Origin of the sequence: Ruthenibacterium lactatiformans, from assembly GCF_000949455.1 — a bacterium.
GTDB lineage: Bacteria > Bacillota > Clostridia > Oscillospirales > Ruminococcaceae > Ruthenibacterium > Ruthenibacterium lactatiformans.
Genome location: NZ_JXXK01000019.1, coordinates 1 through 57671, shown reverse-complemented (window position 1 = coordinate 57671; position 57671 = coordinate 1). Strand labels below are relative to the sequence as shown.

General features: G+C 51.6%; 58 protein-coding genes and 3 pseudogenes (1 of these 61 running past the window's edge). 50 read left to right on the top strand and 11 right to left on the bottom strand.

All coding sequences use genetic code 11. From position 1 onward, the window contains the following. From TQ39_RS12850 to TQ39_RS12725, 28 genes and pseudogenes are all read left to right on the top strand, one after another. Positions 1-2126, top strand: partial view of an immunity protein Imm33 domain-containing protein gene (locus TQ39_RS12850; protein ID WP_082052250.1) — the end only. 3334 nt of this gene lie to the left of the window's left edge; 2126 of the gene's 5460 nt are visible here — the last part of the coding sequence; its start codon lies beyond the left edge, outside the window; it ends in the stop codon at positions 2124-2126. Between the two features lie 15 nt (positions 2127-2141). Further along, positions 2142-3004: pseudogene (locus tag TQ39_RS12845) on the top strand (CbrC family protein). Positions 3005-3019: 15 nt separating this feature from the next. After that, on the top strand, positions 3020-3799 hold the full coding sequence (locus TQ39_RS12840; RefSeq protein WP_002576912.1) for a hypothetical protein: 780 nt from the start codon (positions 3020-3022) through the stop codon (positions 3797-3799). A 17-nt stretch (positions 3800-3816) separates the two neighbouring features. Beyond that, the gene (locus tag TQ39_RS12835; RefSeq protein ID WP_008982543.1) at positions 3817-4701 is read left to right on the top strand and encodes a hypothetical protein; all 885 of its coding nucleotides are present in this window, start codon (positions 3817-3819) and stop codon (positions 4699-4701) included. Beyond that, a complete protein-coding gene (locus TQ39_RS12830) occupies positions 4698-5576 on the top strand; it encodes a DUF4261 domain-containing protein (protein WP_007862355.1) in 879 nt (292 codons plus the stop codon). Before TQ39_RS12835 ends, TQ39_RS12830 begins: the two co-directional genes overlap by 4 nt. Then, the gene (locus TQ39_RS21265; protein WP_007862354.1) at positions 5577-5717 is read left to right on the top strand and encodes a hypothetical protein; all 141 of its coding nucleotides are present in this window, start codon (positions 5577-5579) and stop codon (positions 5715-5717) included. 28 nt (positions 5718-5745) lie between these two features. Next, a pseudogene (locus tag TQ39_RS12825) lies at positions 5746-6707 on the top strand (helix-turn-helix transcriptional regulator). Positions 6708-6838: 131 nt separating this feature from the next. Next, positions 6839-7207, top strand: a complete 369-nt coding sequence (locus tag TQ39_RS12820; protein WP_002569119.1) for a helix-turn-helix domain-containing protein — start codon at positions 6839-6841, stop codon at positions 7205-7207. A gap of 68 nt (positions 7208-7275) precedes the next feature. Next, positions 7276-7832, top strand: a pseudogene (locus TQ39_RS12815) (ImmA/IrrE family metallo-endopeptidase). Positions 7833-7936: 104 nt separating this feature from the next. Beyond that, a complete protein-coding gene (locus TQ39_RS12810; RefSeq protein WP_002592913.1) occupies positions 7937-8473 on the top strand; it encodes a hypothetical protein in 537 nt (178 codons plus the stop codon). A 300-nt stretch (positions 8474-8773) separates the two neighbouring features. Then, positions 8774-9322: a sigma-70 family RNA polymerase sigma factor gene (locus TQ39_RS20355; RefSeq protein ID WP_006059623.1), complete on the top strand. Its 549-nt coding sequence runs from the start codon at positions 8774-8776 to the stop codon at positions 9320-9322. Between the two features lie 487 nt (positions 9323-9809). Next, positions 9810-10190, top strand: a complete 381-nt coding sequence (locus tag TQ39_RS12805; protein WP_002569115.1) for a type II toxin-antitoxin system PemK/MazF family toxin — start codon at positions 9810-9812, stop codon at positions 10188-10190. Between the two features lie 30 nt (positions 10191-10220). Further along, complete coding sequence (locus TQ39_RS12800) at positions 10221-10448, top strand: helix-turn-helix domain-containing protein (RefSeq protein WP_002569114.1); 228 nt, start codon at positions 10221-10223, stop codon at positions 10446-10448. Between the two features lie 104 nt (positions 10449-10552). Then, positions 10553-10990, top strand: coding sequence for a helix-turn-helix domain-containing protein (locus TQ39_RS12795; RefSeq protein ID WP_002569113.1), 438 nt, complete (start codon positions 10553-10555; stop codon positions 10988-10990). Further along, positions 10968-12359 (top strand): tyrosine-type recombinase/integrase, encoded by a 1392-nt coding sequence (locus tag TQ39_RS12790; protein WP_007862346.1) that lies wholly within the window; start codon positions 10968-10970, stop codon positions 12357-12359. Before TQ39_RS12795 ends, TQ39_RS12790 begins: the two co-directional genes overlap by 23 nt. Positions 12360-13058: 699 nt before the next feature. Further along, positions 13059-14195, top strand: a complete 1137-nt coding sequence (locus TQ39_RS12785; RefSeq protein ID WP_050005801.1) for a helix-turn-helix domain-containing protein — start codon at positions 13059-13061, stop codon at positions 14193-14195. 18 nt (positions 14196-14213) lie between these two features. After that, positions 14214-14765 carry a hypothetical protein gene (locus TQ39_RS12780; RefSeq protein ID WP_050005800.1) on the top strand — a complete coding sequence of 184 codons (552 nt, stop codon included), beginning with the start codon at positions 14214-14216 and terminating at the stop codon, positions 14763-14765. A 239-nt stretch (positions 14766-15004) separates the two neighbouring features. Then, on the top strand, positions 15005-15406 hold the full coding sequence (locus TQ39_RS12775) for a fimbrial protein (protein ID WP_207641402.1): 402 nt from the start codon (positions 15005-15007) through the stop codon (positions 15404-15406). 37 nt (positions 15407-15443) lie between these two features. Further along, positions 15444-16154, top strand: a complete 711-nt coding sequence (locus TQ39_RS12770) for a hypothetical protein (protein WP_050005798.1) — start codon at positions 15444-15446, stop codon at positions 16152-16154. Positions 16155-16165: 11 nt separating this feature from the next. Continuing rightward, positions 16166-17161 (top strand): hypothetical protein, encoded by a 996-nt coding sequence (locus TQ39_RS12765; RefSeq protein WP_050005797.1) that lies wholly within the window; start codon positions 16166-16168, stop codon positions 17159-17161. Beyond that, positions 17161-18537, top strand: a complete 1377-nt coding sequence (locus TQ39_RS12760; protein WP_050005796.1) for a C39 family peptidase — start codon at positions 17161-17163, stop codon at positions 18535-18537. Before TQ39_RS12765 ends, TQ39_RS12760 begins: the two co-directional genes overlap by 1 nt. A 36-nt stretch (positions 18538-18573) precedes the next feature. Then, positions 18574-21633: a PrgI family protein gene (locus TQ39_RS12755; protein WP_050005795.1), complete on the top strand. Its 3060-nt coding sequence runs from the start codon at positions 18574-18576 to the stop codon at positions 21631-21633. A 242-nt stretch (positions 21634-21875) separates the two neighbouring features. Further along, positions 21876-22652 (top strand): SPL family radical SAM protein, encoded by a 777-nt coding sequence (locus TQ39_RS12750; protein ID WP_338092831.1) that lies wholly within the window; start codon positions 21876-21878, stop codon positions 22650-22652. Between the two features lie 157 nt (positions 22653-22809). Next, entirely contained in the window at positions 22810-23337 is a 528-nt protein-coding gene (locus tag TQ39_RS12745; RefSeq protein WP_050005794.1) for a DUF5697 family protein, read from the top strand. Next, a complete protein-coding gene (locus tag TQ39_RS12740) occupies positions 23338-24000 on the top strand; it encodes a DUF6100 family protein (protein ID WP_050005793.1) in 663 nt (220 codons plus the stop codon). Between the two features lie 285 nt (positions 24001-24285). Beyond that, positions 24286-25272, top strand: coding sequence for a hypothetical protein (locus tag TQ39_RS12735; RefSeq protein WP_242853496.1), 987 nt, complete (start codon positions 24286-24288; stop codon positions 25270-25272). Positions 25273-25286: 14 nt separating this feature from the next. Then, positions 25287-27203 (top strand): VirD4-like conjugal transfer protein, CD1115 family, encoded by a 1917-nt coding sequence (locus TQ39_RS12730; RefSeq protein ID WP_420865189.1) that lies wholly within the window; start codon positions 25287-25289, stop codon positions 27201-27203. 29 nt (positions 27204-27232) lie between these two features. Then, positions 27233-28843 (top strand): S1 RNA-binding domain-containing protein, encoded by a 1611-nt coding sequence (locus TQ39_RS12725; protein ID WP_050005790.1) that lies wholly within the window; start codon positions 27233-27235, stop codon positions 28841-28843. A gap of 221 nt (positions 28844-29064) precedes the next feature. On the opposite strand, the gene TQ39_RS12720 is transcribed toward TQ39_RS12725, so the two are convergent. Beyond that, positions 29065-29871, bottom strand: a complete 807-nt coding sequence (locus TQ39_RS12720) for a hypothetical protein (RefSeq protein WP_050005789.1) — start codon at positions 29869-29871, stop codon at positions 29065-29067. A gap of 1211 nt (positions 29872-31082) precedes the next feature. Here TQ39_RS12720 and TQ39_RS12710 point away from each other — a divergent pair. Then, complete coding sequence (locus TQ39_RS12710; protein WP_050005787.1) at positions 31083-31604, top strand: hypothetical protein; 522 nt, start codon at positions 31083-31085, stop codon at positions 31602-31604. A gap of 42 nt (positions 31605-31646) precedes the next feature. Here the strand turns inward: TQ39_RS12710 and TQ39_RS12705 are convergent, their stop codons facing one another. The 4 genes from TQ39_RS12705 to TQ39_RS12695 all read right to left on the bottom strand — a co-directional run bounded on the left by TQ39_RS12705 (position 31647) and on the right by TQ39_RS12695 (position 34441). Further along, complete coding sequence (locus TQ39_RS12705; RefSeq protein ID WP_050005786.1) at positions 31647-32609, bottom strand: hypothetical protein; 963 nt, start codon at positions 32607-32609, stop codon at positions 31647-31649. 207 nt (positions 32610-32816) lie between these two features. Then, complete coding sequence (locus TQ39_RS20920; RefSeq protein ID WP_156146299.1) at positions 32817-33170, bottom strand: hypothetical protein; 354 nt, start codon at positions 33168-33170, stop codon at positions 32817-32819. A 66-nt stretch (positions 33171-33236) separates the two neighbouring features. Next, positions 33237-33926 carry a DUF4367 domain-containing protein gene (locus TQ39_RS12700; protein WP_050005785.1) on the bottom strand — a complete coding sequence of 230 codons (690 nt, stop codon included), beginning with the start codon at positions 33924-33926 and terminating at the stop codon, positions 33237-33239. After that, positions 33923-34441, bottom strand: a complete 519-nt coding sequence (locus TQ39_RS12695) for an RNA polymerase sigma factor (protein WP_050005784.1) — start codon at positions 34439-34441, stop codon at positions 33923-33925. Before TQ39_RS12695 ends, TQ39_RS12700 begins: the two co-directional genes overlap by 4 nt. Before the next feature lie 321 nt (positions 34442-34762). On the opposite strand from TQ39_RS12695, the gene TQ39_RS12690 reads away from it, so the two are divergent. The 19 genes from TQ39_RS12690 (at position 34763) to TQ39_RS12605 (ending at position 48856) form a co-directional block, all read left to right on the top strand. Then, positions 34763-35959: an AAA family ATPase gene (locus TQ39_RS12690; protein WP_050005783.1), complete on the top strand. Its 1197-nt coding sequence runs from the start codon at positions 34763-34765 to the stop codon at positions 35957-35959. A 1-nt stretch (position 35960) separates the two neighbouring features. After that, positions 35961-36608: an RloB family protein gene (locus tag TQ39_RS12685; RefSeq protein ID WP_050005782.1), complete on the top strand. Its 648-nt coding sequence runs from the start codon at positions 35961-35963 to the stop codon at positions 36606-36608. 140 nt (positions 36609-36748) lie between these two features. Continuing rightward, positions 36749-37213 (top strand): DUF4320 family protein, encoded by a 465-nt coding sequence (locus tag TQ39_RS12680; protein ID WP_242853495.1) that lies wholly within the window; start codon positions 36749-36751, stop codon positions 37211-37213. Between the two features lie 11 nt (positions 37214-37224). Further along, positions 37225-37725 (top strand): hypothetical protein, encoded by a 501-nt coding sequence (locus TQ39_RS12675; protein ID WP_050005780.1) that lies wholly within the window; start codon positions 37225-37227, stop codon positions 37723-37725. A gap of 72 nt (positions 37726-37797) precedes the next feature. After that, positions 37798-38373 (top strand): DUF6550 family protein, encoded by a 576-nt coding sequence (locus TQ39_RS12670; protein WP_050005779.1) that lies wholly within the window; start codon positions 37798-37800, stop codon positions 38371-38373. An 81-nt stretch (positions 38374-38454) separates the two neighbouring features. Then, complete coding sequence (locus tag TQ39_RS12665; RefSeq protein ID WP_050005778.1) at positions 38455-40155, top strand: DUF8193 domain-containing protein; 1701 nt, start codon at positions 38455-38457, stop codon at positions 40153-40155. Then, positions 40130-40636 (top strand): prepilin peptidase, encoded by a 507-nt coding sequence (locus tag TQ39_RS12660; RefSeq protein WP_242853494.1) that lies wholly within the window; start codon positions 40130-40132, stop codon positions 40634-40636. Before TQ39_RS12665 ends, TQ39_RS12660 begins: the two co-directional genes overlap by 26 nt. 15 nt (positions 40637-40651) lie before the next feature. Further along, positions 40652-41488 carry a Flp pilus assembly protein CpaB gene (gene cpaB, locus TQ39_RS12655; protein WP_050005776.1) on the top strand — a complete coding sequence of 279 codons (837 nt, stop codon included), beginning with the start codon at positions 40652-40654 and terminating at the stop codon, positions 41486-41488. 19 nt (positions 41489-41507) lie between these two features. Beyond that, entirely contained in the window at positions 41508-42314 is an 807-nt protein-coding gene (locus TQ39_RS12650) for a CpaE/TadZ family protein (protein ID WP_050005775.1), read from the top strand. Beyond that, a complete protein-coding gene (locus TQ39_RS12645) occupies positions 42307-43683 on the top strand; it encodes a CpaF/VirB11 family protein (protein ID WP_050005774.1) in 1377 nt (458 codons plus the stop codon). The genes TQ39_RS12650 and TQ39_RS12645 overlap by 8 nt, the downstream gene beginning before the upstream one ends. Positions 43684-43686: 3 nt before the next feature. After that, positions 43687-44619: a type II secretion system F family protein gene (locus TQ39_RS12640; protein ID WP_050005773.1), complete on the top strand. Its 933-nt coding sequence runs from the start codon at positions 43687-43689 to the stop codon at positions 44617-44619. Beyond that, on the top strand, positions 44616-45494 hold the full coding sequence (locus tag TQ39_RS12635; protein WP_050005772.1) for a hypothetical protein: 879 nt from the start codon (positions 44616-44618) through the stop codon (positions 45492-45494). Before TQ39_RS12640 ends, TQ39_RS12635 begins: the two co-directional genes overlap by 4 nt. Positions 45495-45686: 192 nt before the next feature. Beyond that, positions 45687-45833: a hypothetical protein gene (locus TQ39_RS21260; RefSeq protein WP_167541535.1), complete on the top strand. Its 147-nt coding sequence runs from the start codon at positions 45687-45689 to the stop codon at positions 45831-45833. 51 nt (positions 45834-45884) lie between these two features. Then, on the top strand, positions 45885-46106 hold the full coding sequence (locus TQ39_RS12630) for a DUF6133 family protein (protein ID WP_050005771.1): 222 nt from the start codon (positions 45885-45887) through the stop codon (positions 46104-46106). Positions 46107-46192: 86 nt separating this feature from the next. Then, entirely contained in the window at positions 46193-46540 is a 348-nt protein-coding gene (locus tag TQ39_RS12625) for a hypothetical protein (RefSeq protein ID WP_242853493.1), read from the top strand. Between the two features lie 60 nt (positions 46541-46600). Then, positions 46601-47017, top strand: a complete 417-nt coding sequence (locus tag TQ39_RS12620) for a zinc-finger-containing protein (RefSeq protein ID WP_050005770.1) — start codon at positions 46601-46603, stop codon at positions 47015-47017. A 17-nt stretch (positions 47018-47034) separates the two neighbouring features. Beyond that, positions 47035-47610: a sigma-70 family RNA polymerase sigma factor gene (locus TQ39_RS12615; RefSeq protein ID WP_050005769.1), complete on the top strand. Its 576-nt coding sequence runs from the start codon at positions 47035-47037 to the stop codon at positions 47608-47610. A 59-nt stretch (positions 47611-47669) separates the two neighbouring features. Continuing rightward, positions 47670-48371 (top strand): hypothetical protein, encoded by a 702-nt coding sequence (locus TQ39_RS12610; protein WP_050005768.1) that lies wholly within the window; start codon positions 47670-47672, stop codon positions 48369-48371. Further along, positions 48368-48856 carry a hypothetical protein gene (locus TQ39_RS12605; protein WP_050005767.1) on the top strand — a complete coding sequence of 163 codons (489 nt, stop codon included), beginning with the start codon at positions 48368-48370 and terminating at the stop codon, positions 48854-48856. Before TQ39_RS12610 ends, TQ39_RS12605 begins: the two co-directional genes overlap by 4 nt. A gap of 61 nt (positions 48857-48917) precedes the next feature. Here the strand turns inward: TQ39_RS12605 and TQ39_RS12600 are convergent, their stop codons facing one another. From TQ39_RS12600 to TQ39_RS12590, 3 genes are read right to left on the bottom strand one after another with little or no spacing between them, the layout of a single operon-like run. Further along, complete coding sequence (locus tag TQ39_RS12600; RefSeq protein WP_050005766.1) at positions 48918-49322, bottom strand: winged helix-turn-helix domain-containing protein; 405 nt, start codon at positions 49320-49322, stop codon at positions 48918-48920. Positions 49323-49342: 20 nt separating this feature from the next. Next, the gene (locus tag TQ39_RS12595; RefSeq protein ID WP_050005765.1) at positions 49343-51901 is read right to left on the bottom strand and encodes an ABC transporter permease; all 2559 of its coding nucleotides are present in this window, start codon (positions 51899-51901) and stop codon (positions 49343-49345) included. A 13-nt stretch (positions 51902-51914) separates the two neighbouring features. After that, complete coding sequence (locus tag TQ39_RS12590) at positions 51915-52586, bottom strand: ABC transporter ATP-binding protein (RefSeq protein ID WP_050005764.1); 672 nt, start codon at positions 52584-52586, stop codon at positions 51915-51917. A gap of 181 nt (positions 52587-52767) precedes the next feature. Here TQ39_RS12590 and TQ39_RS12585 point away from each other — a divergent pair, with 181 nt between their 5' ends. After that, a complete protein-coding gene (locus TQ39_RS12585) occupies positions 52768-53040 on the top strand; it encodes a type II toxin-antitoxin system Phd/YefM family antitoxin (RefSeq protein ID WP_082052248.1) in 273 nt (90 codons plus the stop codon). Next, positions 53021-53335, top strand: coding sequence for a type II toxin-antitoxin system RelE/ParE family toxin (locus TQ39_RS12580; protein WP_050005763.1), 315 nt, complete (start codon positions 53021-53023; stop codon positions 53333-53335). The genes TQ39_RS12585 and TQ39_RS12580 overlap by 20 nt, the downstream gene beginning before the upstream one ends. A 64-nt stretch (positions 53336-53399) precedes the next feature. On the opposite strand, the gene TQ39_RS12575 is transcribed toward TQ39_RS12580, so the two are convergent. Genes TQ39_RS12575 through TQ39_RS12565 form a run of 3 tightly spaced genes read right to left on the bottom strand, consistent with a single transcriptional unit; the run spans position 53400 to position 57659 of the window. Further along, positions 53400-55937, bottom strand: a complete 2538-nt coding sequence (locus TQ39_RS12575) for an ABC transporter permease (protein ID WP_050005762.1) — start codon at positions 55935-55937, stop codon at positions 53400-53402. Between the two features lie 13 nt (positions 55938-55950). Continuing rightward, a complete protein-coding gene (locus TQ39_RS12570; protein ID WP_050005761.1) occupies positions 55951-56616 on the bottom strand; it encodes an ABC transporter ATP-binding protein in 666 nt (221 codons plus the stop codon). A 20-nt stretch (positions 56617-56636) separates the two neighbouring features. Beyond that, positions 56637-57659, bottom strand: a complete 1023-nt coding sequence (locus TQ39_RS12565; RefSeq protein ID WP_050005814.1) for a sensor histidine kinase — start codon at positions 57657-57659, stop codon at positions 56637-56639. Between the last annotated feature and the right edge of the window lie 12 nt (positions 57660-57671).

Sequence of the window (57671 nt, the reverse complement as noted above, 5' to 3'; positions counted from 1 at the left end):
AATCCCTCTATGATCCGGATGAAGATGCAGAGGATCTTGAAGATGACGCCGACGAGGAGGAAACCGACCATAAGGGTTCCTTTGCCGGATCTGTGCTCCTCTCCAAAGCAGAGTGGGACAAGGAGCAGTTGATTCGAGATCTGCGGGAAGAATGGGGTATCGTAGATGAGGAGCCGGATGAGGGCGACGAAGATGTTGAGAACAGCGATGACGCTGTGGTAATGCGGGTCGGCAATATGATGCTGATTGTGACACTATTCCACGGTCACATCCCGGACAATGAAGCAGAGATCAACGCAGAAAACAACTATATGTGGCCAGAGGCCGTAGAAGTGGCCAAAGCGCACAAGGCCCATATCATGGTGGCTGTGTTGGGCGAGGAGGAAAAACTGCTGGAACGAGGTAAGCTGTTCACCAAGGCGATGGCAGTGTGCTGCAAGCAGAAATACGCCACCGGTGTCTACACCAGCGGCGTGGTATTTGAGCCTCGTTTCTATGAGGGCCTTGCCGATATGCTCAAAAAGGACGAACTGCCCATCTTCAACTGGGTTTGGTTCGGCCTGTACCGGAGCGAGGGGGGCCTAAACGGCTACACCTACGGCATGGATGTGTTTGGCAAGGAGGAAATGGAGGTGTTGAACACCGACGCTGAGCCGGAGGAACTACGGGACTTTTTGGCAAGCCTTGCCTCCTATGTGCTGGCGTGTGATGTGACGCTGCAAGACGGCGAGACCATCGGTTTTTCTGCGGACGATAAGCACACCATCACCCGCAGCCCCGGTGTCTCTCTGCCAGAGGAACAGATGACCCTGAAGATCGGTTACGAGCCTATAAAGGGAGATCCGGAGGATGACGATGACAGCATAGGAATGGATGATGTTTCCTATCATATTGAGAACCTTGAGGAGAAGGAGCTTCCCATTGACCCCATCAACGCCTACAACCACATGGCGATTTATTTGCGCTGGTGCATGGAGCATGACCTGATGGGCGGGAAATTCCTGGCGGAGCATGGCGAAGTGGTAAATCAGGTCAAAGCCGATCCAGGCAACACAGACCTACGAACATTCATCCGGGAGGAGCTGTTCGGCTGTCTATTCTCGGCTCTGTTCAATCAGAAAGGCCGTGCCTTTGCCCATTATTACTATGGAGAAATTGATGCGCCCTATTATCCTGCCGACATTGATGACTATGCCCTGAAATATTTTGGTCCGTCCCGATACCACTCCAATGAATTTCAACAGGAGGCATACTTATTCATCCCCTTTGACGAGGACTACTATCAGGCTATGGCAGAGGTAATTGAGGAACGCTTCACCAACTGGCAGGGACAGGACTTTGACGAGGATACGCTGGAGCCTTCCGAGGTGGCGCAGGCCATTATGGAGTATCTGGACTGTGAGTGTACCTATTTCCCGTCTATGGCAGATGATGATCCCATCATGTCAGCATACAGCTACGCCCGGCGGCTGGGGGTACGGGAGGGCTTTGTTCCCGTACTTATCCAGGCGGATGATGAAACGCAGTTGGAGTGTCTGGTGATGAACGCTGACCCGGAGCATGATGCGGACTTCTATGAATTTGACCTCAAAACCGTGGAGGAGTATCGAAAGAAGATGCTCTCCGCTCCCATCAAGGACGGAAAGGCGATTTTGGAGGAATTGACCGGTCAGCGCAAGGAAGAAGCCGAGGACGATGATCTGGACTGGGATGAGGAAGTCCTGGGCGAGATGGAGGGCGGAGAACCCAACGACCGCTTCGCAAACTATTGGAACGATGATACCGGAATGACATATCCGCTCATTCTGGCTAAAATTCCGGTAAAGAACCCCTGGGAGATCTTCGCCTACCTGCCCTTTGGAAATTGGAATGAGTGTCCCGACACACCGGACCTGATGGCAGTGGCGAAATACTGGTTCGAGCAACATGGTGCCATCCCTGCCGCCATGAGCCACGATGAATTGGAGTTTGAACTTCCAACTCCGATTTCCAAGGAAAGAGCTATGGAGGTGGCTGTGGAGCAATATGGTTTCTGCCCAGATCTGGATCAGAATGAGGATGGAAGCATTGGCTCCTTGGCAGCTGTCCTGTGGCAGTCCACCGTCTGGTATTTCTGGTGGGATTGATGGGAGGTGCGACCAATGACAGAATATCAAAAAACCTATATCGAACTAAAAAACAGTTTGTTGCGACCAATGAAGGTCCGGACAGTGTCCGCGCTCTATATACCTTCAAGGAAGAACTTGAGCAGAGTGAGGATCAGCAGGCCAAGGAAGTGCTGGTGGATGTGTATGATCTACTGGACTTCAAGAAGGATGCCTATGAACTGCTCTGCCAAATCGGAAATCGTTCCGATAAAAAGACCCTCAAGCGGCTGGGCACGCTGAAGGACTATGCGGAAAACTGGGGCAATCATTATGCTCTCCCCAAGCCCAAAACGCCGGAGGAAAAGCAGAAAGAGAAGGAACGGCAGGCCCAGCTGGGCCTGCCCGCCTTCCGGTATCACCCAAACCCTCTGGAAACTGGGGCTTTTGAGGAATCCGCAGACGGCGTTGTCTGCGACTGCTGTGGCAAGACGACCCATATTTTCTATACCAATCCGTTCTTTTCAGTGGAGGATATTGCATATCTGTGCCCAGAGTGCATCGCCAACGGCGAAGCAGCCCGGAAATATGACGGTAGTTTTCAAGATGATTTCTCTGTGGACGATGGTGTAGACGATCCGGAGAAGCTGGACGAGCTGATCCACCGCACCCCCGGCTACTCCGGCTGGCAGCAGGAATACTGGCGCGCCCACTGCGGCGACTACTGCGCCTACCTGGGCCATGTGGGTGCCAGAGAACTGCGGGCCCTGGGTGTGCTGGAGGAGGTACTGGACGATCCGATGTGGGACGATGAGCAAAAAGAAATGATCCGGGAATCTGTCAATGGCGGGCATCTGCAATGCTATCTGTTCCAGTGCCTCCACTGCGGAAAACACCTGGTCTGGATGGATTTTGATTGAAAAGGAGACATTACTATGGGACTTGACATCTACGCCGGGACGCTGACCCGGTACTATTCTCACAACTGGAAAACTGTTGTGCAGCAGTGGGCGGAGGAAAACGGATACTCTTTCAACCGCATCACCCCGGACGGGGAACCTGCTGATAACGAGGAAGAAATGTCCCCGGCTGAGGTCCAGGCGGCGGTGGAGAACTGGCGGGATCAGATCTTGAGCGCCATTTCTCAGCCGGGCCAGCCCCCCTACGCTCCCTGGCTTGAAGATAATGAGAAACCTTATTACACCGACAAGCCGGATTGGGATGCCTTCGGCGCTATGCTGCTGGTGGCCGCCTGTCGTACATACGAGGAACCGGTGCCTTCCACCGTGGAGAAGGACTGGATCTTCGGGGAGCATCCTCTGGTCGCCCGCCTTGCATCAGATGAGGAGCGGGTGTGGTCCCTGTTTCGTGGGGCTACCTGGTGGCTCCCTCTTTCTGACAGCTTTCTGTTCCAAGGGTCCTTGCCTACCGATGACACCGCCGCTATCGCCACCTTGGGCGGACTGCGGAAGGAGCTGGAAAAGCTGAACCAGCTGGCGTGGCAGGCCGATGAGGACACTATCCTTGGCTGGGCAGACACGGAGGGATACCCGGTAGACGGAACCGTAGACTCAGATGGACAGTACAGCAAGGCAGACATCCCGGAACACACCCAGTATGACACTCAATCCCTTGCCAAGTTTGCCTTCTCCATGTTCTGGCGGGCCATGCGGTTTGCCGAGGAGCAGCAGGTGCCTATCCTGCTTGACTATTAAAGAGAATTCGTCAGGGGGTGGAGACCGTGGAACAAAAACGGCCGGCAGATATAATTCAGGAACTTCTGGACTACCTGTGGAACGGCCTGGGCCTGGAGGAAAAGGGCTGGAAGCGTCTGAAAAAGGGCGACTTCAAAAAGAAAATGAAAAACGGGCTGACCTATCAGATCTGGTTTGACCGGAGCCGCTACAACTACATAGACTACGAAATCGGCCATGGGAATGTGGAGGTGGGCTTCAGCTGTATCATAAAGCAGGGAGATGACTACCTCTACTCTTTCAGAATTGAACCCACAACAGGCGGTTCATTCTTTCGGATGCTGACAGAGGACCTGCGGCTGAACACCGGGCTGCTGGACACCTTTCTGCCCCTGGTCAAAGCCAACTACCTCGACTTCATCGACCGCTTCGAGGCAGACCCCGTGGAGGCATTACAGCCGGTCTGCGCCCCCTTCACCGAGGCGGAGGACTACAGCTGGTTCATCTATGTGCGGGAGCAGATGGTGGAACGGTACGGAACGGCGGAGCAGATGGAGGAGTACCGCCGTCAGGCGGAATTGCGCGGAACGCCTGGACACAAGGCAAAGAACTGGATGGGTTCGATGTTGTTCCACCTCTCCCACGCCAATGATGTGGATCAAGCCTGGGCCTCAAGCCGCACCAGAGAGGAACTGGACCAGGTGGTGGAACCCTTTGTGCAGGCCAAGCGGCAGACAGGACAGTGGACACAGGAGGATGAGGCGGGCTATCAGCTCTACCGGCAGGAAACAGATCCGAAGAAGCGCACCTTTCGGGTATGGTATCTCATCGCCAACCCCCGCGGCCTGCCGAAAGAGTTTGTCCAGAAAGAGCTGGAGTTTCGGTGGAAACTGTTCCCAGAAAAGAAGGAGGAACCCAAATGAGCAATAAAGCTTTCCAGCAAAATCTGGACGACAAAAAAGGCCCCCAGCCCGGAGGTCCCTATCTCATTCAGATGCTGTTCAAAGAGCCGGTAGAAATGCCGGATAAAGAAAAAATGACTGCCATAATGGAGAAGCACATCGGATCAACAGAGTGCTTCTGTTATGATAAGAAAATGGCCGGCTTTGCCGCCCTGGATCATGTCGCGGAATTTCAGGACGGCAAGTACCCGGTACAGCTGATGGTGATGAAATGCGACAAGTTCAAGGGCAAAGGCTTTGATGCCTTTCTGATGAGCCAGATGTGGGACTGCCAGGAGGACCGTGACCGGATCTTCCGGGAGTGCAAATATCAGGTGGTGGCCACCGATATGCTGACTGCGGCGCTTCCAGCGCTGGAGCGTGCCAACCTGGATGCCGACTTTCTGGAGGCTCTGGCAGAGCTGTACCCCACCTGTGAGGCGTTCTATTTCCAGAACTGCGGCAAGCTGTTTCTGGCAGAGGATGTGCGCTCCCATCAGATTGAGGGGCCGGATCGGTTCATCCGCTTTGGCGTCAATGTCCGTTTCTTCAACATCGAGGGCACGGAGGATATGCTCATCGACACGGTGGGCATGAGCACCCTGTTTTTGCCGGATCTCCAGTACCACTTCCACGGCATGGACCCCAACTGGGTGGTAAACCACGCCTATAATGCAGCGTCCTATATTCTGGAGCATGATAACCCCATTCAGGATGGGGAAACCATAGACGGCGTGGCGGATAGCCAGATGTGCCGGGAGGTCCAGTGGAAGTGCCAGTATGAGGACTCCCTGATCCAGCCGCCCAGAGGGGTGCTGGACATCAACATGGGAAACTATGCTTCGGGAGGACGCTGAATGAATGGCGTTGTGCTCCTGGCAGGCGGACTTCTGCTTGTGGCGGTGATCAAGCTGATTATAGATCGAAATTGGATCGGCCTGCTTCTCTGTGCTGTCGCCCTGCTTCTGGTCTTTGGGGCTGGACACCATACAAAATAGGCCATTTTAAGAATCGAGGAGGTGAAGTATGCAGAATTCAACAAATATGCGGATACTGGAATTACTCCGGTTTCTCTATGAGAGGACCGATGAAAACCATCCCGCCACAGTATCTGACATCATTGCCCATCTGAATGGAAAAGGAATTCAGGCAGTGCGGCAGACTGTTTACGCAGATACCAATGCGCTGATCGATGCAGGGATTGATATTGTGGTGGTCAAGAGTACCCAAAACCAATATTTTATGGGAAGCCGACCGTTTGAGTATCCTGAACTGAAAATGCTGACAGACGCAGTAGCATCCTCGAAGATCATTTCTGCCAAGAAATCCGAGGAACTGGTACAGAAATTATGCCGTCTGACCAGCACACATCAGGCAGAACAGCTTCAAAAATTTGCTGCTTTATCCAGCCGTGTCAAACCGCATAATGAAAAGGTTTACTATATCATTGATAATATCCAAACAGCGATTGGAAACCATCAGCAAATTCGGTTCCAATACTATGAATATACTCAGGAAAAAAGAAAATCTTAAAGCACGATGGATATTATTATGTCGTAAATCCCTATGCGCTTGAATGGAAAAATGACCATTACTATTTGATTGGATTTTCTCTGAAGCATCAGAAAATTGCTCACTTCCGTGTAGATCGGCTAACAAGTGTAGAAAATCTGGAAACTTACTTTATGCCGATAGAGGGATTTGATGTAGCCTCCTATACAAATAAAATGGTTGATATGTTTACATCGGAGTCATCGAAGGAAGTAACCCTTCTATGTGAAAACGAATTGATGAGAGTAATCATAGATCATTATGGAGAAGATGCTGCTGTTGATAGGTATGATGATACACACTTCACAGCCAAAATTGAAGTGAACCCCAGTGGAACTTTTTATGGCTGGATATTCAAATTCAAAGGGAAAATAAAAATTCTCTCTCCCAAAGAGTGCATTACGGAAATGCAGCAAATCGCTCAGGAATTTATATAGCGCAAAAGAGGTGTTATTGATTTTTAACACCTCTTTTCAAATGAAATTTTTATCCTTGAAGTGAACAGATGTTCGATATACAATATAAGCAAGATGTTCGCAGTTCGTCGAACAAATGAGAGGTGAATGCTGTGGGCAATATAACTTTTGGATCATTTATAGCCGAGAAACGCAAGGCGCACAAATTCAATTTACGCGATACAGCCAAGCATTTGAATATTGCTTACGGTTATCTGTGTGATATTGAGCAAAGCCGCCGTCCTGCACCCAATGGAGATTTTGTGGAACGCATCTCTGCCTTTCTGAATTTGGATAAATCAGAACATGAGTTGCTTTTGGATCTGGCTGCAAAATCACGCAATACAGTATCTGCTGATTTGCCAGACTATATCATGGAAAAAGATATTGTTCGGGCAGCCTTGCGTGTGGCAAAAGAAGTAGATGCTACCGATGAAGAATGGCAGACATTTATGAAAATGCTAAAGGAGCGTAAACGATAGGGGGGAGAGCTTTGTCAATTCCACAAATCCGTACAGAAGCAATCGAGGCAGTAGGGCGAAAAATCCTGATGGAATATGATCCCTCTCTGCTATCCGGGCAACCATGTCCTGTGCCAATCGAAACCATTATCGAGACAAAGTTTGATCTAATCCTGGAGTTTCATACACTAAGAAAAACCCCAAGATATTAGGGGAAACAATTTTCGATGACGGTGCTGTTGTCTTATATGACCAGATACAGAGACAGTATCGAATGATTGCAGTAAGAGCCGGTACAATCTTAATTGATGAACGGCTTTGTGATCCGTCAAAATTAGGGCGGCTCCGTTTTACCTGTGCCCATGAGCTGGCTCATTGGGTACTACATAAGAAGTTGTACTCTGGTACTGGAGATGTTGCTGCTTATAACGGAAATGTTTCTTCCGACGAAAGTCATGGCATAATTGAGCGTCAGGCGGATACTCTGGCTTCTGCTCTGCTGATGCCTTTACCGCAGATCAAAAAATGTTTTTACCGGCTTAAAATAGGCCGGACAGATGAACAGCTCATTGCTGAAATGGCAAATATTTTTGAGGTTTCCAAGCAAGCAATGCAGATTCGTCTAAAATCCAGAAACCTGATATAACCAAATGGGGGAATAGAGAGAGGCACTGCCCTCTCTCACGCTCCTCTGCTATGCTATTTTGTACCTAATATGTTCGCAATATTGCGAACAAGGAGGGATGTTCTATGAGAAAAGAAAGCACAACAATCCAAAAATGTAACAGCAGGCTAACAGCTTTGGGGCTTAACAGCGACGCTGCGTTTCATAGAAGTAAGCTGATTCTAAAGATTTACCGTGATGTAGTCTGGGTTCTGAGTGAACGGGCAGAAGAATTACAAGAAACTGCTTGGATTATGGGAGAACAAGATATAGAGTCTGGCCTCTGCTATCTTGAAAATTTTGCACCAGATATTGAACTGCAAGCCTTTGAAGAAAAAGTTTGCTGCCTTGTTCAAAATCAAATGCTAGTCAATATTATTGACCGTGCACTCCTTCGTCTGAAACGGTATCCGGATCGAGGAGAACTTTACTATGAAATTTTGACTAAGCAATTTATCTATCGGTTCAACAGTACAGAGAAAGAATTGCTGGAAGAACTAAATATAGAGCGCAGTGTCTTTTATGACCGAAAACGAGAAGCCATCTATTTATTTTCTGTTTGCTTGTTTGGATATTCTATTCCAGAAGTCCTGGAGGAGCTGCCCCGACTAAATCCCGACTAAATCCCGACAAATCCCCGACCTAATCCCTACTCCCTTCCGACTTCCGACCTGCTATACTTGTTATAGTGGCAGGAATGCGCTAAATTGAATACTTTTCTACATAAGGCCCGGCATTAACCGGGCTTTTTTCATTCCTGCTGCAATATGGCGGCAGGAACATGGCTGGAGGTGAAAACACTTCCGGCCTTTTTCTTTGCCCGGTATTAGGAGGCCGGTATGCGCTGGGAGGCGTACATAGCAAAATATCCATGACACCGTTCAAATTCGCTGACTACCAAGAATTTGAACGGAGGAAAGGATATGACGAGAGTATTCATTTGGAAAAATAACAGCCCACAGGAATGGGAGGAAATCAGTTTTTCAGCGTTCAGTAAAGCACGCCGCAATGGTTGCTTTACTGGGCGCTTTTTTGTTGAAACAGTCAAAATGTTCCGTGATGAAGATGACCGCATTATCATGGAATGTTCTCGCAAAGATTTTGAAAAATACCAACAGGAGGACCGCCACAGCCGCTATCTCCAGGAACATGAGAAAAGTCGCTCTATATTCCCGGCTTCTCATGTGGGAGATCGTGACGGCACAGAGGAAGGTTATCAGGATACAGATTTGTTTGTGGATGAATCTGTTGATACTGCGGAACAAGCTATTCAGAATTTACTTCTTGAGGATTTACACCAAGCTCTATTGAAACTGAGTCCAGCAGAACGAGATTTTATATTGTCCTATTATGAAATGAAAATACCAAATGCAACTTGTTTAGCCCAACGATATGGTATTACTCGGCAAGCCGCAGATAAGCGATTGAAAAAAATTGAAGAAAAAATAAAAAAGTTGGTTGCGATTTTCTAAAAAAGTGGCAGTAGCAAGTGAGAGGGAAATCCTTTCACTTGCACCTTGACAACCTCATATACGAATCATTAAGTTTGATCCTCTTTGGGCGTAATAGCCGCTACATCAGCGGTATATTTTCTGAGAGCTGCCACTCGCATAACAGGCCAACCCATTTTTGCTGTATAGATGAGTTTTCGGTTTATCAGAAATATATCAGGCTGGAATACATCGGATGGCATCCGGTCATGGCATAACAAGGAGGAAAGCTCTCTTACAGCCATAGTCCGAGCGTGATAATAACCGTCGCAGGCCATGGGTAAGACCAAACGAAGTGGAGGTGAAACTCCTGAGAAGCAGGCCAGCCACCTGCGGCTTAATGATTACCCAAATCCCTGGGGTGTCGTGGACAAGTAAGGGATAAAACAGGCGCTAAATTGAAGGAGACTCTGTAATTTGCAGAGCCTCCTTCTTACATAATCAAATCTCAAAACATAGGAGGATGAACATGAAAGAAGATTGGATTTATAAGCGTGGGGATTTATATTATGCCAATTTGAACCCTTATTTTGGATCAGAGCAAGGCGGCACCCGTCCTGTCCTGGTTCTTCAAAACAATGTGGGGAATTTTTTCTGCCCCACTTTGATCGTAGCTCCACTCACCAGTAAATGGATTAAGAAAAAGGAGCTGCCCACACACTATGCACTGGAGAGCGTTCCAGAGCTTGGACTGAAATCTGTTGTTCTGCTGGAGCAAATTAAAACGATTGATAAAAGGCGTGTTTTATCGTACATTGGGCGCGTATCTCGCGAAGAAATGAGAGCGATTGATGATGCTCTGCAAGTTAGTTTAGATATTCATATTCCGGAGGAAATGGAGGCTCCGTAAGGCCACTTACCGGATAAAGGAGGCGTTTTTATGTTTGAAGCAAGAATTGCGGAATTGAACCGCTTTAATGAACAAAATCCTGTCAGCTATGACAAAAGAACCTATACGGTCGATGAGATTCAGGACATTCTGGGTATCAGTCGTCCCACAGCATATAATCTGGTAAAACAGGGTGTATTCCACAGCGTCAGAGTCGGCGGTCATATCCGCATTTCCAAAAAGAGCTTTGATGACTGGCTGGATCACGCAGATGAATGATTTGTCAAGGATGCCGATCTCCAAATCGACATCCTTAACTTTTTTTCTGCTTTCTCTTACAATGAGGCCATAGCAAGAAAAACTTTATAGAGGAGGCAAAAGCCATGCAAAAACAAAGAGTAAAGACCAGTATGTCTGTACCAGAGATGGGCAAAATGCTTGGGCTTGGTAAAGTAGAATCCTACTGGTTGGTTAAAAAGAACTATTTCAAAACAATTCAAGTGGCCGGACGAATGAGAGTTATGCTGGATAGCTTTGAAGATTGGTATGCCGGCCAGTTCCACTATAAAAAAGTGGATGGTACACCGCCCGGAGAGAAATGGAGGCATACTACGATGTCAGTTCCGGAAATGGCGGATCTTTTGGGGCTGAAATCTGGCACAGCTTATGACCTTGTTAAAAGGGGCTATTTTGAGACGACCTTGATTGATCGAAGAATTCGTATCATTACCAGCAGTTTTGAAGCCTGGTATCAAAAGCAAACTCATTATGTGAAAATCTCAGAAAGGAGCAATGAAAATGGCATCTATCGTGAAGCGTAAAAGCAAATATTCTGTGGTGTATGATTACACAGATGAAAACGGAAAACGCAGACAGCGTTGGGAAACCTTCAGCACAAATGCAGAAGCAAAAAAACGAAAAAAGCAAATTGAGTATGAGCAGGACTCTGGAACCTTCTTTATTCCTACGGCAAAGACCCTGAACGATCTGCTCGATGAATATATGTCCATCTATGGTGTAAATACCTGGGCAATGTCAACATATGAAAGCCGCCGTGGTCTGGCGAGAAACTACATAACTCCTATTATCGGAGATATGTTACTATCCGACATCACTCCAAGGATGATGGATAAGTATTACCGTGATCTGCTCTCTGTGAAAACGGTAAGCGTCAACAACCGCAAACCCACAAGCGAATATCTGACCCCGCATACAGTAAGAGAAATTCACAAGCTACTTCGCAGTGCCTTTAATCAGGCGGTGCGTTGGGAACTAATCAGCCGTAACCCTGTCCTGAATGCGACACTTCCCAAAGAAGAACATAAAGAACGGGATATATGGACTGCCGAAACGCTGAGCAAGGCTATGGAAGTCTGTGATGATCCTATCCTCTCCCTTGCCTTAAATCTGGCGTTCTCCTGCTCTTTACGCATTGGTGAAATGCTGGGCCTTACCTGGGACTGCATTGATATTGCACCACAGAGCATAGAAAATGGTTCAGCTTATATATTCGTCAACAAAGAGCTGCAACGGGTTACACGAGGTGCATTGGACGATTTGAGCGACAAAGGTGTTATTAAGAAGTTTCCACCTTGCATAGCCAGTACCCATACTGCTCTGGTCCTGAAAGAGCCTAAAACCAAAACCAGTATTCGCCGCGTGTACCTGCCGAAAACAGTTGCCTATATGCTGGTAGAGAGAAAAAAAGAAATTGATGAGCTGATGGATCTGTTTGGAGATGAATACATCGACAATAACCTGGTCTTTTGCTCCAGCAATGGCCGTCCGATGGAAAGCCAGGTGATTAACCGTGCTTTCAATAAACTTATCAAAGAAAACGGACTGCCTCATGTTGTATTCCATTCTCTCCGTCACTCCAGTATCACCTACAAGCTGAAACTCAATGGTGGCGATATGAAATCCGTCCAGGGCGACTCTGGTCATGCTCAGGTAAAAATGGTTGCAGATGTCTACTCTCACATCATCGACGAGGATCGCTGCATAAACGCTCAGCGATTGGAGGAAGCATTTTACTCATCCAAGACTCCTGACCCTGTTGAAGATACAGAGCCTAAAACTGCGGATACTGCCGTCACTGAAAGTGATGAAAGTGATGCAGCGAAGATACTGGAACTGCTTAAAAATCCCGAAACTGCCGCACTGCTCAAGCAGCTGGCAAAAGCTTTATAAAGTCCCTCCCTCAGAAGAACGCCTCTCACTTTGTGAGAGGTTTTCTTCGTTTGAACCACTTTGCACAGTGACCAAACACTTTTTTTGTTAGCAAGGTTCTGAAAGCATTTTTGAGCGATGTTAGCAAATTCGCGATTTTGTTTGCAACTTCCTCTAATTTCTGCTAACAAATGTTTGCAAGTTCCTTTGGTAAAAATCGAACCTCTGACTTACCGCCTTTCTTAGCAAAAGGCCAAATCTCGTTAGCAAATGTTAGCAAACCAAGGTTTTTTGCAAAAAAGCCACAAAAGCCGCAGAAATAAGAAAAGCCGAAAACCCTGATAAATCAAAGGTTTTCGGCGTGTTTGCTGGCGTCCCTGGCGGGATTCGAACCCACGGCCTTTCGCTTAGGAGAACAACTAACTCTTTGCCCTACGATTCCCTTACACTGCATTCCGCTTCGTTTTGTGTTAAATTAGACCAATAGGTTTTTGGTTTTTCACGCCGTTTTGTGTCATTTTGCACAATTTCAAGGTGCTGGAGTACCTTTCGCGCAATTAGCAAAAAATTAGCAGACGGCATTTTTAAGCTTAATGCGAAAACGCAAATTAGCAGATTATTAGCAAAGAGGCCGCCCGGGATGTGTTGCTTTTATGCACATCCCGGGCTTATTTTATCATTTTTATGCAATAGAATCAACCTTAAAATTAGGAGGTTCCCATGCCAGCTTATCAATTAGAAATCAAACAAGTCGTGGACTACCCACGGTGCCGGATCTATCGACAATTTGTTCACCGGCTAATGGCAGACCGGAGCATTCGTGTAAGCGGAGGCTCCGGCCTTTTTTATTTTACGGCGCTTTGCAGCTATGCAAACTTTCGCACCTCATACCGCCGCATTGATGGTATCAGCTATACCGTCTACCCCGGCGAATGGGTCTGCACCTTGAAAGAGTTGTCGCAATGGTTCCGCACCCGGTTCCAGTGCCAGGCGCTCATGGTACTGGAGCAACTGCAAAAGCAGCACCTTATTTCCTTTCAGACGCTGGGGCGCGGCAATGTGATCCGCTACAAGGTCCGCGATTGGTCCAAGCACAACACCGTGCTGGAGTATAACGCCCCCTGCCAAAAGGACACCGGTTTCTTTTTCCTGCCGGTTTCTATCGTCACCGATCTGGTCAGCTCTGGACGATGCTCTGAGATGGACATCGTACTGGACCTTTGGGTATCGGCCATTTACAACGATAGCCAGGTCCAGGGCTCAGACCTTGGCCCGGTGGCCTATTTCCGCAACGGCACAGGGAATCCGCTGGTTACTTACAGTGAGCTGGCTGCCCGCTGGGGGCTATCCCGCGCCACAGTCGGCCGCATTCTCAAAAAGCTGGCTGGCCTGGACTATATCTCCCTGATGGCTTTCCCGGGCCGGCATGGCAGCGTGATCTATTTACAAAATTACCTGTCTACCATGTTCGAGATTTCCGATGTGATGGTGGACAAGGAGGAGGTCGCTATGACGCTCAATATACGTCTGGAGCTTCCGGACGACGGTGAGACCGTGCAAAATGAACTGGCTTTGGAGCATGAAGTTACCGTTTCAGATGAACTCGCCAGCGTTTCAAAATCGCACATTGAAATTATCCTTCAGAAAATGGCGGAAATCCTGATGGCACAAGGGATTTCCTGCTTTGGATGCCAGCTCTCTCACTACAAGTTATATCCCTTATCGGGCGACTGCCGGGAAGATTTATTTCCCCGCGCGCGGGAACAGACCCCGATCCGTTTCGGCCTTGCTGTTTTGTGCGGCAATCGTCAAGTCACTTCGTTTGAACTTACACTTACTCCCAATGCGGAGTTTTGAACCAAAGGAGGCATAACCATGAAGAAATTTGTTGAAAAAGATGTTGCTGAAAACCCCCTGTACCATGATACCTGGAAACTGCTCAAAAAATACCGTGATGTTGTGTGGAGCCTGGAGATCTCCGTCCAGCATGTGCGGGCCAAGTTCGAGATCGAATACGGCACCTCGATTGAGGACTTCCTGGATTCCGTCTATCTCGCTGGCGCCGATTTGAACGGCAGCGAGATCGAACACCATGCCAAGTGCATCGAGCGCAGCCACAAGATGCTGAAACTCCTGGATTCGGCAATCGAATTACTGCGCACCCGGCACAAGAACGGCGAGGCATATTATTGGCTGCTGTATTATTCCTTCCTCTCCCCGCAGCAGCTCAAAAATGTGGAAGAGATCATCGAAAAACTGCGCCCGCACATTCGGGACATCTCCTTCCGCACTTACTATCGCAGGCGGCGGGAGGCCATTGACGCCCTCAGCTCCGTGCTGTGGGGTTACACCTCCAAGGACAGTCTGGATATGCTGGAACAGTTTTTCCCGGACTCAAAGACCACCGAAAAACCAGCAGGCAAATAATTGGCAGGACACGGGAATGAAATTGGCGCAGTCCTGCCCTTGAGCCGTAAATCCAGGTGTGTTAGACTGAATATGCTCAAATTTATATCCAAACCCGAACACGGGCAGTCGCCGGCACCTTTTTGCAAGGTGCTTTTTTGCTGCCCGTTTCGGCTGGGAAGAGGTCCATATCTGCAAGGATGTGGGCCTCTTTCTGTTTTTGAGCAGTCAATATCACATTTGGATTGGAGGTCCGCAAATTGAAAAAACTGAAAATTCCTCAACAGCAGCGGCGTGAAAATGAAAGCAGCCCGCCTCATCGAGTTCCCATTGGCCGGATCGCCTACACGGCGTTCCTTTGCGTTACGATGGCGATGGTGTTCTGCCAGCCGGCCTTTGCCGCAGATGATGTTTGGACGAAGGCCAAGGAGATCATGCAGGATGTCTACACGCAGATCCTCGCCATCTCCACCATTGCAGCCATTGTGACCGCTTCGGTGGCATTACTGCTTATGAATTTCTCCCGCTCCGGCAGAACAGTCGATGAAAGCCGGGCATGGCTCAAGCGAATCGTCATAACCTGGGCTATCCTGAACAGCCTCGGTTTTATCCTGTCCTATGTCGTTCCCTTCTTCGAGGGAGGTCAGTGGACAGACGTATAACCGCCGCATTGATACCCATTGGAAGGAGGCATGAACTATGGGTATTCTGGACGGCATTGTTGAGTGGATCGCGGAACAGGTCATGGCAGGCCTCGACTTGATAAGCACCTCGGTTTTAGGCGCTCTGGGATGCGATATGGCGGTATTTCTCCGTTATTTCCCTGCTGCTGAAACGATGTACAGTGTTTTTGTGGCGCTGGGCATCGGTATCATTCTGCTCAACTGGGTATGGCAGCTGTTTAAGAACTTTGGCCTGGGAGCCGGCATTGAAGCGGAAGATCCGCTCAAATTGAGCATCCGGTCCGTCATTTTCATTCTTCTGGCGTTTTTCTCCAACGAGATCGTCGATTTAGTCCTGACCATCGGCGGCACGCCTTACAACTGGATCATGGACTCGGAATTGCCGGCGCTCAGTTTTGCGGACTTCAACTCCGTGATGCTGGTCATCATTGGCGTATGCGCCAACGGGGCTGTGGCCCTTATCACCCTGATTTTAGTCATCATTCTAGCTTGGAACTACCTCAAACTGCTGCTGGAAGCGGCGGAGCGGTATGTCCTGCTGGGTGTGCTGGTCTACACAGCGCCGGTGGCTTTTTCTATGGGCGCAAGTCAAACCACATCGAATATCTGGAAATCCTGGTGCCGGATGCTGGGCGGGCAAATTTTCCTTCTTTTGATGAATGCCTGGTGCCTGCGCCTGTTCACGAGCATGGTTGGTTCGTTTATCTCCAACCCGCTTTCTTTGTAAGGAGGGGCGCTTTGAAAAGATTCAAAAAAATTTTATTCCTTGCGCTGATGGTTGCGGCTCTCTCCTGCCTGTTCTGCCAGCCGGCCTTCGCCATTTCCGAAGAAGAAGTTCAGGCGCAGGTGGATGCCGTGGGTAAAGAAGCGGTTTCAGGAAATGTCCTGATCTGGTTCATGTGCGCAATCGGATTCCTCAAAGTATCGCAGAAGATCGATTCTTTCATGGCTAGCTTGGGCGTCAACGTCGGCCATACCGGCGGCAGTATGCTGGCAGAGGCCATGATTGCGGCCAGAGGGATCGGCGGTTTCAGAAGTTTCGCCAGCAATCATTTTAGTGGAGGCCGCAGCAGCCATTCCACCCATGTCAGTGCAAGCGGCGGTGGGAAAGGCGGCGGCGCCGGATTTGGCGCTGGTTTTGCCAGCGGCGGCTTGGCTGGCGTGATCAAGCGGAATGTTACCAACAATGCGGTCAAAACAGCTACAACTCCTTCTGATGCCAAACCCTCTGGATTAAGCGGTCTGGTCGGCGGTGCCGCAGGCGGCGTCGGTGGGCATATCTACTCCTCGTCGGTGAGCAAGGGAGGCAGTTTTGCCAATAATGTCATCGGCTCGGTCGCAACCGGAAATATCACGCAGATGGGGACCATTACCGGCGACAAGGCCGTGGAGGCTCTGCATTCCTACATGGGCCATGCGGCTTTGGAACCGGGAGCAGAGAACATCCCCACCTACCAGAATGTTGAGATCGGCGGTGGGCGGATCACCGGCACGGAAGTCACGCCGGAACATCCTGAAGGCATCGCTTTTGGTATGTATCATGCAGACCAGTATGTGGCGCCGGAAGGTCAGTACACAACCGTTCACGCGGTTGATGGCACCGCCTGGTACAAGCAGTACGCGGCCGATGCGGTGGATAAGACGCCTTACATGGCTCCGGACGGCTCGATTGCTTACAACGAGTCTATCGTGAAAAAGCTGCCGCCCACTCCCAAACGAAAGGATAAGATCTGATGGCTGAAGAACATAAGGACGGCTTTGCCGAAACGGTAGACACCGCCGCTTCTGCGGCGCACACGGTCAAAGGCGCCATCAAGGCCGGCAAGGCGATTTCCGGCGCCGCAAAGGGCGCGGCCGCCGGCGGCCCTTATGGGGCTGTCGCCGGAGCAGTCTGGGCCGGACGCAAACACATCGGCAAGATCATCGCCGTCATCGTCATTCTGCTTTTGCTTCCGGTCCTGTTTATTCTGATGCTGCCTGGATTGATTTTCGGCGGCTTGCTCAATGCCTTTTCGCCATCGGACACGGAACAGCCTATCCTCAATAGCGAAACTGCCATTGTGGAGAGCGCCAATGACATCACTTTTACCATCAATTCTATCTTGGGTGAGGCGCTGGACGATGTAATGGTTCGCATCGAGGCGGACTTTGCTTCTTCCGGGGCTGACCAGATGGAAGTCAAAAATCCCTATTCCTCCGGCCTTGTCTATAATGCTAATCTCATCATCTCTCAGTATTGCGCTGCACGGGATGAGGATTTTGAGCGCATTTCACTGGATGACCTGGCTGCCGTCCTGCGGGAGAACAAAGAACATCTCTACTCCTATACCAGTACGCGGGAGAGCCGTGAGGCCACAACCGAAGACCCGGAGACCGGGGAGGATACCATAACCATTGAGGTTTGGATGGTCTATACCATCCGTTACAACGGTGAGTCCTATCTTGCCGATAGTGTCTTTTCCCTTACCGACGAGCAAAAGGAACTGGCCGCGGATTACGCTTCTAACCTCAGTCTGTTCCTTGGCGATGGATTGCTGCAAAATCTGGTTGAATGGACCGGAAACAGCATCCCCTCACTGGGGGATGTGACCTTCCGCGATGGAGTGACGCCGGTGGTTTACTACAATCAGCTGGATGAACGCTACGCCAGCCAACCCTACGGCACCGACAACATCGGCGGCTATGGGTGCGGCCCTACCGCCATGGCTATCGTTGTTTCCTCGCTGACAGATGACATGGTAGACCCCATAAAAATGGCACGCTGGTCCTACGAAAACGGGTACTGGTGCAAAAGCAGCGGTTCCTATCACGCATTGATCCCCGCCGCAGCAGAGGAATGGGGGCTTCCGGTATCAGGCTGTACAACATCTGAACCCCAGCGGATTTTGGACGCCCTTGCTGAAGGTAAACTGGTCGTGGCGATCATGTCCGAGGGCCATTTTACATCCTCCGGCCACTTCATTGTACTGCGCGGGGCAAAAGACGGCCAGATCATGGTCGCTGACCCGGCCAGTTATAAACGCAGCGAACAGCTCTGGGATCTGTCCATCATCTTAAACGAAGCAAGCCGCCGTGCGGCAGCAGGCGGTCCTTTCTGGATTATTGGCTGACTGTACCGCACCTCGGCATCAGAAACGAGGTAATCAATGAGCAACAAAAATGACCATGATATTTACATCATACCGCCGAACTTCATAGAAACAGGCACCTTTTTCGGCGGTATGTTTCGTGCGCGGAATGTGATCGAGGCCGGCGTCCTGGCATTTGCCATTGGAGCGCCGGTCTTTGTGTTTCTTCCGTTTGGGCTGACCACCCGCATTATTGCTTTGTGCCTGACCGCTCTTCCGGTGGCTTTGGTTGCCCTCATTGGCATCTCAGGGGAAAGTCTGTCGCAGTTTCTGGTCACTTTTCTGAAATACCTGCGGAACCGCCGCGTTGTAGGCGGAGATAGTCAGCACCCCAGCGAAAAAGCGGCAGACTCAAAGCCTGCTGGCCGGCATCTCAAGCAGCGTCCTCCCCGTGAAAAGACGCCCAGGCCCCCAAAACACCGGAGAACCAGGGAAACCGACTTTCCCGCCGAGTTTGATGAAGTCCGCAGCTATGAGATCCGTGAAAAGCTCCGGCCTAAGAAAAGTTCTAAAAAGAAGCCTCCTGTCAAGAAATCGGGCAAAAAGGCAAAAAAGGCGCACAGGAAAGAACGCCCGCCGAAACGGCCCGCCCACATCAGGGAGGAAAAGCCGGCTTGCATCAATCCGGTGGCGGACTATCTTCCCATTGAGAAGATCGCAAACGGCATTATTTATACCAAAGATCATCGTTTTGTGAAGGTTGTAGAGGTCGTTCCCATCAACTTTATGCTGCGCAGCGCCAGGGAGCAGCGGAACATCATCTATTCCTTTGTGTCCTATTTGAAGATCTCTCCCATCAAGCTGCAGATCAAGGTTTTGACCCGCCGCGCGGATATTGACCGGCATTTGGACACTGTGCGCCGTGAGATGGCCCAGGAAGAAAACGAGCAGTGCCGGCTGATGCAGGAGGATTACCTGAGCTTTGTGCAGCAGGTCGGCTCCCATGAGGCAGTCACACGCCGTTTCTTCCTGATTTTTGAGTATGAACCCTGGAACAACACCCGGCGTTCCGAACAGGAGGATGAGGCGATCCAATCCCTGCAGAATGCGGTACACACGGCCTCCAATTACCTGCGTCAATGCGGCAACGAGGTCATTGTCCCTGAAAATGAAGATGAATTTACCGTAGATGTTCTCTACAACCTGCTGTGCCGGAATGAGAGCGCGGTCAAGCCGTTGTCGGTGCGGGCTCAGGAAGTCGTATCTCAGTATCACGCCAAGGGCCGGGAGGATGAGATTGACCGTATCCCGGCGGCGGAATTTGCCGCCCCCAAAAGCATCGACTTCACCCACGGGCGGTATATCTGCGTGGATGGGCTGTACTACGCCTATCTGCTTGTCCCGTCGGATGGGTACAAAACTCAGGTGTCCGCCGGCTGGCTGAGTCTGATCGTCAATGCCGGCGATGGCATTGACCTTGACATGTTCCTTTCCCGCCAGCCCAAGGAGCGCATTATCCAGCGGGTTGGCCAGCAACTTCGCATCAACCGCTCCAAAATCAAGGATGCCAGCGATACGAACACGGACTTTGACGACATCGACGGCGCTATTCGGAGCGGCTATTTTCTAAAGGAGGGCCTTGCCAATAACGAGGATTTCTATTATCTGAACCTGTTGATTACTGTGACCGCCCCCTCCGTTGAGGATCTGGAATGGAAGGTCAGCGAAATGAAAAAGCTCCTTCTTTCACAGGATATGGATGTCTGCACCTGCCACTTTCGGGAGGAGCAGGCATTTTGTTCTGCCCTCCCGCTGGTTTCTCTGGAAAAAGGGCTGTTTGAGCGTGGCAAGCGTAACCTGCTGACTGGCGGCGCAGCGAGCTGTTATCCGTTCACTTCCTTCGAGATGTGCGATGACAACGGCATTTTGCTGGGTGTCAACAAGTACAACAGCTCTCTCATCATCGTGGATATTTTCAATTCCGCGATCTACAAGAACGCCAACATGGCGATTTTAGGCACCAGCGGCGCGGGTAAGACCTTCACGATGCAGCTCATGGCGCTGAGGATGAGACGAAAAAACATCCCTATTTTCATCGTCGCACCGCTGAAAGGGCACGAGTTCCACCGAGCCTGTGCCAATGTGGGTGGGGAATTTATTCAGATATCCCCTGCCAGTCCCCATTGTATCAACGTGATGGAGATCCGCAGGGTGGACCGGTCGGTCAGCGAACTGCTGGATGGCCCCGGCATCCAGCTTTCCGAGCTGGCGGCGAAGATCCAGCAGCTGCATATCTTTTTCAGTCTGCTCATTCCCGATATGAGCCACGAGGAGCGCCAGCTGCTGGATGAGGCGCTGATCCGCACCTACAATGCCAAAGGGATCACCCATGACAACGCCTCGCTGGAAGACCCGTCCAATCCGGGGCAATATCGGGAGATGCCGGTTCTTGGTGACCTGCATGAGATTTTGAAGGCATCACCGGAAACTACCCGCATGGCTCATATCCTCAACCGGCTGGTACACGGTTCCGCCAGTACCTTTAATAAGCAGACCAATGTACGGCTGGACAACAAATACACGGTACTGGATATTTCCTCCCTTACCGGTGATCTGCTGACTGTGGGGATGTTTGTGGCCTTAGATTTCGTCTGGGACCGCGCCAAAGCTGACCGGACTGAGGAAAAAGCGATCTTTATCGACGAATGCTGGCAGCTGCTCTCCGGCGCAGGCGCCACTGGCACCCGTCTTGCCGGCGACTTTATTCTGGAAATCTTTAAAACAATCCGCGGTTATGGTGGCTCGGCGATTTGTGCCAGCCAGGATCTCAATGACTTTTTCAATCTGGATGAGGGGCGTTTTGGCAAGGGCATCATCAACAACAGCAAGACTAAGATCATTCTCAATCTGGAGGACGACGAAGCGGAGCGTGTCCAGGACACCCTCCATCTCTCTGACGCAGAAACGATGGAGGTCACACACTTTGAGCGGGGCAACGGCCTGATCTCTACCAATAACAACAACATTATGGTGGAGTTCAAAGCCAGTCCGCTGGAGAAGGATCTCATAACCACAGACCGCAGGGAGCTGCGGGAAATTCTGGAGCGTAAGCGCCAGGAGCAGTCGGCCTCTGCTTAAAAGGCATTGGGGAGGTGCTGCCACACCTCCCCTTATTCCGCGGAGTGGTGTAAAGAACATGGTTGGATGCTTTACCAACAGATGGCGGGGCAGTACCGTCCTCCGCAACCATTTTGTATGAGGTGAGTCCAATGTATCTGATAGCAATGTAAACGAATTTCTTTTTGGAGGTGATATGAAGCGAATTCAAAAGCTTCTATAAACAAGTTAGTGGCAACGAAGGCGATAAATGCAAATATAACATCCGTCTGGATACTTACGGCTGTGGCTGCCAGCATAACTGCAACTACTGTTACGCCCGCTCATTGCTCCATTTTCGAGGTTTATGGGACGCAGCGCATCCCCGTGTTGCAGATATAGAAAAGGTGCGGCGGAAAATCCGCAGTCTTCCCGCCGGCAGCATCATCAGGCTGGGCGGCATGACCGATTGCTTTCAGCCCTGTGAACTCCAGTACCGCACCACCTATCAGGCCATTCAGGAGATGAACCTGTGCAGGGTGGGCTATCTCATAGTTACGAAATCAGCACTGCCCTCTTCCCCGGAGTATTTGGCGATTTTGGACAAAGACCTGGCCCATATCCAAATTACCGTGACCTGCTTGGACGATGAGAGGACAGCCCAGTATGAAAAGGCCAGTCCCCCCAGTCAACGCATTCGTGCGATCCAAACTCTGCAAGCGGCAGGCTATGATGCGGCGATTCGGCTAAGTCCCATCATCGAAGAATACATGGACTTTGATGTGCTGAATTCTCTGGAAATTGAGAAATGCGTCATTGAATTTCTGCGTGTAAATGCTTGGATCAAGAAATGGTTTCAAGGTGTTGATTTCTCTAAATATATTGTACGGCAAGGCGGTTACTGTCATCTTCCATTAGAGGAGAAGCAGCGGATCATAGAGAAGATCCATATTCCGCAAAAAACAATTTGTGAGGATGTTACGGAACACTATCAGTTCTGGAGGGATTTTGTTAATCCCGACAAAGAAGATTGCTGCAATCTCCGGAAGCATCATCACTGACAGACGATTTCAATACGCCGATAAGACGCCTTCTGCCCCATTATTTTGAGATAACGCCAGTTTGACGCTTTGATGGCGTCTTTCTGGTTTTCCTATGTTGGATAAGGCGCCCTGATGACGCCTTTAAGACGCCCATAAAGCAAAGGAGGTGAGCCCCGTGAAGACCAGGGCTGAAATCTATGCAAACGAGGCTGCGGATTTACTGCGAACAGTGACGATGTACCCCGGCCTCAGTGAACAGCAGCTTCTTTGTTTTCACCCTGGCAAAGAAGATATTGCAAAGGCCCTGCTTTCTCATTTGGAGAGGCAGGGCCGCATTTTTCAGGCGGACAGCGACGGCTTTTTTCTGACCGGACAGACGCCCAAAACTGACTGGACGCTTGTTCGGGCAGTATGGGTCCTGCTGGATTTCATTCAGCAGGTGGATTACCACGCTCCGGCTGATTTTCCTGTTAAGCTCGTGTTTTTTGCCGATGGCGAACTATACGAAGTCGCCTGTGTCACCGCCGGGCAGGAGGCGCTTGTCTGCCATGCCCTGCGGAACAACAAGGGCGGGAGCCGCCGTATCATGCTGGTCGATACTCCAGCGCAGATCGCCAAAATCGACTGTCCGGGCGTATCCGGATTTTGTACCGTAGATGCCAATGGACAAACAAATTACTTCAAGAAAGCAGGAGGCACATGATTGGACCGAAAACTAATATCCCACCGCATCGGGAGCATTCTCGACGATATATCTCGCCTGAGTAATGCGCTGTACGCACTGGACACAACCGACATCCAGCGTTATCCCGATAACTACGAGACTCTTTCTACAGACGCCGCCTTACGGGCGGAGCGGATCGCCTGCCGTCTGCGGCATCTGATTTATTCCAGCACCACCATCTGCAAAGGCGATTATCTCAGGTCCGCCGGCGTGATGCACGGCATTACCGTTACCTGTGCAGACGGGGTGCTGGAGGTGGCGCTTCCCTGTCTGCTGCCGAAGCGCAGGCAGCGGCAAAGCGATGAATTCCTGTTGGACCCGCTCTACTTTGCTCTTGAGCAGTATGCAAAGGAGCACTCGCTTCCGCACTACCGGGACTGCGTTGTCTGCTTCGCTCAGGTCTATGACCGGGCCCTTCCCGACAGACGGATACGCGATTACGATAACCTATCAGAAAAGCAGCTGCTAGATCTCCTGTCTTCCTTCGTAATGGCGGATGATACCGGCCTGCTGTGCGATGCCTACAACACGGCCGAGCTGGGTGACCAGGATTGCACCAAAATCTACATCATGGAAAAGCAGCGGTTTCCACAATGGCTGTCGGAGCATAAAGCGAGCCTAAAATCCATCTCGGATTTTTGACCATTTTGGGCCCTCCTCGGCCCGACATTCAGTAAATCGGCTGAAATGCCCGGTTTCTCTGGGATTGCCCCGCATCGGGGAGGCCGTTTTTTACCGAAGTCCTCAGTCATTACGGTAAAAATCCCGCACCTGCAAAGGAGGTGACTACTTGGGAAAAGCACCAACACTTTTCCACAGCCGGACACGCTTCCGTTCCGGCTTTTATCTCTGACCGCGATTTCAGGAGAGTTCCCCACCAGCCAGCTCAACCGTCTCCCAGCCAGCCCTTACTATTTGGAGTCGGTCGTGACTGCGCTCAAAAAGAGCGGGCTGCTGCACACCTACTACCGGGACAGGCTCCGGGGCTATCGGTTGGGCGCCAGGGCCAAGTCCGTTCTGCTGGATGGATGGCCTGAGCGTTTTGCATCCTACCTTACGGGAGAGGCAGAGACCAACCGGCTCAAGAGCGAGACAACTCGCCGGCTCCGGCTCCATCGCCTTGCGGAAACCTATGTCACCATGGACAATGCCGGAGTGGGGATTTACCCGGATGAAAAGCCGAAGGTCTTTGCTCCGCAGGGCTTTAACGGCGAAGCGGTCATTTATCCCGCATTTTACAGCTCCCGCGAAGTCAAAGACATGGGGGTGGATACCACCCAGATCCGAAGTTCCCGGTTCGCGGGAGTGCTTCTGTCGCCTACCGGCATCTATGCCACCTACAACAGCGGCGCCGCCTTGATGAAATGGCGCTACAAGTCCGAGCTGCGGGTAAAAACGCTGCTCTGGAGCGTCCTGTGTCAACAGCGCCTTGCTGGGCAGTACCGTACTGAGAACGTGTACGGGCTTGTGCTGGGCGACAGCATGGAGCTTGGCTACCAGATCCTCACCAGCACCGGCGGAGCTAAACACGATTATTTCATGCTGGATGGCAGCTATGACCACTTTTATTTTCTGACCAATGACCATCAGGGGGAGGTGATACTGGCTTTACTGTGCGACCCTGTAAAAACTGCGGAACTTGACCGTATTCTGTCCCAGGGGCTTACTGTTGGAAATCCCGGCAGGGCCATAGAGCAGGATGCCGCAGAACCGGATGGCACGCCGGTGCTGTTTGGTTACTTCTGCGATTTGCCCAGGATCGTGCGCTTTAACACCTCCCTCGAACTGATGGAACGCCCCGGCACGCTGATCTGCTTCGATTTCCAGGCAGATGTGCTGCGCCGCTACTGCGGTGGCCGGGTGCGCCTGCAAACCATTGACTTCACAAAATTCGAGGGGAGGTTATTCCCATAAATAAGAAGAAACTCATTGTCGGCCTGATAGCTGTACCTTTGGCCATTCTCACTATTCTCTATGCCGGTGGCTTTTTGGCACAGTTATTGGGCAATTACGCAGCTTGGAAACAGGGCGGCGGCATCCCTGGAGACGGAACTTCTCCGGAGATGGCGTCGCCCGATTTTTTTACCTGCCTGACATCCGTGCTCCATCCGCCCTATGGGGTGTACGGGGCGCTGATCTGCATTGGCCTGCTGGCAATTTTGCTGCTCATGGTCATGCGTATGGGCTACAGCGATACCGGCGAATACGACGCCGACCGGAATTTTATCTATTCGGCCAAAGGCACCTACGGAACTTCCGGCTGGATGAGCCGCAAGGAAATGGCCGGCGTGCTGGACCTGGTTCCTGACCTGCGCAAGCATAAAGGCGTTGTGCTGGGGATGTTGGACGGCAAAGCGGTCTGTATTCCCGAAGAGCCCCGTATCAACGGCAATTTGGCCGTGTACGGCTCCAGCGGCAGCATGAAGACCCGTTCGTTTTGTATGAACCGCATCCTTCAGGCAGTGGTGCGCGGAGAGTCACTCATTATCTCGGACCCGAAATCGGAATTGTACGAGAAGTCAAGCGAGTATCTCAGAGATCAGGGGTACTGTGTCAAAATTTTCAATTTAGTCTCACCTGAAAATTCGGACAGTTGGAACTGCCTTTCCGAAGTGGAGGGGCAGGAACTGCTGGCGCAGATATTTGTAGATGTCATTATCAAAAATACGACGAACAACGGGAAGGGTGACCACTTCTGGGACAGCTGCGAAATGAATCTGCTGAAAGCCCTGGTCCTCTATGTGGATCAGAGCTATGCGGAGCAGAACCGCAACATCGGCGAGGTGTACCGCCTGCTGACTTTGAGCGGGGAGTCTGATTTGGACAGCCTTTTCGAGAACCTGCCTCCCACGCATCCGGCAAAAGCGCCGTACAGCCTGTACAAGCAGGCCAGCGACACAGTGAGAAGCGGCGTCATCATCGGCCTTGGCTCCCGGCTGCAGGTATTCCAATCAGAACTCATTAAGAAGATCACGACCCGGGATGAAATTGACCTGGAACTGCCCGGTCAAGAGCGGTGCGCCTATTTTCTCGTCACCAGCGACCAGGACAGCACCTTTGACTTTCTGGCAAGCCTGTTCCTATCGTTCTGCTTCATCAAACTCGTGCGATATGCAGATAAGAACTGTGAAGGCGGCAAGCTGCCGGTGCCTGTTCATATCCTGGGTGAAGAATTGACGGCCTGCGGCACTATTCCGGATCTCTCCCGCCGGCTGAGCGTCATCCGCTCAAGGAATATCTCCATGAGCTGTGTGTTCCAAAATTTGGCGGGCCTGCAAAACCGCTATCCGCTCAACCTTTGGCAAGAGATACTGGGCAACTGCGATGCGCAGCTGTTTTTGGGCTGCACCGACGAGCTGACAGCGGAGTTTATTTCTTCGCGCACGGGCCTGGCTTCTGTGTCAGTATCCAGCAAATCGAAACAGCTTGGTACTTGGCGCATCTCCAACTACACACCGGAATACCGGGAGACCTCCGGCGTCGGTAAGCGTCCCGTCCTCACTCCGGATGAAGTCCTGCGGCTGCCTATCACCCAGGCGCTGGTCATCATTCGTGGGCAAAAAGTCCTCAAGGTAGACAAAATGGACTACTCCAAACACCCGGAGGCGTCGAAGCTCCGTTCCTGCAAGGCATCCGCGCACATCCCCGACTGGCAGAGAGCAGCGCAGGAAACCCCGCCTTCTGCTACATCGTCCACCTCGCAGGCTCCCACTCCCAAGAAGCCTGTGAAGAAAAAGCCGAAAGCTGCCACTACTTCGTCCGGCGCCAAAAAGGCCGCAGCGTCTCCTGTTGGAGATACCCCTGATGGCATTATCACGACAGACAAGGACTCGATCCTTTCTTAAATATCAAGATATAGGAGGTTTTTCATTTTATGGCAACCAAGAAAAAAGTATTGCAGGAACAGGAGATCCCTGTTCCCGAAAACGCTGTCCCCATGGACGGTACCGTTTCTTCCGATGACATCCTGGCCGATGCGGCGGCTCCGCCTGACAGCGACGATCTGAATGCGCTGCTGGCCTCTATGGATCAGGCTGATGACGACACCTCTATGGGCCAGTCTGACGGTGGCGCCACTTCGGAAGGTTCTGATCCTCTCCCTGAGTTTTCGGAAACGGAGGAGCCTGACGAAGCTGCCAGCGAAGATGGCAGCGAGGATGGCGGCGCTGCCGCCGGCACTCCTTCTGATTTGGATGAGCCTGCCGAACCGGTGGCCGGGGAGGACGGTGACGGCGAGGGGGAAACTTCTGCCGATTTGTCTGCGGAAAGTGCAGATGACACCCCTGCGGAGACCGCTTCTGAAGATGCCGGGGAACCGGCTCCCCCCAAACCCAAACGGTCCCCTCGCCGCAAAAAGGCCGCGCCTGCAGAAGACGCGGCTCCTGCGGAGGATGAAGCCTTTGCGGAGGAGCCGGTCACCGAAGATGAGAACGAGGTTTCCCTCGCTCCCTCCGAAGATATGGTGTCCCCTGGTGAAGATGTGTTTCCCGCATCAGCAGATGAGGCACATCAGGAAGGCTCTACGGCGGAGGATACTCCTGCTGCTCCCCGGCGGGCCGCCGCGATTCGCCGCAGCGAACCCTCCATTTTGACCATTCGCAGCCGTGAAGAGGTGGAAACGCAGGAAGACCGGGAGGATGTCATTTGGCATGAGATCCACAACGCCTACCGCACCCGCCGCATCCTCACAGGGCAGCTGGGCGGCATCGAGCAGCTGGACAACCGCAAAACCGTGGCCGTAGTGGATTACAAGGGATTCCGCATCATCATCCCCCTCAAGGAGATGATGATCAACCTTGGCCGCAGTCCTTCCGGTCAGGAGTACGCTGATTTGATGCTGCGCCAGAACAAGATTTTGGGGAATATGCTGGGCGCGGACATCGACTTTGTGGTGCGCGGCATCGACTCCAAGACCCGCAGCGTAGTCGCCAGCCGCCGTGAGGCCATGATGCGGAAGCGACAGACCTTCTATTTTGATCTGGATTCCGAGGGCAAGTACCGCATTTACGAGGGGCGCATCGTTCAGGCCCGCGTCATTGCGGTAGCGGAGAAGGTCGTTCGTGTAGAGGTGTTCGGCGTCGAGACGTCGATTCTGGCCCGCGATTTGGCATGGGACTGGATCGGCGACGCCCATGAGCGTTTCTCCGTAGGCGACGAAGTGCTGGTCCGCATCCTCGGTGTGCGGCGCAACAGTTTGGAGGATCTTGGCATCCGTGCCGACATCAAAAGCACATCGGAGAACACGGACCGGGACAACCTGCAGAAATGCCGTATCCAGGGCAAATACGCCGGGAAAGTGACCGATGTACACAAGGGCGTGGTCTATGTCCGGCTTGCCAATGGTGTCAACGCGGTGGCCCACTCCTGCTATGACTACCGGACGCCCGGGAAAAAGGATGATGTATCCTTTGCCGTCACCCATTTGGATGTGGAGCGGGGCATCGCCTTGGGCATCATCACGCGGATCATCCGGCAGAATCTGTGATAGTATAATATAAAACCCCCGCTCCAGTATCGCACTCGGTTGTGTGTCTTACTGGAGCGGGGTTTTAAAATGAAATCATATAGCCCGCAGCATTGCGCAAGATTCAAAATATAGTTGTAGTGGCACAGGCCATTAAAAATATTTCGTAAAATAGATAAATTCAGTTTACCAAAGCTATATTAGCTTTATGGAAGTCAACAGCTGTTGCCTTTGGAGTAGGATTACTGGGAGAGGTATTCGCAATCGTAGACGCCGGATTGCCAATCGTAATCGTAGTCAGCAGGAATTTCGACCTTATTGTTGTCCCACGGCTCAAAGTTTTGGTACTCTTGATAGTATGGGAAAACAATATTGGTGCTGTAGAAGTATTCCAGTTTAACTTTTCCGTTGCTACTGTTTTCAATAGCATCATTCAAATCCCAAGTTTCGAGGTTTTGGAATACAAACAATGTAGCGGCAACAGACGTACCAATGAGAAATGCCACGGCGGACTCAGGAACAGAAAGAGCTGCTGCAATTTTTGCAGCGACCGATTTTGTGATAAGGCTTACACCTTGTCCAATCAGTTCATCTACAAGGAAGGTAACGAAAGTAGGGCTGTTCATACCCTTTTGATAAAATTCTACTTGTTTATTTCCCATATAAATGACTTTTGTAAAGATTACATTGGAAATCGGGCTTAGGCTGCCAGTATAGTCCAGTGTTAGAGTGCCGCCGGAATAGCTTGTGATGGTTGTCGCAGCAGCAAGAGGAGTGCTTTCCAAAATGGCGTGATAGCTTTTCATTAAGGCATCGACTTCACGCATGGTAGTTGCGTTCGCAATTTTTGAGGTAATATTTTGAAGCTGCTGAATTTCGTCATTGTTCAGACCGAGGTCTGCCAATTCTTGATTATAGGTTTCCAGATCGGCAGCAGAAAAAGAAATTTCGGTAGCAGGTGATTCGGCTGCAAAGGCACTAAAGGGCATAAGATTGAAGCATAGGATAGCAGCCATAAAGGCTGATATGAGTTTGCTGGTTTTCTTCATGGTATGTAGCCTCCTTCATACTTTTTGAAAATGAGTAGATATAGGGAGTATTCCAATGAAAAGGAATAGGCACAGTAAAAGAAAGAGTGTAACGACAAAAATTGTATAGGCAAGTGGCTTTGAGGATAGTGTATTAGTCAAAAAATTTAGATATTTTGTGAAAATATACATTTCACTGGCAAAGAATAGAATGAATATTGGGTGATGCTGAAAGGAAAAAATAGCACACCCAAGAATGTATTGAACAACTAAAAAAACGATTGTATTTATTGACAGAGTTATCCATTTAGAAAAGAAATTTTTATTCATTCAATCTTGCCTCCTTTCACCTTTCTTAGACTATGTAATAAACCATTGGAACCATCTCCCTTAGACGGAAATAGGTGAGAAAACTACTGCTCAATTTCCTGGCCCATCGGAATCACCTCTTTCTTGTAAAATCCGTAATTCAAGCATACTAAATCACAGAAGGTCATTGAAGACTTGTATTTTAACAAGTGGTTTCCTTCATTTGCTTATATCTTTTAAACGAATGAAAATGGTCATTTTGGACAGTTACCTGAAAATCTTTTGAATTATTTTTGCGGATGCCTATAACACGCTTGATCCCACACCTGGGGGGGCTACCACCTTGCCAACAGCGGGGGGCTATTTCTTATTAGATATTTTTACAGCATCGCCTTGGGCATCATCACGCGGATTGTCCGGCAGAACCTGTGATAGTATAACGTAAAGCCCCCGCTCCAGCGGCACTTACCTATGCCTTACTGGAGCGGGGGCTTTGTTATTTTAGGTCCGCTCATCTATTTACTTAGTTCATTGCGCTTCAAGCTAACTACACATCCGTCAGAGTCATACTCAAGGATTATCTGGTAAAAAATTTTTGTAGTGTCCAAATCTTGAAATATACTTCGTTATTAAGTATAGGGGATAAGTTTAAGGGAATATAGTCATCCTGACCTATCGTAGATAGCGTTTCCGTTAATCTGGTAGAGCTGAAGTGGACGCAGCTACCGCAGTTGGTGGATCAGGGACAGCCCAAGAGCAGGTGAAACCCTTTTAGGAGAACGTAGTAATAAAACGTATGAAATGAAAAACAATCGCACCGCTTTGCTATAATCCGGATTGAATATGACGAGGGCTGGTACCTGCTTGGATTACTGAAGTATTAAGAAGCTGCTTTAGTTCAAGGAAAAGAGGGGGATTTTTCTATGACGAAAAAAATCTTTTTGAAATTGGCTATTGTGAGTATTTTGGTCTTTGTATTGATTTGGGCTATTTCCGTGGTTTGTAGTGAAAACAAAAACTGCGCTACTATTGAACTAAGGCAGCAGTATCTTAATGAACTGGTTAATTTAAGAGATGTGAATATTGATACTGAAATTAAAATCGATGATTATATTATTAGTGGATACACTGGTGCAAACGGCATGTATGGAATGGCTGTTTTTGAGCCGATAGGCAGTGGTGAATACAAGTTTCAAAGTAATGCAAATAAGGACGGGAGCGAAAGTCTTATTTCAACGGTTTCCATTCATGGTGTGAATTATAATTTGTTTTGGATAAATAAGGGAAATTTAGATTTTGCTCAGGTCACTTACTCTACATCTGATGGGATCGAGGAATACAAACTTGACATAGAAAACAATGAGATTTTGTATATGCAGGCGCCAGATAAGCAATATGAAGTGTCAGTGGTATTTGTAGCCCAAAGTGGAGAACAATATCGCTAAAAAAGGGGCTGTTGCCCCTTTGCAACAGCCCCTTTTTTAGCTTTATCGGTCGTTCACCCAGATCTGAATAACACCAGTAGACTGGTTAATGCTCTGGGCAACATTGACGGTTGCATCCACAGTATGGCTCAGTTCGACAACAAAATCCCCATGGCTATTAGTGGCACGGATACCCGGCTTGGTAGTAAATTCGGGTTCGTTGCCGAAATTGTCGATGAAAGCCCAGCGACCATATTCGCCGCTCATGCTACTTAGGTTCTCAACGCTAAATCCGTCGATGTTAAATGTGTAAGAAAAGCTCGGCACACCAGCTCCATCAAGACCAACTGTAATATCCCCGCCAGAAGTGGACTCGGATGGGCCGTAAGCAATAAGATGCTCATTAGGCTGGTCAACGCTCAGTCTGGTGTACTGATTATTCAAACGCATAGCGTCCACTTTTTCCAGCTGGGAGAAAGTCGTAACATCCCAAACGGAACATGCCACGCCGTCAACCGTCGAATTACTCGATTTTCTGTCGCAGGTCACAGCTGTGGTGAGGGATGCCATGGTCTTTCCGTTTGCAGGAAAGGTCCATTGATAATGCTTGATTGTGGACATTGGGGAAACTGACGGAAGCTCAGAAAGGGAAAGTTCGCTTTCATAGTCAGCAACTATATCTGACAACTGGGCTTCACTCATGGAACCCCCAGAGGTAAAATGAGCAGTTTCGATGATCTTTCCATCCACAGGAATGTAGGTTACGGCAACCAGACTATTCCCGTCGTTCTTGCCCTCAGCGAAATAGTCAGAGATCATCAAGTTGCCGTTGTTGTGGATAATCACTTTATCGTTAGAGTTGCTAAGTGTAGCAGGCGTAGCGGATCTCTGGGAGAAAGAACTTTGGACGATTTCTTGGTACCCATCGAAAGTGCCGTCAGCTGCTTGTTCTTCGGCGGCAAAAGCGGTAGTGCACATGGTAAAAACCATAGCAAGTGAGAGAATCGCAGACAGCATCTTTTTCATAATGGAACTCCTTTCCTACATCTGATTTCGGGAATAATAATTTTTCTTAAACCTACCGAGCATCCTATTTTCACCTTGCTTTTTAGTTTGTGGGCCAAGCCCATAGTATTGTATAGACTTTGCCCATATTGAATTAAACCATTTCAAGTTCACCTCCACTCCGTTTGTCACCGTTGCTTTGTCATCAAAGCCTAGGGCCCAATTTGCTTATTTGTATGTTTTTTCAATAGAAAAGCGTGGTAGCGTCTCGCCCGCAAGAGTAACATCAACTGTTAATTGATAGGTTTGTCCTCTTGATACCGTTGCTGTGCCACTGAAGGCAAGATCCCCAACAGAAGATTCCTCCCAAGTTTTGATACACCGACTTCCTTGCCACAATTTTATTACCGCATCAATGTCATCAGTCATTTGCTCTGCGTAAATATATACCGTACAGGTGGCGGTTGTTCCGCTAAAAGAAATTCCGGGGACAATCGGTGCTACTCGTGGTGAAGCAGCATAGGCAGTGGAGGAAAATATCATGAGAAAGACAACTAGGATTGGAAGAATTCGTTTTTTCACAGAGATGACCTCCTTCATTCGTTTATACCCTGTAAACGAATGAAGGAGGTCATTTTGGACAGCTGCTTAGAAATTTTTTTGATTATTTTTTTGGATGCCTTCGGCCACTTTTATTATTGTGTCTTTAGGCAAAGATGCCGTAATGCAAAAGCACATATTTTCTTCCTCTGATACCCAAACCAACCCATTAGGAGATGTTTCCTGGCTGGCTTGATAAAAGTCTGCGTTTATGTTTCCAATTTGAACTGATTGTACCTCTGTGTAGTCCGCCGCCATAAACAAACTTGTGGCATCATTTCCTTCCAAATAGGAAAAAAGTATGCGCTGCCCAGAATCATTAGCATAAGTGAGATATGTGCTATTACTAAGGTCCTGTTCTTTTTGGAAAGAAAAACCTTCAGGCAGCCATGTTAGCTCATACTCTACAATAGTGTTTTCTTGCGGCGCTTCGCCAATAAATCTGTACTCAACAAATGCCGCGTACTGCTCTCGCACCCATGCGAAAAAAGCAGCTCTCGCTTCTGCATCCACTGTCAGCCATGTGCCGCTGGCGAGAGCTACCGTAAGCACAAAGCAGGCTGCATATTTGGGCAGTTTATAGATTACAGGGTGTTTTGCTTTGCGAAAGGTGCGGCGCATCTTTTTTTGAAACGATGGGGAAAACTCATGCTCACATTCTGCTGGAGCGGGGAGCGAATCCCGAATTGCCTGATCCGCTTCAGCCGCCGCCTTTTTCAGCATTTCCTCGCTTATCACAGGATTCCCGCCTCCTCACATAGTTTTTTCAATTTGTTTTTGGCTCGTTGATCCAGTTTAATTGCAGCCGACAACGACAGTCCCTGCATCTGTGCAATTTCCCTGACAGTGTACCCATGATGATAGCGCAGCAAAATCATTTCACGATACCTGGCGGGCAATTTCAAGATACATTTTGTCAAATCGTTGTCCCCTTCATAATGAGCATTTGTGCCTTGAATTTCCTCGATCAGTTCAACAGAGGGGTGCTTTTGCAATCTTCTGTACTGATCTATTGCTTGGTGTTCAACTATTGTAACGACATAGCTATGCGTTTTTGGACACACCGGATCATCAATTTTTTTAATGTTTTCTGCTATTTTTACGAAAGCCTGATGCACAGCGTCCTCTGCATCCTGCTCGTTATGTAAAATTTCGTAGGCCACATGATACATCAGGCCACGGTACTCCAGATAGATCTGTTCAAACAGTGACTTCTCTTCTGGAGTTTCAAGCATCTGCAAATAAATCAACATTATGCGAACCTCCAGTCATTATCTTTGCTATTGTATCATGCGGCATGGGCTTCCAACAAGTGGGGAAATTACACTTTTAGAGTAAATCCAAGAACATTTCTATTGTTCCGACGAGGACATATCACTTGAATCAAAATAATGTGTCATTGTCAAAGAAACGGGAATCGTCAGCCACTCTGATTCAACATACCCATCAGATCTAAGCTCGACGCATAAATGCCATTTCAACCCCCTCTGTCTTTGATTTTATTTTTTGTTTGCGTTGATTTTTCACAAAATACGGGGTATAATATATAAAAACGCTGAATTAGGAGGTTGTTTATGCTGATTCAATTTAGTGTAGAGAACTATCTGTCTATCAAAGATAAAGTTGTCTTATCCTTGCTGTCCAGCAGGGACAATGAGCATCCAGAGCATCTCATCGTAGATGGAAGCAAAAGCTATCTGAAATCCGCTGTTATTTATGGGGCCAATGCTTCTGGGAAATCCAATGTCTTGAACGCATTCTGGTTTATGGTAAACTATGTGCTGACCTCACATAACCAGCAGCTTCATAAAACGATTGCGCGTTCACCGTTTAAGTTCGATTCGGAAACGCCTGCTCGCCCCAGCAGCTTTGAGGTCATCTTTACTACAGAAGGCGTTCGATATGCGTATGGCTTTTCTGTAACAGATAAGGCTGTCACAGAGGAATACCTATACTACTATCCCAACGGCAGACAGGCGATTATTTTTGAGCGGAAAAACATCAAGGATTTTCGTTTTACGGTCGATATTGATGAGCAAAACACACTCAAAGAGCGCACTTCGGCAAACAAGCTTTACTTGTCAGTCGCCTCAAACTGGAGTTACGCCAAAGTGATCCCTGTCCTGGAGTGGTTTGCTTCCTGTCAGATCATCACGAAGAATTCCGTTGCGGATGCCTATGGAATCGAAGCAGAGCAGCTGAAAGACGATGACTACCGGCGTGTGATCGCATCTATGCTGCGTGTTGCGGATCTGGGGATACAGGCGCTCCAAATGCGTGATTCAGACATTGCTCCCTCTCAACGCGGTGACATTTTGGCAAATATTGATGCCATTCACACGGTACAGGATACCAACGGAAACGCCTGCTCCTATGCTTTGAATATGGCAGAGGAATCTGACGGCACCAACAGTTATTTCAAACTGATTGGTGTTGTGAAAAAGGCTTTAGACCAGGGAACGCTTCTTGTGGCTGATGAAATGGACGCACACCTCCATCCTCTTCTGACCAAGCATCTGGTATCTCTTTTCGACAGCACAGAATTTAATCCAAAAGGTGCTCAGTTGATCTTCACATCACACAGCACCAATCTTCTTGATTTGGATTTTTTGAGAAGGGATCAGATTTGGTTTACAGAAAAAGATGATCAGACAGCAGCCACGGATTTGTTCTCCCTTTACGATTTTTCCATTCGCAAGGATACCAAAGTAGAAAAGGGATATTTGATCGGCCGTTTTGGTGCAATTCCTTTTATCAAGGGAGGGCTATAAAATGGCACGAGGACAGATCGAAAAACGTGGACAACGGCGCAGGAAATTAAAACCTGTCATCCTGATTGTGACGGAGGGCTCTCAAACCGAACCAAAGTATTTTGAGCATTATCGCAGCCGCCAGACCAACATTGATATTCGTGTGGTCGGCAGCCACGCCAAAGGGGGCGAAACCGATTACCTCGCCCTGATTCGGAAAGCCGTGGAATACCAAAGCAAAAACCAGCTTTCTGCATCCAATGGCGATGCTGTATGGGTCGTTGCAGACGGTGATGTGAACTATAATATCCCTGATCCTATCGCTGCCAAAGATAAATTGCTCTCCAAAGCACTGAAAATGGCCGATGCGAAGGGCATTCATATCGCCCTCTCTAATCCTTGTTTTGAATTTTGGTATCTGCTTCACTTTCAGTACACCACAAAATTTTTCAAAGACTATCCCGCAGTGAAGAATGCCTTGATCGCTTACCTCCCGGATTATGAGAAAACCGGCGATGTGTATCCACAGCTGTCTGAGCGTACAGCCGATGCGCTCCAGAACGCCAAGCGTGTAGAGCAATATCATCTTCAAAATGGAAACAATAAGCCATTTGGAATAGCTGTCAATCCATTCACCGACATTTATCAACTGGTAGAATCGCTGCTGTGAATTGGCACAGGATTGCCCCTACATTGGCACGGTCCTGCCCTTGAGCCGTAAATCCATATCTGTTATACTTTGTACAGTCAAAACTTTGTAATGCAGCCGCTCCGGCAGGGGCGGCTGCTTTCTATTTGTAAGAAAGGGTGGTGGTTCACATTCATATTTTCCTGCAAAAGCTCCGCAGGACATTAAAAAATGAGCGGGGTGAGGCCAACTACTTCTCCACAGTGGTGTTTATCTTCATCGCTGTTATCCTGCTGGCCTTTATCATCGACTTGTTCAGCATCATCTCTACGAAACAGGAGCTGGACCATGCGGCCGATCAGATGGTGAAACAGATCCAGTTGTCCGGCGGTATCAACCGAGAGACCGAATCGCTCTTTGACTTCCTGTGCTCGGAGATCGAAGGCGCGGAGAATATCACATATTCTATCGACGCCACATACAAGTCACCCACTCCGTCCGGGATGTCGCGGGCTATCCAACTGGGTACGCCTTTCTACATCACTATCGAAGGCGATGCCAATCTAGGCGGTTTCTGGAACCTGGATCTGGTCAACATCACGGTGGTGGCCCGAGGCTCCGGCGTCAGCGAGCACTACTGGAAGTGAGGTGGCCCCCTATGAAGCGTTTTTTCTCACGGCTGCGCCGGCCACTTCGCAACGAGAAGGGCGAGATCACCTTCTTTGCCTGTTTCTTTGTGGTCGGAGTCGTCATGCTCATTTCTTTTCTGCTTCTGTATGCCTCTGTACGGATCACTTGCATCAACATCCGCAACGGGGCTAAAATGGAGCTGAACAACCTGAGCGCCACCATCTATGCGGACACCTACCGCTCTCAGCGGGAAACCAACTTTGAAGAGTACCTGCGCACTCTTTACTCCAGCAATGACTATACGGAAATGCTTGAGGCCACTGTCGCCGGCGGCCTGGCGGAGAAGATCTCGCTCTCCACAGATGACTATGAAGTCTCCAATATCAGCCTGGAGTTCAATGTGGTGGGTGACCGGGTAGAGTACATCTTTTATTGTGATGTGGAGTTCTATGTACGGATGTTCGGACACAGCTACCCTACCATCACTCAGCGCGTGGAGCTGACCGGCTACCACAACACCAAATTTTAGCGGTGCTGTTGAAATTTCAGTTAGCTCCGCAGTATAGGCTTAATATAACGCAAAAAAGGAGTGTGGATACACATGAAGAAGTTTTTTCAATCCAAAGGCTTTATTGTTTCGGCTCTGGCCGTCCTCTGCGTCGCCATTCTGGGCGTGTGCTGGTTCGTGAGCCGGGACCGCTCGGAAGAATTTCGGCCGGATGAGTCCCCGCCCAGCAGCACCAGCAGCGATTGGTCGGATGGCGGCGTGCAGTCTGGTGACGGGAGCGGGGGCGCAGACGCCTATGCACCCGGCCAGTCTTCTGGCTCTGAGGAGGAATACCCCAAGGTGACCTCGGAAACGGATGATGAAGTCGTGATCGACTTTACGGATACCCAAAAGCCGGAAGATACCCCGCCCGCAGTGCCGGAGGGCAAAACCGAGCTTGAAGATCCCGGTGAAGACCACCCCGTCAATCCCGATCCGGCTGTGCCGGAAGTCACGGCGCCGCCGGCGGAGGAATCCCCCTCCAGCAGTGAGCCCGCCCCCGGCTCCAGCAACGGCAGCGGCGCGGTGTATGACCCTGTGTTCGGCTGGGTAGTTCCGGGCAACGTGCAGCAGTCCACTGGCGACAGCGATGGTGATCTGAACAAGCAGGTCGGTAATATGGGCGGCTGAGAAGAATACAACTGAATATTGAGCAGGAAGGCCGTCACGCAGTTGTGGCGGCCTTCCTAATTTTAAAAAGAATGGAGTGTGATGCAGTTGAAACGATTTCTCGCCCTCCTGTGCAGCCTTGCCTTGATGCTGTGCCTCCTGCCCTCTACTGCTTTTGCGGACGGCGGCAACGGAAACATAGATGGAGGCGGAGGCGGTATGGGCCAGGGAACCAGCAGCAACTTTTGGAACCCCGGAAACGATGGCGTTCGCATCACCGTTGTAGATGCGGACAGCGGGGCCGCGGTATCCTCTCCCCTGGACTTCTCAAACAGGACGCAGAAAACCAGTATCCTCCACTTTGGAAAGGTCAACAAGCTGCAATACCTGAGCGGGACGGGCCTCTCCCTCCAATCCGGCGCGGCCTATTCCTGCATCAAGCCGGCTCAGTCTATGCCCACCATCGTCAGCAGCAAAGGGCAAAACAATATTGACGCCATCAAGCGGTACTTCTGTTCGGAATATGCCTGCATGATGGTCGCCCAGGCGGCGGGGGTGGACTATGAGCGAATGATCGCCGGTGAATATAAGCTGCTGATCGAGCCCATCGCCTACTTTACCCATAATGGGCAGTATTACTGCATGACTGCTACAGAGGCCGGTCTTTATGATCAGATGTCCGGCGGCGCGCTCAGGAAGACCATGACTTCGCTCACCCATAAAAACCTGCCGTTGGCGATGTTTCTGGAGTTCAGCGATCTTGGCATTTCCGCGTGGACAGGCAACACCACTGGAACACAGAACAACTCCGACATCATCAGCACGCTGGGCGTCGGCATCGTCTGGTTTGATGAAGCTCCGCCAGAAGGCGATATCGAAGCGCCCGATGTGGAGTACCGGGTAGACACGGATGTGATCACCGCTGTCACTCTGCGGACAGATACTGACCTGACACCGGACAACCCGGCTTCCGTAACTTTCCATATCCTTGGCACCACCTACCGGGTCAATGATGTGGTGATTCCCGCAGGCGACAGCCAGGTGGTGTGGGTCAAGTGGCATACCCCCTCCACACCGCAGACTGTTATCATTACCGTGTCCGTCAGCGGCGCCTATACTGCCCAGGACACCTTTGTGGCGGAAATTGTGGATCTGAATGAGCATATCCCGCCCGATCCGATGGCAACAGACACCAGCCCTGGCTATTCCATTCCCGCCCTGCCCAATGAGTCCCAGAAGCTCACTGCCAACTGGGGCGTCTGGAGCTGTTACTGGGTGCCGGTATGGGTCTGGTGTGACCATGGAGAAGATGGCGGGCACTGGGTCGATGAAGGGTACTGGGAGTATGAATACACCGGCTATTCCGCCTCCATCAGCGGAGTGATGTCCCTGATGCCGGACGATATTGTTCCAACGGCATCCGGTAAGAGCATGAAAAGCGGGTACGGCGTCAAGCAGGATGTGACGGCTACGCTTTCCACCGACGCGCCCACCAGCCACATTACTCATCCGCAGACCGCGTTTTCCGTATTCCCGGAATTTCAATATGAAACTTACCTGCGCCTGCTGCAGCGGGTATCCGGCGGCCGGAGCGCAAAATTCACCTTCCGGCCCAATGAGTTCTCAACCTACAACCGGACAGTGCATTTCACACCCATTTGGTTCCCGGATGCCACAAACTACACGATCTTCACACAGGTCTGGGACACCTGGACGCCGGATGGGATGCTGAGCATCAATCTCAACGATTATGTATCCATTGACGGGAGCCTTTATGATGACTGGTACACCAATCGAGAATAGCGTCTGGACAGGCTATCTGCTCATCATTTTTCTTGTGGTGGCAGGTTTCGCTGTTTACGACACACTTTACAGGCGGGTACCCGACCGGGCGCTCGCCTTTTTTCTCCCGCTGGCGGCACTGGCCCCGCTGATCCAGGTCTATTTCATTCTGGAGTATGACCGGATGCCTATTTTCATCTGGCCCATCGTCACCAAGGCGCTGGTGGGTGCGCTGCTTGGCTTCTGCATCCCGCTGGCGGCTGCTATGGCGGCCGGCGGCAACGGTATGGGCGGCGGGGACATCAAATTCTGCGGGGTGCTGGGACTGGTCTACGGCCCTTTCGGGATGGCGCTGGTCTTCCTCGTGGCTGCGGTCTTTGCCATGCCGGTAGTGCTGCTGTTCCGCCGGCTCTTTCGGAACCAACAGCCGGTTGCCATCCCGTTTTTACCTTTTCTGGCCTGCGGCTGCTCCGTGGCGACGCTGGCTGAACTATTTTTATGACAGGAGAATATGCTTATGAAACTCAACAACCGATTTATCTTCGGTATTTTGTCCCTGGTTTTGGCGGCAGTCATTGCGTTTGTGGCCCTCCCCACCATCGCCCGGCAGACCAATGGTAAAACGGAGATCGTCCGCATCACCCAGCCTGTGCTGAAGGGTGAGCAGATCACCGGCGACAATGCCGAAGTCGTGGAAGTGGGCGGGTATAACCTCCCCTCCAATGTAGCCCACAGCTTGGACGACGTGGAGGGGCTGTATGTAACCGCTGACTTGGCTGCGGGAGACTACATCCTCACAAGCAAAGTCAGCACCGTACCGGTATCCTCCGATGTGGCGCTCAACGATATCCCTTCCGGAAAGGTAGCGATCTCGCTGACTGTAAAAACACTGGCCTCCGGCCTGTCTGACAAGCTGCAGCCCAATGACATCATCCGTATCTATCATTTCCTGGAAACCGCGGAGGAAGTTCCTGAACTGCGTTTTGTCAAGGTCCTCTCTGTTACCGATTCCGACGGCATCAATGTGGACAATGCAAAAGAACCCACTGAGGACGAGGAGCCGCAGCAGTCCGCCACCATCACAGTGCTGGCAAGTCCGGAGCAGGCGCGGATCATCACCGAGCTGGAGAATGACGGCGTGGCCCATGTGGCGCTGATCTCCCGTAACAATGACCAGCTGGCTGAAGAACTGCTGGCTGAGCAGGACAGGACCCTCCAGGAGATCTATTTCCCTGAGACGCTGACAGAAGAAGGTGCTGAAGCCGATGAAAACGCGGATGGGGAAAACGCATCGCCCGCTGAGGACAATGGCGCTGAAACGGTTCCCGAAGATGGCAGCCAGCCGGCGGAGTAACGGAAAGGAGGTCTAACCTATGGGAAAAGTCATTACCGTCTGGGGCAGTCCTGGGAGCGGGAAAAGCATGTTCTCGTGCATCCTGGCAAAAGCCCTTACGCGAGACAAGCGGAAGGCCATCATCATCAATGCGGAGATCAGCGTACCCATGCTCCCTGTCTGGCTTCCGGAGCAGATCATTCAGACCAACGCCTCTGTGGGGCAGGTCCTGAGCAGCGTGGAGATCGACACCACGCTTGTCGCAAGTCATGTCACGGTTCTCAAAAGCTATCCGTTCATCGGCCTGATGGGCTATTCTGCAGGTGAGAACCCGCTCAGCTATCCTGAAACCAAGTACGGGATGGTGCTCCAACTGATCAATGCCGCCGCCAAGCTGGTTGATTTCGTAATCCTGGACTGCGGTTCCAACATGACGAATGTGTTTACCCCTGCGGCCATTGAAGCCGGCGATCTGGTGATCCGCATCCTGACGCCCGACTTGAAAGGCGTCAATTACTTGAAGGCTCACCAGCCTCTGCTGGTAGACGGACGTTTCCACTATGAGCAGCACATGACCTTCGCCGGCATGGCCCGGCCTTTCCACGCTCTGGATGAGATGGGCTATATCATCGGCGGTTTCAACGGACTCCTGCCCTACGGCAAAGAGATCGACCGCTGTGCCACGGAAGGCGGAATGTTCCAAGCCATCAAATACTGCAATCCCAAGTACACCGCCTCGCTCAACAAGGTGCTGGATGCGCTGGAGCAGATGGAACTGGCGGAGCAGGCCGTTGAGGAAGATCCCGATGACGTGGACGAATTTGAGGAGGACGATTCCGATGAATAATCTCAACGATATATTCTTCGCACCGGCGGCCAACCAAGACCTGACCTATGACCAGGTGCTGGAGGATGTGCAGCGGTATTTTGCTGAGAATCATGCCTCCACCATTGCCGAGGCCGGTGAGGGCAACGCCGAACGGGCCACCACTCTGCTGAAAGAGCTGATGGTGCAGTACATTGTCAAGCGGAAATATGCCATTGAGGGACTGAGCTCTGAGGAGCTGTGCGAAAAGCTGTATGAGGACATGGCGGGGTACTCCTTCTTGAAAAAATGGATCTACCGCCCTGGCATCGAGGAAGTTAACATCAACGCATACAACGACATCGAGGTGATCGAGGCCGGCGGGCGCAGCATCAAAATCCCGGACAAATTCAGTTCTCCCCAGCACGCCATTGATGTGGTGCGCCGTATGCTCAACGCCTGCGGCATGGTCATCGACGACACCATGCCCAGTGTGGTGGGCTTTCTGGACAAGAATATCCGTATCTCTGTGGATAAAACGCCGATTGTGGACCCGGATGTGGGGATCAACGCCTCCATCCGTATCGTCAACCAGCAGACGGTCTCTGAGCAGAAGCTGCTGGACTCCGGAAGCGCCACGGCCGAAATGCTCCATTTTCTGATGGCCTGCATCCGGTATGGCGTCAGCGTGTGCATCGCCGGTTCCACCGGTTCCGGTAAAACCACCATCATGGCCTGGCTGCTCTCCAATGTACCCAACAACCAGCGCCTGATCACCATAGAGGAAGGCAGCCGTGAGTTCGATCTGGTCAAGCGGGACGAAAACGGGAAGATTCTGAATTCAGTCATCCACCTGCTGACCCGCCCCAGTGAAAATCCGGCGCTGAACATCAACCAGGACTTCCTTTTGGAGCGGGTATTACGCAAGCATCCCAATGTTATCGGTGTCGGCGAAATGCGGTCTGCCGCAGAAAGCCTTTCAGCCGCTGAAAGCTCCCGGACCGGCCACACGGTCTGCACCACCATCCATTCCAACTCCTGCAACAGCACTTACCGCCGTATGATGACGCTGGCCAAACGGAAATACAGCATGGATGACGCGGTACTCATGGAGATCATGGTAGAGGCCTATCCCATCGTGGTGTTTACCAAACAGCTGGAGGACCGCTCCCGAAAAATCATGGAGATTTTAGAGGGTGAAGATTTCCGGGATGGGCAGTTGATCTCCCATACTCTCTACAAATTTGAGGTAGAGGACAATGTAACTGACCAGAACGGAGAAGTCCGTGTGGTGGGACACCATCGGAAAATGGGTCTGATCTCCGACGCCTTAAAGAAACGGCTGCTGGACAACGGCATTTCCAACAAAGAGCTCCAGGAGTTCATGCAGCCCCCGAAGGAGGTGGATTAAAGGTTGCAGTGGATCTACATTATCTGCTTTGCGCTCATCAGCGCAGGCCTCCTGGCTCTGTTCCGAGTCCGGCCGGGCGACTTCATTGACGCTCTGTTCCGCTCTCAGCGCAAGGCGGCCACCCTGACGGATGAACTGAATGTTCTGATGGGAACGCCGGCCAAAGGATTCTTCAACCAGGATTATGAGTTGAAACAGATTTTGAAAGGCACCGGCCGGGCCGACCGCTATGAGTCGGTCAAGCGCCTGTCCCTTATCCTGTTTGCGGTGGGCGCCGTGCTGGCACTGCTGATCAACAATGTGTATATGGTGCCCATTTTGGGCATTGGGTTCTCTCTGGCTCCCATTTGGTATCTGCGCAGCACTGCCGCCAGCTATAAAAAGCATCTTAACGAGGAACTGGAAACAGCTATCTCCATCATTACCACCTCATATTTGCGTACCGAAGATCTGATTCGGGCGGTCAAAGAGAATCTGCCCTATATCAATGAGCCGGTAAAGGCCAACTTCGAGGCGTTTGTATATGAGGCGGAGCTGATCAACGCGAATATTACCAGCGCCATCAATAGCCTCAAGATGAAAATTCCCAACCGGGTATTCCATGAGTGGGCCAACATTCTGATCCAGTGTCAGTCAGACCGCTCCATGAAGAACACGCTGCCCACCATCGCCCAGAAATTCTCCGATGTCCGCGTCGTGCAGTCGGAGCTGGAGGCCATGATGCAGGGGCCGCGCCGGGAAGCTATCACAATGATGTTCCTGGTAGTCGCCAATGTGCCGCTGCTCTATTTCCTGAATGAAGACTGGTTCCATACCCTCATTTTCACGACGCCGGGGAAAATTGCCCTGGCGATTTGTGCGGCCATCATCCTTTTTGCGCTGACACAGATCATGAAACTGAGCAAGCCTATTGAATACGGAGGTGACGGCGCATGACCCTACTGGCTCTTGTGGCAATCATCTTCTTTGGCTTTGCCACCTATAATCTGACCTGCGCTTTCGTGGACATTCCCACCAAGCGCACCTCCCGGATGATGATGCTGGCCCGAAAGCAGCAGGGCACCAAGGCAGAAAAACTGTTGGATGTCTACATCGCAAAAATAGCCGGACTGATTGCCCCGTATCTGAAACTGGACAAGCTCAAACGGAACAAACTCCAACGGGCGCTGGACATTGCCGGCCTTGAGTTGACGCCGGAGGCCTACACGGCCAGAGCATGGGTCATAGCCGGCGGCGTGGGACTTACCTCCATCCTGATGGTATTCATCATGCCGCTGCTGGTTCCGGTTCTGATCGGCCTGGCGGTGGCGCTGTGGTTCTCCACCTATTACAGTGTCTTTGACTTTGTAAAAAAGCGCCGTAAGCTCATTGAGGGTGAGATTCCCCGCTTTGCCTTGACGATTGGGCAGAATCTGGAGAACGACCGGGATGTGCTGAAGATCCTTACCTCCTACCGTCGGGTAGCAGGCAAAGATTTTGGCGCAGAGCTCGACCAAACGATTGCCGATATGAAGACTGGCAACTATGAAAATGCCCTCATTCACTTTGAGACCCGTATTGGCAGTCCCATGTTGTCCGATGTGGTGCGTGGCCTGATCGGTGTGCTGCGCGGCGATGACCAGCGGATGTACTTTAAGATGATCTGCTTTGATATGCGGCAGATCGAGCAGAACAACCTGAAAAAAGAAGCGGCCAAACGCCCCAAGAAGATCCAGCGGTACTCCATGATGATGCTCATCTGCATTATGATCATCTATTTGGTGGTGCTTTGCACAGAGGTCATGGGGTCTCTTGGCGCGTTCTTTGGCTGACAGGTATCCGTCCGTGTTCTGCCACGGGCTTAACATATACCCGCTCCTCCGGGGGTGATTCTTTGATGGAGGTGATGCCTTGTACTATAGCGGCTTCCCATAACCGCCGGTCTTTCGGCTGGCGCTCCCCTTGATCCAGGCCGGCCTGTTCTCAGGCCGGCCTTTCATTTACCGTCTGAACAGGAGAACTCCATGACGAAGAAACGATATATCCCGCCCAACAGCGAAGATGGGCAACGGCAGCGGTTCCACTGGCTTCTGCGCCAGAAACCGAAGGCTTATCCCGCCACGCCCCGCTCCAACAAAAACGGCCTGCTCAAACCGATTCGCCGTTCCTGAGCGGCCATAGACAAACGCAATTCAAATATCACATTCACAGGAGGTAGTTCCATGAAGAAGTTTATGACGCATATCCACAGCAAGGCAGACGCCCTGGCCCTCCGGGCACGTATGGCGCTTTCCAACCAGCGCGGAGATTTTTACATCTCTGATGCGGTCAAGATCATCATCGCCGTCGTACTGGGCGCCCTGCTCCTGGCGGCTCTGACCCTCATTTTCAATGACACGGTGATTCCGAGGATCACGTCTGAGATCGAGGGTCTGTTCAGCTAAGTCACTATTGGCGGGGATCGGTTTGTGGATTTTCACGACCGGTCCCCGCCTTTATTTTTTCAGAAAACGACTACTGGAGGTAGAGGATGAAATCGTCCTGTAAAATTTACCCCTTTCTGCGGGCCGTCCGCGGAAACTGGCGCAATGCCATTTTTGTTCGCTGTGGATGCGACAGCTGTATGGATGGACGCCCATCTCCCTGTGCCGGTTTTCTGCTGGCTGTAGATGAGTGCGGACAGATCATGCTGCTGTCTGCTGAAACCATTCACACCCTGACCGGTGAAGAGGTGGAGCCGTCCGAGTGCAGCGCCACATTGTCCCGCCGTGCTTTTGATTCCGCCTTTTCCAAATATATCGAATGGCATGCCCCAGACCCTGCCGCATGTACGCTCCTGCAGCTTTGCCTGCAAGCCGAATGCGGCCGGGATAGTTGATTTTTGCACGAAAAGACGCCATTACGCCGTCTTTGGTGCGCCTTTGGAGGTGATGATTTTATGACGAAGCAAAAACAGATCAAATGTCCATACTGCCACGCCGGCGCGTCTCTTCGCCCGGCCAGCGTAGTTTATGGCTGTAACCGTAGGTCTCAGGGGAAGTTTCTCTATCTCTGTGATCGCTGGCCGGCTTGTGACGCCTATGTGAGCGCCCACGACCGGACACATCAGCCTATGGGGACGCTGGCAAACGGAGATCTCCGGCACAAGCGTATCTTGGCGCACCGGGCATTGGAACATCTGCAGCAGGTCCGCCACATGGAGAAGTGGGAGGCCTATATCTGGCTTCAGGCAAAGCTGGGTTTGAGCGACCGGCAGGCTCACATCGGCCAGTTTTCAGACTGGATGTGCGATGAGGTGATCCGCCTCTGCCATCAGGCCGCCGCTCCTCTTGATGGCCTTCAGCCGGCAGCATGACAGGAGGAGGTGAAACCATGACCAGCCTGACAAAGCAACAGCAGGAACTCGTTACCCAGAACCTATCGGTAGTGCACTGGGTCATTTGTGATTACATCCATGTCAATCCCACCATCTGCGGTTTGGAATACGGAGACCTTTTTCAAGAGGGCTGCATTTGGCTCTGCAAAGCCGCAGCCACCTATGAGGACGATGGACGGGCACGGTTTGCCACCTATGCCAAAAAAGTGGTACGCAACGGACTGATCTCTTACTGTCGGGCCATCTGTGCGCGAAACAAGAACTTCAGCCGTCTCGTCATTGGAGAACACGGAGAACTGGCGGCAGACGGGGACACCTTAGACCCGCAAGCCAATCAATTTGACACGCAGGTATCGCTGATTGAAACGCTCTCTCTTTTGGAAGCCAGTAAGAAGGATTATGACGGCGTGGCCCGCCTCGGCATTGAGGCGCTTGCACTCAAACTCCGGGGGATGCGGATCACGGATATTGCGGAGCTCTACCATGTACCGCCCTCCCATGTGGGGGCGTGGATCTCTCGCTCAGTCGCTAAACTGCGCAATGACCCCCGTTTTCTGGAAAGCCTGCTTTAAATTTGTTGAAAACCACATCCTCTCCGCAGTAGAGGATATGTAAAAGGAGGCATTGATAAATGGAACAGAAAATTCTATATACTGCAATCGGCCGTCTGGAGCGGGAGACAAATAGCTGCGGCCGATCCTGCCCGGTCATCCAGCTGGGCGGGCAGCCTTATATGATGGATATGCAGGAGATGGTCGTTTGGACCACCCTGAACTGGCGAATCTCCAAACGAGAGGACATCTCGCTGCAGTGCGATAAGCTGGCGTCTTCCCTGGGAGATTGTGTCTCCCGCTCTTGGGATGCCTGCGTAAACCGACTGCTCACCCGCGGACTGCTGGTATCTGGCTGCGGTGAAACGGAGTACGATGCACTATATGATTTGCTGAGTTCCCTTGGCATCATTCCAACCAGCGGCTCTGTATTGGTGCGGTGCCTCTCTTTCGCCAAGCTGGTGCTGAGCCACCGCGTCCCTATCGCGCAGGCGCTAAAGCTATTCCGAAAAGACCGGCGCACGGACTACGAGGCCCGCGTTATGCAGCTGGCCCGGCAAGCTCTGCTGTCCACTGCCGAAATCGCCAAGTGCATAGAGCAGGATGTTACCGTTCTTCCCAATGAACAGTTTTTGATGGAAACCGTGTATGGTGATAACGAAACCACATGCCACAATATTGCCAGCATCATGAAAAACAGCCGAAGCAGCCAGGCCGTGACGCTGGCCGTTGCCAACCTGTATTTACGCCAGCAAATCATTTTTGAGAGGATCAGCACATGAAAAACCAATGGAGCCAAATGCCCTTTGTCCTGCGGCGCAAGATCCTGCTGACATATCTGGCCGGCATTGCCAGTATTGCGGTCAGCCTTGTAATCTTCATTGCAACCGCAGACCACATCCTCCTGGCGCTGGGCGGGATTATTTTTGTCGCCTCCCTGGTACTGGGTAAAAGCCTGTGGAGCATCGCCGCCCGGGGCCAATACGAAGTGGTGGAAGGAATCTGCACCGGTGTCAGCACGCCCATGCTGCGGCGCTACCGCAAGATCCATCTGATGGATGAACTGGGCACGGAGCGCACTTTGCTGTTGAGCAAAACCGCCAAATTCCAAATTGGCGCCCGCTACCGTTTTTATTTCCAAAAGGGGAGTAGGCCTGCCATCGGCAACGACTATCTGGATGCCACTCTTTCCACCAACAATTTCCTGGGATATGAGGCACTGGAGGACACAGTTTCCCTTGATGGAGAGATGGAAAGCAGGAAGTAAATACCCCGGAATAAGAAATAGGGATACGGCACTAAAGTCATAGCTTCAGTGCCGTATCTCTCTATTTTTTTATTCTCAGCCGGTATCCATGTCCCCAAACTGTTTCAATAATATCGGCGCCCAACTTACGGCGGAGCTTATAGATCATACTGGAGATTCCGGTCCAACTGGTGTCAAAAGACTCTGCTGCAACGAATTCGTAAATCTGGCGAGCGGAAAACACCTGACCCGGTCGGCGAGCCAACAAAAGCAGAATATCGAACTCCATTGGGGTCAGCTTAACGGGCATACCAAACAGCCGTACCAAGTGTTGCTGAGGGTAAATTTCTAATGAATTCATCAATAGTGGCGCATCTTCGGAGGCTGACAGTGTAGAAAAACCCGAAATTGCGGAAAGTCCAGAAATAAGTTCTTCTAAAGCTTTCTCTTCATCATCACTGAAAGACAGTATTATAAGTTTTCCCAAAGCAACACCTCACGATGACTTTACTCCATCCGCAGACGCTCCACAATGCTGTGTTTTTCCAGATTGCGGAAGCACAGATACGGGATCAGCACAGCGAAGATCAGCAGGACAGGTGTACAGAGAACCAGAGGCAGCAGCGTAAAGCGGAAGGTGGTAAATCCGCCCTCCACCATGGCCCGAACCACCACTCCTACAGCCAGGCTGCTGAGCAGATATGATGCCGCCAAAGTCAATGCCGCATAGAGCAGTCCCTCGCCCACCAGCATCCGATTGAGCTGTTTCTTTGTCATACCCACACTCTGAATTACCGCAAACTCCCGCTTGCGGGAGACAATAGCTGTCACCATGGAATTGATGAAGTTCAGCACGCCCACCAGGGCAATTACCACACTGATCGCGTTGCCCATCACAGCAGAGGAACGGGTTTGCTCCTCATATTGCTGCGCCATAGACTGACGGGACGCCACTGGCAGGCTGGGATCGGTGGTATCCATATAATCGTCCAAGAATCCCTGCACCGTGTCGATATGTGCATCGTCCACATTCAGGAACAGTTTTCGGAGGGTGTGATCCGGCCATTGCTCCCGAAAGGTCTCAGCGGGGAGGATGAAGCTCAGATTGAACTTGTTGCCTGCCCCCTGCTGCACCGGCAGCCCGGTCACCGGATTCAACGGGTATACCACCGCCATCACTGTATAGGCACGGCCATTTAATTCCACGGCGCTTCCAGCCGAGGGAACCGGCAGCACAGGATATTCCGTTTCCAGTTCTACACTGGGCCCTACGGCAAGGATATAATTCCCACTGGCGAAATCCTCAGCGTCAAAACTGCCCTCTATCACATACTGCTCCTGGGTGATGGCCTCCAAGGGAATACCGTCCAAGCCGTACAGAATGGCAGAGCCCTCCCCAGTTTCCAGCGTATCCCGTAGCGCCTGCGCACCGGCGGTGTCGTAGGTCTCCCAATCGGCCAGCTTATCCTCTGTATAGAAAGCTGCCACATTTTCCAGGGTGCCTGCGTCCATCTGCCAATCGATTTGGGCAGAATAAAGGTGTCCGGCGGTCTCCACTCCCTCCTGGCTCTCCATCTGTACCACCAAGGAATCATTCAGAGTGGTGCCGTGGGGATCGTAATTGTTGATATAGTCCTCGCTGGTGGCATCGGACAGTTCAAAATCGGCCAGAATCAGGTCGGCCAGATATTTGTCCATATCAAAGGCGGCATTCTTGGAATAGAAGCTGCTCAGGAGTACCAGTCCCAGGGTCAGAGAGCAGATTACCGTGATAGTACGCTTTTTGTTGCGCCATAGATTCGCCCAGGACATGGAAAGAATGGACGCAGTACCGAGATGACGCTTGTGTTTCTTTTTGCTGGCGCCGTCGGCATCGCTCATGCGCAACGCCTCAATGGGCGACACCTTTCCCGCCAGCCTAGCAGGCCGCAGGCAGGAGATTAACACCGTCACCCAGGCAAACAGTGCAGAGCCGATAAAAATCACGGGGCTGATGGATACTACCGTTTCCCCCACCGCGGAGCCCATCAGGACAGGAACCAGCTGAGCGCCCAGTAACCAGCCCAGAATCAGGCCCAGAGGAATCCCAAAGATACAGAGTCGATTCGCTTGGCCGTAAATCAGTTTCTTCAGTTGCCTGGTGGTGGTTCCCAGGGTTTTCAGTTTGCCGTAAAACTGCACATCGGCAGTAACGCTGATCTGGAAGATGTTATAGATAATTAAATACCCAGCCAGGAACACCAATGCCATGCCCAGATACATGGGCAGACTCTCCTGTGCGGCCATAGCCCCCATCTCCGGGGTGTAGGCCAGATTTACATTGTATTCCAGACCAGTGAGGCCGGTATCTGCCAGAATGCGGTCCATGGTGGTCTCAATGTTCTGGTCGCTGATCAGATTGACCTGTACCATATAGAGGCCCAGCACCTGGCCTTCATCGGTGGAGATGATGCCGCCAGTCATTTCATCGGCATAGGCCCGGCTCACCCAGGCCATGGAGGAATAACTGGACGCATTGCCCTCCCAGAATCCACAGAGGGTAAAGTCAGCGGTGGTCACTTCGTCGCTGTTCAGGTCCTTACGCCACTCCAGAGTGACGGCCTGGCCCAGTTCGTGGGGGATGCCCAGCCGGTCCAGCGTCATGGTGTCCAAGGCGATCTCATCCACCGCCTGGGGCATTTGCCCGGTGGTGGGGGCAGCGAAGGAGTGCTCGGCATAGGCATCGTTGGCCCATCGAATTTCCACCGACTGCCCAGCGAGTCCCCGGTTTTCTGCCGGTCCCAGTACAATACTGCGGCCCAACTCCTCCACATCCGGGTGTCCATCAATCAGGTCGGCCTGTTCCTCCGACAGCCCGCGCAAAGATGCCTGTGCATCATAGCCAGTCTGGCGGAAGGTCATCTCCACCAGATTACGGCTCATGCTTTGGGTTAGGGTGAACAGGGTGGCAAACATCATGGTGGTCAGCAGAATCGCCAGAATCGCCACCAAATTCCGGCCCCGGTTGGTATGGAACATTCGCCTTGTCAACACTGGGATGGGACGAAAGATATTTTGCTTTTTCATGCTGCCCACCCCCTCACTGTGCTGCAATCCGCCCGTCCTCGATGCGGATCACATGGTCTGCCATGGCGGCGATCTCTGGGTTGTGGGTAATCATCACAATGGTCTGGTCAAATTCCTGGCTGGTCATTTTCAAAAGGCCAATCACGTCGTCACTGGTTTTGCTGTCCAGGTTGCCGGTAGGCTCATCAGCCAGAATGATGGAAGGCTTGCTGGCCAGGGCACGGGCAATCGCCACCCGCTGCTGTTGTCCGCCGGAAAGGTTGTTGGGCAGACTGTCCAGCTTCTTCTCCAGCCCCAGCAGTTTCACGATCCCCATAATGAACTTCTTGTCCGGCTTACGGCCATCCAGAGAGATGGGGAAAATGATGTTCTCCCACACACTGAACACTGGCACCAGATTATAGTTTTGGAAGATAAAACCAATCTGCTTGCGGCGGAAGATGGTGGCCTGCTCACTATTCAACTTGGCGAGGTCAGTATTTCCCACTTTAACGCTCCCCGCCGTAGGGGTATCCAGACCGCCCAGCATATTCAGCAATGTAGACTTGCCGGAGCCGGATGTGCCGATGATGGCGGTAAACTTGCCCCGCTCGATGTCCAGATCCACCCCATCCAGAGCATGGACCTCTGTTTCTCCTTTGCCATAGTATTTCTTCAGCCCGCGGGCCTGCAAAATCGTCTCCATACGAGGTTCCTCCTTCTTTGCTTGAGAAGTCTCTCCTTCTCTTTGCTCTTAGCATAGCAGAAGAATGTCTCATTTCAGGTACAGCAAAGGTACAGTTTTGTAACATACGAGGGGAAGCGCAGAAAGCTCTTGCTTTCAAGATAAAATTATGATAAAATTATGCCATAAAGGAGGCGATTGTATGCTGAATATTCGTCCCATCTCGGATTTGCGAAATCACTTCTCTGAAGTAGAGGAGGATGTTTTGTCCAAGGGCGAGCCGGTTTTCCTCACGAAAAACGGTTATGGCTCCATGGTACTGCTCAGTCTGGAGCAATACGAACAGCTGACCAATGATGTGGAGCTTGCTTTGGACGAGGCGGATCGCGCCGCTGACCTCTCCGATACCCGCTATTCTGCCGACGAGGTTTTTGGTCGGGTAAGGAGGCGTATCCGTGAACGGAAAGCACTATAAACTAAGCATCCTTCCGCTCTTTGAAGAAGATCTGAGTGAAATTGTGGACTATATCACCTATCGGCTGCGGAATCCCGCAGCGGCTGAGCGGCTGGTCGATGATGTGGAAAATGCGATTCTGGAGCGACTCTCCTGTGCGGAATCTTTTGAACCGTACCATTCCTCCCGGGAGCGCCAGCATCCTTACTATCGGATTCAGGTCCGTAATTTCACCGTTTTCTATGTGGTAATCGGAAACACCATGGAAGTCCGCAGGATTTTGTATAGCCGCAGGAAGTGGAAAGATCATATCTAAGGAACAGCGCCCCTGTCCATCATACATGAGGACAGGGGCGCTGTTGTGTTGCTTAATTCTTGATTTACTCCACGGTGCCCAGCCGCTCCTGGATGGTGCCTTTGGTGACAAATCCCAGGCAGAGGAACGGCGTAGCCAGCGCCAGCACTGCTACCACCGGAAGGATTACCCAAAGGGGCAGCACATCAAAGGTGTAGACGGCCACCCAGGAGGTCTCCGCAATGACTCCGGGCATCACCCATAGGGCAAAGGTGAGCGTGGCCGGGATCAACACCGCCGCCATTCCTGCGGCGGAAACGGCGCCCTCCAGCAAAACCAGCCTGCGCAGCTGGCCCAGTGTCATGCCGAGGCTCTGATAGACAGCGAACTCTTTCCGGCGGCTCACCGTCTGGGTCACCAGCAGGTTGATAAAGTTCAGCACGGCGATGCCCAGCAGGACCGCGCCCACCATGCCGATGATCAGCACCATGTTGAGACGCGAATTCTCAAAGTTCTCCTGGTAGTCACTTCGCAGGGTGATGCTGATGCCCCGGTTGACGCCCTGCTCATATTGATTCAGAAACGCCTCGAAGGGCGCCTGCTGGCTGTGGTCGATGTCTACCGCCAGCTGCCGGTAGCACTGACCGGGGAACAGTTCATCAAAAACAGACAGGGGCACCAGATAGTAGAAAGTAAAGGAAGCCTCCGGGCTGTTGCTTCCCTCCAGATAGGTGTTGTCGTGCATCAGCGACCCCATCACAGTGAAGGTTTTCTCGCCCAGTTGCAGGGTCTCCCCCGCTTCCAGACAGGAAACGCCATCGTAATTCACCCCTCCGGCGATCACAGAGTCCCCGCTCTCGAATGCCGTCTGGTCAAAGCTGCCGCTGGTGAAGGGACAGTATTCCAGAATATAGCGAAGATATGCTCCATCCAGGCCCACTACAACAGCGGTATAGTCTCCACTCTCGGTAAACCGATCCAGGCCTTCCATCCAATCCGGGTAAGCGGCCTGTGACTCCTTCAGAGTCATGGTCTCATCGTAGGGCTGGTTGTAGTAGTCCACCACCCTCTGGTGCAGGGTATCGTCTGCCGTCAGAGTGACCTCCCGGCTTTTCAAGGCGCTCACCGAAGTGACCTCCGGGCGCGTTTTCAATTCGTCCACCATCTCCTGGGGAATCCCCTGGTTGCGTTCGTTGTACCGCTGGTAACTGGTGGCCGCCGAGGCGTCCGCAATGGAGTAATCCCAGGGGGAGAAAGCGGAGAGGTACAGATCCTCCTGTAAACTCACATACTGCATCCGAATATCGGTCAGCAGCAGCACCGCCAGGAGCATGATCAGCACGGCAAGGGCCCCGCGGCCCTTGCTCTGACCCAAAATCCGCAGGGCCAGCCGGGGCAGCGTCACCATTCCATTGTCCGAACCGATGCTGTGACCGATGCGGGGCGTATTCTCCCGCATGGTCTGCGCCGGCGTCATCCGGGACAGACGCCAGGCGGGCAAAAGATAGGCCAGCAGCACAGTGCCAAGGGTACACAGGGCCGCCAACACAAAGGGAATCCAACTGAGGAAATAGAAGGCCGGGTTCTGCTCCATGCCCACCACCACCCGGGGCGTGATGGCAAGGTCCAGCCCAAACCCAATCAGGAAGCCGGGAATCAGGCCCAGCGCCGTCACCGCAATCCCCTTTTCCAACAGATAGCGCCGCAGCTGGCGGGGCGTCAGGCCCAGGGCTTTCAGCCCGGCCAGCCAGGTCCGATCCTGCTGGGCGGTCACCTGCACAATGGCAAAGACCATCAGAAAGCCGCACAGAAGGACCAGAAGCGCCGGGGCGTAGTAGGGCTGGGCCTGTTGGCTGGCAGCCTCCATCCGGGCATCGTTATAGGCCAGGTTGGTGGTAAAGGGCAGTTCTGGTAAGCCCTGATCCGTCAGCAACTGGGCGGCCTGAGCCTCCAGATTCCGGGGCTGATGCAGGGTAACACCCAGAGTTAGATTGGCGGTGGTTTCCCTGTCGTAGTCGGGAACTAGGGCCTTTGCCGTATCCGCTGTGATCCAGGCGCAGGCCTCGGTGAAGTTGGTGGGACTTGCCCACCAGCCGCACAGGGTAAACTCGTCTGTGTGTGTCTGCCCCACAGCGTCCGTCCATTCCAGCGTTACCGACGCGCCGATCTCCTTCAGCACCCCCAGGGAGCCCATGGTAAACTCGTCCAGTGCGATCTCTCCGGGCTGTTGGGGGAGGCTGCCGGTGGTGGGGATGGACAGGACCGTTTCCGCATAGTCCTGGTCGGTCACCGCCAGCTTCACCAGCCGCTGGCCCATCATGGGATCGGACAGGACGCCCACCGTACTCAGCCGGACGGTGCTTTTCACATTGGGATGCTGGGAAAGCAGATCCGCCTGATGCGCCGTCAGGCCAGTGTAAAGAATGTGGCTGGTGGAGCCGTAGGTGTACTGGTAGTTGAGCAGGTATGCGCCCTCTACTGCTCCTCCCAGCAGAAAGACAAAGGTATAGAGCCCCGCCACCAGAGCCACCGCCAGGGCAAGCACCGCATTTTTGACCCGGTGAAAGCAGAAATCCCGTCGGGCCAGGGTCCAGCAGACCTTCAGATTGTTATTTGCTAACATGGTCCGGCCTCCTTTAGTCGTGGAGGCGGCCATCCTCGATGCGGATGACCCGGTCAGCCATTTGCGCCAGCTCCAGATTGTGGGTAATCATCACCAGGGTTTGGTGATAGGTCTCCACTGACAGCTTCAGCAGGCCTAGCACATTCTGGCCGGTTTTGCTGTCCAGGTTACCGGTAGGCTCATCGGCCAGCAGGATGGAGGGCTTGGCAATCAGGGCGCGGGCAATGGCCACCCGTTGCTGCCCACCGCCAGAGAGTTCCCCCGGATAGGCGTTCAGCCGGTCGTGCAGGTGCAGCAGCTCCATAATCTCGTCAAAAAACACGCCGTCCGGGGTGGAGCCTGCAAGACTCAGGGGAAACAGGATGTTCTCCTTCACGGTCAGGGTTGGGACCAGGTTGAAGTTCTGGTAAATAAAGCCTACCTTGCTGCGGCGGAACACGGCCAGTTCCTTTTCCTTCAGGCCCCGCAGATTCACGCCGTCCACGATGATCTCTCCCTCATCGGGGATATCCATGCCGCCGATCATATTCAGCAACGTGGTCTTACCAGAGCCAGACGCCCCGATGATGGCGGTGAATTTCCCTTTTTCAATGGCAAGGTCGATGCCGTCCAGGGCTTTCACTAGGCTGTCGCCCTTGCCGAAGTATTTCTTTAGATTATGTACGGTAACAATGTCCATGGGTGGATTCCTCACTTTGCTCAACTCAATAAATAGACTGAAAAGGTGGTGCCTGTTCCAACCTTTGATTTCACACTGATATACCCCTTCTGCCGGATGATGATGCCGTTGGCAAGGTACAGTCCCAAGCCAACGCCCTCCTGTGCCGCCACCTCTTGAGCACGGTAGAACCGCTGGAACACATCGTTATAGTGCTCCTCTGGGATGCCGATTCCAGTGTCAGTAATGTCTACCCGGGTGTAAAACTGCCAGGGGCGCACGGTGACCATTACTTTGCCGCCTGCCGGAGTATATTTCACGGCGTTGTCCAGAATGTTGCCGACAGCCTCCGCCGTCCATTTCGGATCATGCTGCACCGTGATGGCTGGATCGCATTCTGCCGACAGGTCGATCCCCTTGGCCTCCGCCTTTGCCCATACAGTGCTCATAGCTCGGGCAATGGTGTCGGAGAGATGGGCTTCCTCCATGTGTAGGGTAAATGTTCCGGTCTCCAGCCGGGACATTTTAATGAGCGACTGCATCAGAAAGTCCAGCTTGTCAATCTGACCGTCCATCGTCGCCAGAAACTCCGCCCTCTTCTCCGACGGTAGATTGTGGCCCCGCAGGATGCCGGTGAACATCTTGATGTTGGCAATGGGCGTCTTGACCTGGTGGGATATGTCGCTCACCAGACTTTGAACAGTCTCTTTGTCCCGCTGGCTCTGACGCTTGCCCTCACTCATAATGTCAAAATACTGCATCAGCTTGCCTTGCACCTTTGCGGTCAGGCTGTCCTCGTAGGGCTGATAGCCCTCCACCGCCCGGCCGGACATGAGCGCATCCAGTGTCTCGCACAGGTCGTCGGCAAACAACGATACCTGCCGTCGTTGATACCAAGCCCATAGGCCAACCACCAGGAAGATGGCTACACACAGGGCCAAAATTCCGTAGCGCACCGATGCCCGGGGAACCGTCTGCCACAATACCCACACCAGGGCGGCAAACAATGCAGCCGAGAGTAATACCATTCCCACACGCAGGACGCTCATCCAACGCTGCTTCATGACTTGCCTCCT

Bases quoted from the DNA above. Each gene is read 5' to 3' on its own strand.
- TQ39_RS12840 (WP_002576912.1), top strand. From the start codon at position 3,020: ATGGGACTTGACATCTACGCCGGGACGCTGACCCGGTACTATTCTCAC.
- TQ39_RS12830 (WP_007862355.1), top strand. From the start codon at position 4,698: ATGAGCAATAAAGCTTTCCAGCAAAATCTGGACGACAAAAAAGGCCCC.
- TQ39_RS21265 (WP_007862354.1), top strand. From the start codon at position 5,577: ATGAATGGCGTTGTGCTCCTGGCAGGCGGACTTCTGCTTGTGGCGGTG.
- TQ39_RS12810 (WP_002592913.1), top strand. From the start codon at position 7,937: ATGAGAAAAGAAAGCACAACAATCCAAAAATGTAACAGCAGGCTAACA.
- TQ39_RS20355 (WP_006059623.1), top strand. From the start codon at position 8,774: ATGACGAGAGTATTCATTTGGAAAAATAACAGCCCACAGGAATGGGAG.
- TQ39_RS12805 (WP_002569115.1), top strand. From the start codon at position 9,810: ATGAAAGAAGATTGGATTTATAAGCGTGGGGATTTATATTATGCCAAT.
- TQ39_RS12800 (WP_002569114.1), top strand. From the start codon at position 10,221: ATGTTTGAAGCAAGAATTGCGGAATTGAACCGCTTTAATGAACAAAAT.
- TQ39_RS12795 (WP_002569113.1), top strand. From the start codon at position 10,553: ATGCAAAAACAAAGAGTAAAGACCAGTATGTCTGTACCAGAGATGGGC.
- TQ39_RS12790 (WP_007862346.1), top strand. From the start codon at position 10,968: ATGGCATCTATCGTGAAGCGTAAAAGCAAATATTCTGTGGTGTATGAT.
- TQ39_RS12785 (WP_050005801.1), top strand. From the start codon at position 13,059: ATGCCAGCTTATCAATTAGAAATCAAACAAGTCGTGGACTACCCACGG.
- TQ39_RS12780 (WP_050005800.1), top strand. From the start codon at position 14,214: ATGAAGAAATTTGTTGAAAAAGATGTTGCTGAAAACCCCCTGTACCAT.
- TQ39_RS12770 (WP_050005798.1), top strand. From the start codon at position 15,444: ATGGGTATTCTGGACGGCATTGTTGAGTGGATCGCGGAACAGGTCATG.
- TQ39_RS12760 (WP_050005796.1), top strand. From the start codon at position 17,161: ATGGCTGAAGAACATAAGGACGGCTTTGCCGAAACGGTAGACACCGCC.
- TQ39_RS12755 (WP_050005795.1), top strand. From the start codon at position 18,574: ATGAGCAACAAAAATGACCATGATATTTACATCATACCGCCGAACTTC.
- TQ39_RS12725 (WP_050005790.1), top strand. From the start codon at position 27,233: ATGGCAACCAAGAAAAAAGTATTGCAGGAACAGGAGATCCCTGTTCCC.
- TQ39_RS12720 (WP_050005789.1), bottom strand. From the start codon at position 29,871: ATGAAGAAAACCAGCAAACTCATATCAGCCTTTATGGCTGCTATCCTA.
- TQ39_RS12710 (WP_050005787.1), top strand. From the start codon at position 31,083: ATGACGAAAAAAATCTTTTTGAAATTGGCTATTGTGAGTATTTTGGTC.
- TQ39_RS12705 (WP_050005786.1), bottom strand. From the start codon at position 32,609: ATGAAAAAGATGCTGTCTGCGATTCTCTCACTTGCTATGGTTTTTACC.
- TQ39_RS12695 (WP_050005784.1), bottom strand. From the start codon at position 34,441: ATGTTGATTTATTTGCAGATGCTTGAAACTCCAGAAGAGAAGTCACTG.
- TQ39_RS12690 (WP_050005783.1), top strand. From the start codon at position 34,763: ATGCTGATTCAATTTAGTGTAGAGAACTATCTGTCTATCAAAGATAAA.
- TQ39_RS12685 (WP_050005782.1), top strand. From the start codon at position 35,961: ATGGCACGAGGACAGATCGAAAAACGTGGACAACGGCGCAGGAAATTA.
- TQ39_RS12675 (WP_050005780.1), top strand. From the start codon at position 37,225: ATGAAGCGTTTTTTCTCACGGCTGCGCCGGCCACTTCGCAACGAGAAG.
- TQ39_RS12670 (WP_050005779.1), top strand. From the start codon at position 37,798: ATGAAGAAGTTTTTTCAATCCAAAGGCTTTATTGTTTCGGCTCTGGCC.
- TQ39_RS12665 (WP_050005778.1), top strand. From the start codon at position 38,455: ATGCAGTTGAAACGATTTCTCGCCCTCCTGTGCAGCCTTGCCTTGATG.
- TQ39_RS12660 (WP_242853494.1), top strand. From the start codon at position 40,130: ATGACTGGTACACCAATCGAGAATAGCGTCTGGACAGGCTATCTGCTC.
- cpaB (WP_050005776.1), top strand. From the start codon at position 40,652: ATGAAACTCAACAACCGATTTATCTTCGGTATTTTGTCCCTGGTTTTG.
- TQ39_RS12650 (WP_050005775.1), top strand. From the start codon at position 41,508: ATGGGAAAAGTCATTACCGTCTGGGGCAGTCCTGGGAGCGGGAAAAGC.
- TQ39_RS12645 (WP_050005774.1), top strand. From the start codon at position 42,307: ATGAATAATCTCAACGATATATTCTTCGCACCGGCGGCCAACCAAGAC.
- TQ39_RS12635 (WP_050005772.1), top strand. From the start codon at position 44,616: ATGACCCTACTGGCTCTTGTGGCAATCATCTTCTTTGGCTTTGCCACC.
- TQ39_RS21260 (WP_167541535.1), top strand. From the start codon at position 45,687: ATGACGAAGAAACGATATATCCCGCCCAACAGCGAAGATGGGCAACGG.
- TQ39_RS12630 (WP_050005771.1), top strand. From the start codon at position 45,885: ATGAAGAAGTTTATGACGCATATCCACAGCAAGGCAGACGCCCTGGCC.
- TQ39_RS12625 (WP_242853493.1), top strand. From the start codon at position 46,193: ATGAAATCGTCCTGTAAAATTTACCCCTTTCTGCGGGCCGTCCGCGGA.
- TQ39_RS12620 (WP_050005770.1), top strand. From the start codon at position 46,601: ATGACGAAGCAAAAACAGATCAAATGTCCATACTGCCACGCCGGCGCG.
- TQ39_RS12615 (WP_050005769.1), top strand. From the start codon at position 47,035: ATGACCAGCCTGACAAAGCAACAGCAGGAACTCGTTACCCAGAACCTA.
- TQ39_RS12610 (WP_050005768.1), top strand. From the start codon at position 47,670: ATGGAACAGAAAATTCTATATACTGCAATCGGCCGTCTGGAGCGGGAG.
- TQ39_RS12605 (WP_050005767.1), top strand. From the start codon at position 48,368: ATGAAAAACCAATGGAGCCAAATGCCCTTTGTCCTGCGGCGCAAGATC.
- TQ39_RS12595 (WP_050005765.1), bottom strand. From the start codon at position 51,901: ATGAAAAAGCAAAATATCTTTCGTCCCATCCCAGTGTTGACAAGGCGA.
- TQ39_RS12590 (WP_050005764.1), bottom strand. From the start codon at position 52,586: ATGGAGACGATTTTGCAGGCCCGCGGGCTGAAGAAATACTATGGCAAA.
- TQ39_RS12585 (WP_082052248.1), top strand. From the start codon at position 52,768: ATGCTGAATATTCGTCCCATCTCGGATTTGCGAAATCACTTCTCTGAA.
- TQ39_RS12575 (WP_050005762.1), bottom strand. From the start codon at position 55,937: ATGTTAGCAAATAACAATCTGAAGGTCTGCTGGACCCTGGCCCGACGG.
- TQ39_RS12570 (WP_050005761.1), bottom strand. From the start codon at position 56,616: ATGGACATTGTTACCGTACATAATCTAAAGAAATACTTCGGCAAGGGC.
- TQ39_RS12565 (WP_050005814.1), bottom strand. From the start codon at position 57,659: ATGAAGCAGCGTTGGATGAGCGTCCTGCGTGTGGGAATGGTATTACTC.